The 55,982-nt window shown below is 71.7% G+C and carries 54 protein-coding genes and 2 riboswitches (2 of these 56 only partly in view); of the genes, 26 read left to right on the plus strand and 28 right to left on the minus strand.

Annotated elements, in window-relative coordinates:
* Positions 1-1,395: the 5' portion of a 2-succinyl-5-enolpyruvyl-6-hydroxy-3-cyclohexene-1-carboxylic-acid synthase gene (gene menD, locus BLS95_RS13200; RefSeq protein WP_090931232.1), read on the minus strand. It extends 279 nt beyond the left edge of the window; 1,395 of the gene's 1,674 nt are visible here — the first part of the coding sequence; it begins with the start codon at positions 1,393-1,395; its stop codon lies beyond the left edge, outside the window.
* Entirely contained in the window at positions 1,392-2,285 is an 894-nt protein-coding gene (locus BLS95_RS13205) for an o-succinylbenzoate synthase (protein ID WP_245765049.1), read from the minus strand. The genes menD and BLS95_RS13205 overlap by 4 nt, the downstream gene beginning before the upstream one ends.
* 89 nt (positions 2,286-2,374) lie before the next feature.
* Here BLS95_RS13205 and BLS95_RS13210 point away from each other — a divergent pair, with 89 nt between their 5' ends.
* From BLS95_RS13210 to BLS95_RS13220, 3 genes are all read left to right on the plus strand, one after another.
* Entirely contained in the window at positions 2,375-3,523 is a 1,149-nt protein-coding gene (locus tag BLS95_RS13210; protein WP_090931234.1) for an AMP-binding protein, read from the plus strand.
* 42 nt (positions 3,524-3,565) lie between these two features.
* Positions 3,566-3,865: a hypothetical protein gene (locus BLS95_RS13215; RefSeq protein WP_090931235.1), complete on the plus strand. Its 300-nt coding sequence runs from the start codon at positions 3,566-3,568 to the stop codon at positions 3,863-3,865.
* Positions 3,866-4,043: 178 nt separating this feature from the next.
* Positions 4,044-5,387, plus strand: a complete 1,344-nt coding sequence (locus tag BLS95_RS13220) for an RNA polymerase sigma factor (protein ID WP_090931236.1) — start codon at positions 4,044-4,046, stop codon at positions 5,385-5,387.
* A 195-nt stretch (positions 5,388-5,582) separates the two neighbouring features.
* Here the strand turns inward: BLS95_RS13220 and BLS95_RS13225 are convergent, their stop codons facing one another.
* Positions 5,583-5,996 carry a hypothetical protein gene (locus BLS95_RS13225; RefSeq protein WP_090931237.1) on the minus strand — a complete coding sequence of 138 codons (414 nt, stop codon included), beginning with the start codon at positions 5,994-5,996 and terminating at the stop codon, positions 5,583-5,585.
* A 118-nt stretch (positions 5,997-6,114) separates the two neighbouring features.
* Here BLS95_RS13225 and BLS95_RS13230 point away from each other — a divergent pair, with 118 nt between their 5' ends.
* Together BLS95_RS13230 and BLS95_RS13235 are read left to right on the plus strand one after the other, a co-directional pair.
* Complete coding sequence (locus BLS95_RS13230; protein WP_176993167.1) at positions 6,115-6,675, plus strand: TetR/AcrR family transcriptional regulator; 561 nt, start codon at positions 6,115-6,117, stop codon at positions 6,673-6,675.
* A 202-nt stretch (positions 6,676-6,877) separates the two neighbouring features.
* Positions 6,878-7,069, plus strand: coding sequence for a DUF5999 family protein (locus BLS95_RS13235; protein WP_090931239.1), 192 nt, complete (start codon positions 6,878-6,880; stop codon positions 7,067-7,069).
* A gap of 38 nt (positions 7,070-7,107) precedes the next feature.
* Here BLS95_RS13235 and BLS95_RS13240 read toward each other — a convergent pair whose 3' ends face one another.
* Positions 7,108-7,689 carry an alpha/beta hydrolase family protein gene (locus BLS95_RS13240; protein WP_090931240.1) on the minus strand — a complete coding sequence of 194 codons (582 nt, stop codon included), beginning with the start codon at positions 7,687-7,689 and terminating at the stop codon, positions 7,108-7,110.
* Positions 7,690-7,779: 90 nt separating this feature from the next.
* Here BLS95_RS13240 and BLS95_RS13245 point away from each other — a divergent pair, with 90 nt between their 5' ends.
* A complete protein-coding gene (locus BLS95_RS13245; RefSeq protein ID WP_090931241.1) occupies positions 7,780-8,127 on the plus strand; it encodes a hypothetical protein in 348 nt (115 codons plus the stop codon).
* 60 nt (positions 8,128-8,187) lie between these two features.
* Here the strand turns inward: BLS95_RS13245 and BLS95_RS13250 are convergent, their stop codons facing one another.
* From BLS95_RS13250 to BLS95_RS13305, 12 genes are all read right to left on the minus strand, one after another.
* The gene (locus tag BLS95_RS13250; protein WP_090931242.1) at positions 8,188-8,985 is read right to left on the minus strand and encodes a tetratricopeptide repeat protein; all 798 of its coding nucleotides are present in this window, start codon (positions 8,983-8,985) and stop codon (positions 8,188-8,190) included.
* A gap of 49 nt (positions 8,986-9,034) precedes the next feature.
* On the minus strand, positions 9,035-9,661 hold the full coding sequence (locus BLS95_RS13255) for a hypothetical protein (protein ID WP_143043687.1): 627 nt from the start codon (positions 9,659-9,661) through the stop codon (positions 9,035-9,037).
* 53 nt (positions 9,662-9,714) lie between these two features.
* Positions 9,715-12,540, minus strand: a complete 2,826-nt coding sequence (gene gcvP, locus BLS95_RS13260; RefSeq protein ID WP_090931244.1) for an aminomethyl-transferring glycine dehydrogenase — start codon at positions 12,538-12,540, stop codon at positions 9,715-9,717.
* Positions 12,541-12,594: 54 nt separating this feature from the next.
* Positions 12,595-12,706, minus strand: a riboswitch (glycine riboswitch).
* Positions 12,707-12,806, minus strand: a riboswitch (glycine riboswitch).
* Positions 12,807-12,899: 93 nt separating this feature from the next.
* The gene (locus BLS95_RS13265) at positions 12,900-13,520 is read right to left on the minus strand and encodes a MerR family transcriptional regulator (RefSeq protein WP_090931448.1); all 621 of its coding nucleotides are present in this window, start codon (positions 13,518-13,520) and stop codon (positions 12,900-12,902) included.
* 147 nt (positions 13,521-13,667) lie between these two features.
* Positions 13,668-14,138: a bifunctional nuclease family protein gene (locus tag BLS95_RS13270; protein WP_090771501.1), complete on the minus strand. Its 471-nt coding sequence runs from the start codon at positions 14,136-14,138 to the stop codon at positions 13,668-13,670.
* Positions 14,139-14,267: 129 nt separating this feature from the next.
* Positions 14,268-14,921: a transcriptional regulator FtsR gene (gene ftsR / locus BLS95_RS13275; RefSeq protein ID WP_090931245.1), complete on the minus strand. Its 654-nt coding sequence runs from the start codon at positions 14,919-14,921 to the stop codon at positions 14,268-14,270.
* Positions 14,922-14,979: 58 nt separating this feature from the next.
* Positions 14,980-15,492: a double zinc ribbon and FHA domain-containing protein gene (locus BLS95_RS13280; protein ID WP_090931246.1), complete on the minus strand. Its 513-nt coding sequence runs from the start codon at positions 15,490-15,492 to the stop codon at positions 14,980-14,982.
* A 267-nt stretch (positions 15,493-15,759) separates the two neighbouring features.
* Positions 15,760-18,264 (minus strand): mannose-1-phosphate guanyltransferase, encoded by a 2,505-nt coding sequence (locus BLS95_RS13285; RefSeq protein ID WP_090931247.1) that lies wholly within the window; start codon positions 18,262-18,264, stop codon positions 15,760-15,762.
* A gap of 3 nt (positions 18,265-18,267) precedes the next feature.
* A complete protein-coding gene (clsA, locus tag BLS95_RS13290) occupies positions 18,268-18,849 on the minus strand; it encodes a cardiolipin synthase ClsA (protein ID WP_090931248.1) in 582 nt (193 codons plus the stop codon).
* A 148-nt stretch (positions 18,850-18,997) separates the two neighbouring features.
* Positions 18,998-19,591, minus strand: coding sequence for a phosphoribosylanthranilate isomerase (locus BLS95_RS13295; protein WP_090931249.1), 594 nt, complete (start codon positions 19,589-19,591; stop codon positions 18,998-19,000).
* Between the two features lie 60 nt (positions 19,592-19,651).
* A complete protein-coding gene (locus BLS95_RS13300; RefSeq protein ID WP_090931250.1) occupies positions 19,652-20,335 on the minus strand; it encodes a response regulator in 684 nt (227 codons plus the stop codon).
* Complete coding sequence (locus BLS95_RS13305; RefSeq protein WP_245765022.1) at positions 20,332-21,996, minus strand: sensor histidine kinase; 1,665 nt, start codon at positions 21,994-21,996, stop codon at positions 20,332-20,334. Before BLS95_RS13305 ends, BLS95_RS13300 begins: the two co-directional genes overlap by 4 nt.
* A gap of 124 nt (positions 21,997-22,120) precedes the next feature.
* Here BLS95_RS13305 and BLS95_RS13310 point away from each other — a divergent pair, with 124 nt between their 5' ends.
* Both BLS95_RS13310 and BLS95_RS13315 read left to right on the plus strand, forming a co-directional pair.
* Entirely contained in the window at positions 22,121-22,711 is a 591-nt protein-coding gene (locus tag BLS95_RS13310) for a class I SAM-dependent methyltransferase (RefSeq protein WP_090931251.1), read from the plus strand.
* Between the two features lie 26 nt (positions 22,712-22,737).
* The gene (locus BLS95_RS13315) at positions 22,738-23,919 is read left to right on the plus strand and encodes an acyl-CoA dehydrogenase family protein (RefSeq protein ID WP_090931252.1); all 1,182 of its coding nucleotides are present in this window, start codon (positions 22,738-22,740) and stop codon (positions 23,917-23,919) included.
* A gap of 228 nt (positions 23,920-24,147) precedes the next feature.
* On the opposite strand, the gene BLS95_RS13320 is transcribed toward BLS95_RS13315, so the two are convergent.
* The 4 genes from BLS95_RS13320 to BLS95_RS55620 all read right to left on the minus strand — a co-directional run bounded on the left by BLS95_RS13320 (position 24,148) and on the right by BLS95_RS55620 (position 27,061).
* Positions 24,148-24,933, minus strand: coding sequence for an enoyl-CoA hydratase/isomerase family protein (locus BLS95_RS13320; protein WP_245765023.1), 786 nt, complete (start codon positions 24,931-24,933; stop codon positions 24,148-24,150).
* Positions 24,930-25,847 carry an alpha/beta hydrolase gene (locus tag BLS95_RS13325; protein WP_090931254.1) on the minus strand — a complete coding sequence of 306 codons (918 nt, stop codon included), beginning with the start codon at positions 25,845-25,847 and terminating at the stop codon, positions 24,930-24,932. The genes BLS95_RS13320 and BLS95_RS13325 overlap by 4 nt, the downstream gene beginning before the upstream one ends.
* 9 nt (positions 25,848-25,856) lie before the next feature.
* A complete protein-coding gene (locus tag BLS95_RS13330) occupies positions 25,857-26,540 on the minus strand; it encodes a gamma-glutamyl-gamma-aminobutyrate hydrolase family protein (RefSeq protein ID WP_090931255.1) in 684 nt (227 codons plus the stop codon).
* A 215-nt stretch (positions 26,541-26,755) separates the two neighbouring features.
* Positions 26,756-27,061 (minus strand): hypothetical protein, encoded by a 306-nt coding sequence (locus BLS95_RS55620; protein ID WP_176993168.1) that lies wholly within the window; start codon positions 27,059-27,061, stop codon positions 26,756-26,758.
* A gap of 404 nt (positions 27,062-27,465) precedes the next feature.
* Between BLS95_RS55620 and BLS95_RS13340 the strand changes: the two genes are divergently transcribed.
* A complete protein-coding gene (locus BLS95_RS13340) occupies positions 27,466-28,584 on the plus strand; it encodes a globin domain-containing protein (RefSeq protein ID WP_090931257.1) in 1,119 nt (372 codons plus the stop codon).
* A 119-nt stretch (positions 28,585-28,703) separates the two neighbouring features.
* Complete coding sequence (locus tag BLS95_RS55625; protein ID WP_176993169.1) at positions 28,704-30,320, plus strand: sialidase family protein; 1,617 nt, start codon at positions 28,704-28,706, stop codon at positions 30,318-30,320.
* A gap of 25 nt (positions 30,321-30,345) precedes the next feature.
* Here BLS95_RS55625 and BLS95_RS13350 read toward each other — a convergent pair whose 3' ends face one another.
* Positions 30,346-31,143 carry a helix-turn-helix domain-containing protein gene (locus tag BLS95_RS13350; protein WP_176993170.1) on the minus strand — a complete coding sequence of 266 codons (798 nt, stop codon included), beginning with the start codon at positions 31,141-31,143 and terminating at the stop codon, positions 30,346-30,348.
* 151 nt (positions 31,144-31,294) lie between these two features.
* Here BLS95_RS13350 and BLS95_RS13355 point away from each other — a divergent pair, with 151 nt between their 5' ends.
* Both BLS95_RS13355 and BLS95_RS13360 read left to right on the plus strand, forming a co-directional pair.
* Complete coding sequence (locus BLS95_RS13355) at positions 31,295-32,374, plus strand: WD40/YVTN/BNR-like repeat-containing protein (protein WP_090931258.1); 1,080 nt, start codon at positions 31,295-31,297, stop codon at positions 32,372-32,374.
* Between the two features lie 4 nt (positions 32,375-32,378).
* Positions 32,379-32,687 (plus strand): ubiquitin family protein, encoded by a 309-nt coding sequence (locus BLS95_RS13360; protein WP_090931259.1) that lies wholly within the window; start codon positions 32,379-32,381, stop codon positions 32,685-32,687.
* Between the two features lie 81 nt (positions 32,688-32,768).
* Here BLS95_RS13360 and thyX read toward each other — a convergent pair whose 3' ends face one another.
* Positions 32,769-33,551, minus strand: coding sequence for an FAD-dependent thymidylate synthase (gene thyX / locus BLS95_RS13365; RefSeq protein ID WP_090931260.1), 783 nt, complete (start codon positions 33,549-33,551; stop codon positions 32,769-32,771).
* 194 nt (positions 33,552-33,745) lie between these two features.
* On the opposite strand from thyX, the gene BLS95_RS13370 reads away from it, so the two are divergent.
* Positions 33,746-34,096 (plus strand): DoxX family protein, encoded by a 351-nt coding sequence (locus BLS95_RS13370; protein WP_090931261.1) that lies wholly within the window; start codon positions 33,746-33,748, stop codon positions 34,094-34,096.
* 13 nt (positions 34,097-34,109) lie between these two features.
* Entirely contained in the window at positions 34,110-34,592 is a 483-nt protein-coding gene (locus BLS95_RS13375) for a MarR family winged helix-turn-helix transcriptional regulator (protein WP_090931262.1), read from the plus strand.
* A 31-nt stretch (positions 34,593-34,623) separates the two neighbouring features.
* Here BLS95_RS13375 and BLS95_RS13380 read toward each other — a convergent pair whose 3' ends face one another.
* The gene (locus BLS95_RS13380; protein WP_090931263.1) at positions 34,624-35,850 is read right to left on the minus strand and encodes an amidohydrolase family protein; all 1,227 of its coding nucleotides are present in this window, start codon (positions 35,848-35,850) and stop codon (positions 34,624-34,626) included.
* A 45-nt stretch (positions 35,851-35,895) separates the two neighbouring features.
* Complete coding sequence (locus BLS95_RS13385) at positions 35,896-38,034, minus strand: anthranilate synthase component I (protein ID WP_090931264.1); 2,139 nt, start codon at positions 38,032-38,034, stop codon at positions 35,896-35,898.
* A 270-nt stretch (positions 38,035-38,304) separates the two neighbouring features.
* Here BLS95_RS13385 and BLS95_RS13390 point away from each other — a divergent pair, with 270 nt between their 5' ends.
* The 5 genes from BLS95_RS13390 to BLS95_RS13410 all read left to right on the plus strand — a co-directional run bounded on the left by BLS95_RS13390 (position 38,305) and on the right by BLS95_RS13410 (position 46,589).
* On the plus strand, positions 38,305-39,498 hold the full coding sequence (locus tag BLS95_RS13390) for a cytochrome P450 (RefSeq protein ID WP_090931265.1): 1,194 nt from the start codon (positions 38,305-38,307) through the stop codon (positions 39,496-39,498).
* 64 nt (positions 39,499-39,562) lie between these two features.
* On the plus strand, positions 39,563-40,234 hold the full coding sequence (locus BLS95_RS13395; RefSeq protein ID WP_090931266.1) for a TetR/AcrR family transcriptional regulator: 672 nt from the start codon (positions 39,563-39,565) through the stop codon (positions 40,232-40,234).
* A 143-nt stretch (positions 40,235-40,377) separates the two neighbouring features.
* Entirely contained in the window at positions 40,378-43,881 is a 3,504-nt protein-coding gene (locus tag BLS95_RS13400) for a S8 family serine peptidase (RefSeq protein ID WP_090931267.1), read from the plus strand.
* Positions 43,882-44,103: 222 nt separating this feature from the next.
* Complete coding sequence (locus BLS95_RS13405; protein WP_090931268.1) at positions 44,104-45,666, plus strand: CocE/NonD family hydrolase; 1,563 nt, start codon at positions 44,104-44,106, stop codon at positions 45,664-45,666.
* Positions 45,648-46,589, plus strand: a complete 942-nt coding sequence (locus BLS95_RS13410; protein WP_090931269.1) for a helix-turn-helix transcriptional regulator — start codon at positions 45,648-45,650, stop codon at positions 46,587-46,589. The genes BLS95_RS13405 and BLS95_RS13410 overlap by 19 nt, the downstream gene beginning before the upstream one ends.
* 29 nt (positions 46,590-46,618) lie before the next feature.
* Here BLS95_RS13410 and BLS95_RS13415 read toward each other — a convergent pair whose 3' ends face one another.
* Positions 46,619-47,521: an SDR family oxidoreductase gene (locus BLS95_RS13415; RefSeq protein WP_090931270.1), complete on the minus strand. Its 903-nt coding sequence runs from the start codon at positions 47,519-47,521 to the stop codon at positions 46,619-46,621.
* A 374-nt stretch (positions 47,522-47,895) separates the two neighbouring features.
* Between BLS95_RS13415 and BLS95_RS13420 the strand changes: the two genes are divergently transcribed.
* Both BLS95_RS13420 and mctP read left to right on the plus strand, forming a co-directional pair.
* Positions 47,896-48,105 carry a DUF3311 domain-containing protein gene (locus BLS95_RS13420; protein ID WP_090931271.1) on the plus strand — a complete coding sequence of 70 codons (210 nt, stop codon included), beginning with the start codon at positions 47,896-47,898 and terminating at the stop codon, positions 48,103-48,105.
* Positions 48,102-49,712 carry a monocarboxylate uptake permease MctP gene (gene mctP / locus BLS95_RS13425; protein ID WP_281249989.1) on the plus strand — a complete coding sequence of 537 codons (1,611 nt, stop codon included), beginning with the start codon at positions 48,102-48,104 and terminating at the stop codon, positions 49,710-49,712. The genes BLS95_RS13420 and mctP overlap by 4 nt, the downstream gene beginning before the upstream one ends.
* Before the next feature lie 124 nt (positions 49,713-49,836).
* On the opposite strand, the gene BLS95_RS13430 is transcribed toward mctP, so the two are convergent.
* On the minus strand, positions 49,837-50,205 hold the full coding sequence (locus BLS95_RS13430; RefSeq protein WP_090931272.1) for a DUF6285 domain-containing protein: 369 nt from the start codon (positions 50,203-50,205) through the stop codon (positions 49,837-49,839).
* A gap of 81 nt (positions 50,206-50,286) precedes the next feature.
* Here BLS95_RS13430 and BLS95_RS13435 point away from each other — a divergent pair, with 81 nt between their 5' ends.
* The 3 genes from BLS95_RS13435 to BLS95_RS13445 are packed head-to-tail and all read left to right on the plus strand — an operon-like array spanning position 50,287 to position 53,335.
* Positions 50,287-51,069, plus strand: a complete 783-nt coding sequence (locus BLS95_RS13435) for a CPBP family intramembrane glutamic endopeptidase (protein WP_090931273.1) — start codon at positions 50,287-50,289, stop codon at positions 51,067-51,069.
* Positions 51,070-51,111: 42 nt separating this feature from the next.
* On the plus strand, positions 51,112-52,302 hold the full coding sequence (locus tag BLS95_RS13440) for an acyl-CoA dehydrogenase family protein (RefSeq protein WP_090931274.1): 1,191 nt from the start codon (positions 51,112-51,114) through the stop codon (positions 52,300-52,302).
* A 55-nt stretch (positions 52,303-52,357) separates the two neighbouring features.
* On the plus strand, positions 52,358-53,335 hold the full coding sequence (locus BLS95_RS13445) for a phosphotransferase family protein (protein WP_090931275.1): 978 nt from the start codon (positions 52,358-52,360) through the stop codon (positions 53,333-53,335).
* Here the strand turns inward: BLS95_RS13445 and BLS95_RS57785 are convergent.
* Both BLS95_RS57785 and BLS95_RS57790 read right to left on the minus strand, forming a co-directional pair.
* Positions 53,289-53,897 carry a TetR/AcrR family transcriptional regulator gene (locus BLS95_RS57785; RefSeq protein WP_090931276.1) on the minus strand — a complete coding sequence of 203 codons (609 nt, stop codon included), beginning with the start codon at positions 53,895-53,897 and terminating at the stop codon, positions 53,289-53,291. The genes BLS95_RS13445 and BLS95_RS57785 overlap by 47 nt on opposite strands.
* Positions 53,894-54,349 (minus strand): hypothetical protein, encoded by a 456-nt coding sequence (locus tag BLS95_RS57790; protein ID WP_090931277.1) that lies wholly within the window; start codon positions 54,347-54,349, stop codon positions 53,894-53,896. Before BLS95_RS57790 ends, BLS95_RS57785 begins: the two co-directional genes overlap by 4 nt.
* A 165-nt stretch (positions 54,350-54,514) precedes the next feature.
* Between BLS95_RS57790 and BLS95_RS13460 the strand changes: the two genes are divergently transcribed.
* Both BLS95_RS13460 and BLS95_RS13465 read left to right on the plus strand, forming a co-directional pair.
* A complete protein-coding gene (locus BLS95_RS13460) occupies positions 54,515-55,192 on the plus strand; it encodes a class I SAM-dependent methyltransferase (RefSeq protein WP_090931278.1) in 678 nt (225 codons plus the stop codon).
* 88 nt (positions 55,193-55,280) lie between these two features.
* On the plus strand, positions 55,281-55,982 hold the 5' portion of the coding sequence (locus tag BLS95_RS13465; protein WP_090931279.1) for a serine/threonine-protein kinase. It continues 81 nt past the right edge of the window; only the first 702 of its 783 coding nucleotides appear in the window; it begins with the start codon at positions 55,281-55,283; the stop codon falls past the right edge of the window.

The following is a 55,982-nucleotide window of genomic DNA, read 5'->3' on the forward strand; positions in this document are numbered from 1 at the left end:
GCCGCCGCCGTCGTTGTTGACCACCACGAAGCACAGGTCGGGCCGGGGCTCGCGGGGCCCGAGGATCAGCCCGTTCTGGTCGTGCAGGAACGACAGGTCGCCGATGAGCGCGTAGGAGGGGCCGTTGTGGGCCAGGGCCGCGCCCATCGCGCTGGAGACCACCCCGTCGATGCCGGAGGCGCCCCGGTTGGCCATCAGCCTGATGCCGCGCCGGGGCCGCATGGACTGGTCGAGGTCGCGGATCGGCATCGAGGACCCGCAGAACAGCAGCGCCCCGTTCGGCAGCGCGTCCACCAGGTCCCTGGCCAGCCGGGGCTCGCTCGTGCCCGACAGGTCGAGCACCTCGTCCGTCGCCGACCTGACCGCCTGGTCCGCCTGCCGCCAGGCGTGCAGCCACGTGTCGTCGCCCGAGGCGACCGGGATCTCCACCGCCTGCGCCACCTGCGTGGCCGAGCGGGTCGGGTCGGGCCAGCGGTCCAGGTCGGGCGCCACCACGATGTGCTCGCCCGCGCCCCGCAGCCACGACAGCAGCGGCCGGGACAGGCCGGGACGGCCGAGCGTGACGACCACGTCGGGCCGGTGGGCCTCGGCGAACTCCGGCGTGCTCAGCAGGTGATGGTAGGTGGAGATGGCGTGGTCGCCGTAGCGGCCGCCGCCGTTCGGCTCCGACAGCACGGGCCAGCCCGCCATGCCCGCGGCGGCCACGTAGCGTCGCACGTTGGCCGCGCCGTCGCCGACGACGAGCACGCCCCGCCGGGTCGGCGGGATGTGCAGGGCGACCGGCGGGGGCGCGACCCTGGCCCGCACCCAGGGGCCGCTCTCGGCGCCGTCGAGCGGCTCGGACCAGGTGGTGTCGCCGTCGGGGATCAGCGGCTCCCTGAAGGCCAGGTTCAGGTGCACCGGGCCGGGGTTGGCCGGGCCCGCGGCACGCTGGTAGGCGCGGCAGGCCAGCGAGCGCCAGTAGGCCACCTGGCCCGGGCGGTCCTCCGGCACGCCGACCTCGGCGAACCAGCGGGTCGCGGTGCCGTACAGGCCGAGCTGGTCGATGGTCTGGTTGGCGCCGGTGCCGCGCAGCTCGGGCGGGCGGTCGGCGGTGAGCACCAGCAGCGGCACCCCGGACTCGCCGGCCTCGATCACGGCCGGGTGGAAGTTCGCGGTGGCGGTGCCGGACGAGCAGATGAGCGCGACCGGGCGCTCAGAGCGCCGCGCCAGCCCCAACGCCAGGTACGAGGCCGACCGCTCGTCGATGCGCACGTGCAGGCGCACCCGCGACTCGGCGTGCAGGGCCAGTGCCAGGGGGGCGGAACGCGAGCCGGGGGCCAGCACCACGTCGCTCAGGCCGCAGCGCACGAGTTCGTCGACGAGCACCGTGGCCAGCGCGGTGGCGGGATTCAAAGTGACGCCTCCTGCATCCGGCGAAGCCACTGTGGAGATTCAATCTCGAAAGCCGACAAATGCTGATAATTCACCGAAGGGCGTCGTACCGCCAGCCGGCCGTCCACCGGCGTCAGCGAGTCGTCCACCACGTCGCCCGACAGCAGCGACATGGTGCCGAGCCCGCACGCGTAGGGCAGCGACGGTAAGGCGGCGGCCAGCGCCAGCCCGGCCGCCAGCCCCACGGACGTCTCCACGGCGCTGGACACCACGGCCGGCAGCCCGCACGCCTCCACCACGCGCAGCGCCGCGCGCACCCCGCCCAGCGGCTGCACCTTGACGACCGCGATGTCGGCGGCCTCCGCCGCCCGCACCCGCAGCGGGTCCTCCGCCCGGCGGATCGACTCGTCGGCCGCGATCGGCACGTCGCACCGCCGCCGCACCTCCGCCAGTTCCTCCAGCGTGGCGCACGGCTGCTCGGCGTATTCCAGGTCGAAGCGGTCGAGCCGCTTCAGCCGCCGTACGGCCTCGTCGACGTCCCACGCGCCGTTGACGTCGACCCGCAGCCGCCCGGCCGGCCCGAGCGCGTCGCGTACGGCCTCCACCCGGGCCACGTCGTCGTCGAACGTCTGCCCGCGCTCGGCCACCTTGACCTTCGCGGTGCCGCACCCCGACGCCCGCACGAGGTCGTGGGCCTGCTCCGGGGCCACGGCGGGCACGGTCGCGTTGACCGGGACGCTGTCACGCACCGGCTCCGGCCAGCCCTCGAACGCGGCCTCGCGCGCACAAGCCAGCCACCGGGCGCACTCGCGCGGCCCGTATTCCGGGAACGGGGAGAACTCTCCCCAGCCGGCCGGACCGTGCAGCAGCACCCCTTCTCTGACGGTCTGCCCCCTGAACCGCGTGCGCATGGGGATCCTGAACACCACGGGGGCCACGGGAGAACGCGTCACGACCCTCCTGCGCATCTGTCCGACCTATCGCCATTAACCTTACGAGCATGTGGAGGAACCCGTCGCATCCGGACCGTCCGCTGCATGCCATTGTGCAGCCTCCGGGACCCGAGCTGTTCACCGCCGTCCGTGAGGCGCTCTCGGGTGACGGGCCCGCCGTCCTGCCGCTGTCCCCCGGCCACGCCGAGGCCGCCGTCGCGGCTCTGCTTCCCACCCACGTCGACGGCGTGCCCCAGGACGGCGGCGTGGGCGTGCCCGACGACGTGGCGGTGGTGATCGCCACCAGCGGCAGCACCGGCGCGCCCAAGGGCGTGCTGCTCTCGGCCACCGCGCTGCGCGCCTCAGCGGCGGCGTCCCTGCGCCGGGTCGAGGCCTCCAAGGGCGACCGCTGGTTGTGCTGCCTGCCGGTCGCCCACGTCTCGGGGCTGCAGGTGCTGGTGCGCGCCCTGCTCTGCGAGACCGAGCCGATCATCCACGCCGGCTTCGACGCGCACGCGGTCCTGGCGTCCGGGGCGGACCACGTCTCGCTGGTGCCCACCCAGCTCCACCGGCTGGTCAGGCTGGGGGCGGACCTGTCGGTGTTCCGCACGATCCTGCTCGGCGGCGCCGCTCCCCGCCCCGGCCTGCTCGACCAGGCCCGGGATCTCGGCGGGCGGATCGTGACCACGTACGGGATGAGCGAGACGTGCGGCGGGTGCGTGTACGACGGCCGGCCCCTTTACAACGTAGATCTCAAAATCGGCGCGGACGGCCTGATCAGGATCTCCGGCCCGGTGCTGTTCTCCGGCTACCGCTTCGGGGAGCCGCCCGGCCCGTTCGACGGCGACTGGTTCGTCACCTCCGACCTCGGCGAGCTGACCGGCGGCCGGCTCCGGGTGCTCGGCAGGGCCGACGACGTCATCAACACCGGCGGCGAGAAGGTCGTGGCCGCCGCCGTGGCCGCCGTGCTCGACACCCACCCCGAGGTGGCCGAGGCGGCCGTGATCGGCGTCCCGGATCCCGAATGGGGCGAACTGGTCACTGCCGTAGTGGTCCCCGCCGACCCCGACGCACCCCCGACACTCGCACAGTTGAGGGCTTTTTGCCGCGACAGGCTTCCGCCTCACGCCGCCCCGCGCGACCTGCGCGTGGTCCCCCGCCTGCCACTGCTGCCGAACGGCAAGACCGATCTCGTACGGCTTAGGGCAGGAACCTGACGAGTTGCGGCTGCGTCATAGTGGGGAGAGGGAGGAACCTGCATGGATCACACCCGCAAGATGTGGGCATCCGCGGCCGTCGTCGGCGTGATCGTCGCCGCCGGTGTCTCGATCGCCGCGGCCGCCTCGGCGGGCAAGCTGGAGGAGGCCCGCGCCGTGGTGGAGAAGGCGCCGCCGACCGCCCGGCCGTCGGACTCCAAGACCGACGACGACGACATCGTCGTGTCCACCGAGGTCAACCCCGACCCTGCCAAGGTCTTCGAATACTGGACGAACAGCCGCATGGAGGATGCTCAGCCCATGCCGATGCCCTCGGCCGATCGGCTCCGGCTGCCGGAATAAAGAACACCCAAGGGGCGGTTCCGTCTATGGGGCGGTCCGCCCCTTTTCGTACCTCACGGCCCACTCGGGAACAAATGACGGCGAATGACGTTATTGATACTGGTGCGCCGCGTGGACTCGATGCCGCCCCACCACAACCTGCTTGATCCCTTCGACTCCGTACGGAGGAGGTGTCCTCATGCCCAGAACCGCCGTGGCGACCCCGCCCACGTCTCTCGACCAACTGCTTGAACGAGGGCGAGCCCAGGGTCACCTATCTCTGGCGGAGCTGCGTGACGCGTTCGCCAGAGCCGGCATCAGCCCCTCTGAAGGCCGCACGATCCTGCGTGAGCTGTCAGAGGCCGGCGTGAGTCTGGCTGCCGAGAACGAGCCGTCTCTCAGCAAGACCGCCCCCAAGAATCCGCAGCGCGACAAGACGTCCACCGCGAAGAGGTCTTCGCGTGCAAAGACTACCGGCCGCAAGGCCACCGAGGCAAAATCCTCCGCCCCCGCGCGGGAGGCCGCTCCCGAGGTCCGGCCCGAGCACGAGGAGGACGTGCCCGACGAGCTCGTGCTCGCCACCGAGGACGCCGAGCTTGAGAGCGAGGCGATCGACCTCGACGACACCCAGTCGGCCATGGGCGACTCGGTGCACACCTACCTCAAGTCCATCGGCCGCCGCACGCTGCTCACCGCCGCCCAGGAGGTCGAGCTGGCGCGCCGGATCGAGGCCGGCCTGTACGCCGAGTACAAGCTGGAGACCGAGCCCGGCCTGTCCCCCGCCGTCCAGGACGAGCTGCGCCTGGTCGTCGAGGACGGCAGGCAGGCCAAGGACCACATGCTGGAGGCCAACCTCCGGCTGGTGGTGTCGGTCGCCAAGAAGTACACCGACCGCGGCATGTCCCTGCTGGACGTCGTCCAGGAGGGCAACCTGGGACTGATCAGGGCCGTGGAGAAGTTCGACTACACCAAGGGCTTCAAGTTCTCCACGTACGCCATGTGGTGGATCAGGCAGGCCATACAGCGTGGCTTCGCCGACTCGGCCCGGACGATCCGGCTGCCCGTGCACGTGCTGGAGATGCTCTCGAAGCTGTCGCGGGTGGAGCGTGACATGCACCAGCGGCTGGGGCGCGAGCCCACGCCCGAGGAGCTGGCCGTCGAGCTGGACAGGACGCCGGACCAGATCGAGGAGCTGCTGCGGACGAGCCGCCAGCCGATCTCGCTCAACGCGACGATCGGCGAGGACGGGGAGACCACGATCGGCGACCTCATCGAGGACGTCGACTCGCCGGAGGCCTCCGAGATCGTCGACCGCCAGCTCCTGGGCGACCAGCTACGGGGTGTCCTGGACAACCTGTCGCCGCGGGAGTCCAAGATCATGGCCCTGCGCTTCGGCCTGGTGGACGGCAAGCCGCACACCCTGGACGAGATCGGCAAGTATCTGGGGCTCACCCGGGAGCGCATCCGCCAACTGGAGAAGGAGTCGCTCTCCAAGCTCCGCCACCCCAGCAACACCCGTCCGCTGCTCGACTGGGCCAGCTAACCCGTAAAGCCCCGGCCTCACAGCCGGGGCTTCACCTTTTCGCCTGCCACATCAGAGACATTGCCCGGCACATCACCGGGGCATCGCCCGGCGCATCACCGCGCCGGGCTTCTCATCCACCCGGCACGCCCTCACGTCGGAACCCCGCGCCCCGCCGGAAGGGACTCGCGGGGCCCGAGCGTGCGTGCCGGTGGGTCAGTGACCGCTGGTCAGCGGGGTGGAGGTCACCGGCCGGGGAACACGCGGGATCCCCCACATCCGGTTGTCCTCGCGCAACGTGCGCAGCCGCTCCACCTCGGCCGTCCACATCGCCCCCGCGGGCGTCGCCTTGGCCTTGCGCCGCGCGATCCGGTCGTCATAGGACTTGACCCCGAACGTGGCCCGCTGCCCGCTCTCGGCGGCCCGCAGCGCGTCCGTGAGCGCCTCGTCGAACGCCTGCCCGGCGGCCAGCAACTCGACCTCGTCGGCCGCGGCGGCGCGCAGCTCGCGCAGCGTCCGCTCGGCCTGCCTGGCCTTTTCGAGCAACTCGGGGAAGCCCTTGGAGATCTCCTGGTCCGCGTGGTAGCGAACCTCGGCCTCCCGGCTCACCCGCGGACGGAAAAACGCCATCGACTTCAGGCCCCTTCAGACGCGGTCGGCAATCATTCAGCCCCCAAGCGTACGCCGTCGGGCGACACGGCCGGAAATCGCCCCGGCGCCCGGCCCTTTACATAGTAAGATGATCACCATGCCCGCCAAGAGACCGCCCGTGCCCCTCTCCCGCGAGCGCATCCTCGAGGCCGCGCTCCACATCGCCGACAGCCAGGGGCTGCGCAGGCTCACCATGCGCCGCCTGGGCGACGCCCTGCAAGTCGAGGCCATGGCCATCTACCACCACCTGCCCCGGGGCAAGGAGGCGCTGATGGACGCGCTGGCCGAGCACGTCACCACGGTCCACGTCGAGCAGGCCCCGACCTGGCAGGAGACGGCCAAGGCCTGGTGCCGGGCCGGCCGGGAGCTGCTGCGCACCCATCCCGGGGTGCTCGCCCTGGCCCTGACCAAACCGCCCAAGGGAGCGACCGCCCTGGCCATCAGGGAGCAGACCGAACAGCTCTCCGAGCAGGGCCTGGAGACTGCGGCGGAGGCCGTACGGGCGTTGCGGGCCTTCGTGTTCGGTAGCGTGGCAGTCGAGGTCCAGCAATCCGGATGGGCTGATCCAGAGGTAGACGAGTGGGTCAGGCGTGATGAAAGAGCCGATCTGGACTTCGAACGCGGCCTCGACGCCTTGCTCAAGGGATTGCAAACGTAGTGCGCGTGTCGTGCTTGGCCCGTTATCCTGCATAAGGCACGCTGTGTCGAAGGTCACACGACGTGGGGACCCTCCTGTAACAGTCCTAACGGGCTATGTCGGAACCTGTGACATACGTCGCACACTTGCCAAATAGAACAATCCGAGCCGGCTCCCGCCCCTCAAGAACGGGAGCATCCCACGAGATATCGGAGGCACGCCGATGTGCCCGCACGACCCGGCCTGTCCGGATGCCGAGGCGCCTGACCGCGAGGCGGCACGCACCCTCGCCTGCCACCCGGAGCAGGGGTGGAGCCTTCTCTGCAACGGCGTCGTCCTGTTCGAGGACACCGGGGAGCTCCTTCCCAGTGGCACCGTCATCGCCCCGCACCGTCCCGTGGTCGGCGCGGCCTAGAAGGTCGAGGCCCGGTGCGCCACCCGGTGGCCGCCGGCCTACGCGTAGTGGGTGATCCACTCCGCCACGACCTCGCCCACCCGGGCAGGGTCCTTCTTCAGATCATGCCCCTCGCCCGGCAGCACCACCAGCCGCGCCGCGTCGGCGGCGTCGGGGATCCCGAACGGATCGCGGTCCCCGTTGACGACCAGCACGTCCACCCCGGCACCGCGTAGCTCGTCGGCCCTGGAACGTTCCGGCTTCCCCGGCGGGTGCAGCGGGAAGGCCAGCGCCACCACCGCCGCCGCGCCGACCGCCTCGGCCGTGCGGCAGCAGACCCTGGCCCCGTTGCTCCGCCCGCCCTGCACCAGCGGCAGGCCCGGCAGCCGGGCACGCAGCTCGCCCAGGACGATCTCCCACGCCTCGTCCTGCCGGGGCGCCGAGCCCGGGGCCCGCGCCCCGGCCACCCTGAACGCCTGCGTCACCCTGGCCACGGCGGCCCCCACATCGAGCGCGGCAGCGCGGACGGCCAGCAGGTCGGGCGCGTCCACTCCCCCGGCCGAGCCGTGCGTGAGCACCAGCAGCAGCCGGGGATCGCCGGGCTCGTCGATCTCGACCAGGGCGGGCCCGCGCGGCGTCATGACCTCCACCCCAGCACCGTACCTGGGGAGGAGCGCGCCCTAGCTCTCAGGGCGGATGACGGCGCGGCGGGAGGAGTGGATGATATCCGTATGCCAGACAAGCGCCTCCGCGATGATCTCCAGGCCACGATCGACGCCCGCCGTGACCTCGGTCCCGACTACGAACCCGCGCTCGTCGAGTCGTTCGTCGAGCGTCTCGACGCCACGATCGCCGCCCGCGTGCGCGCCGAGCTGGACCGGCACGGGCCCGCTCCGCACAAGCGTTCCGCCCCGGGCGCGGCGATGATCCCGATCGCGCTGGGCTCGATGGGCCTCGGCATCCCGCTCACCGCCATCGCGGCCAGCAACGCCGGGCTGGTGGGGCTGACGATCACCTGGCTGTCGATCGTGGTGATCAACGTGGCCGCCGCCGTGGCCATCGCCATGCGCCGCCTCTGACCTCCGTGCCTGTCAGACGCCCCTGATCGCCGCGCGGGTCACGTGCCTCCGCCGCGCGGGTCAGGCGTCGCGCTGGAAGCGCAGCCGGACCTCGGCGGCCAGCGTCTCGTCCGCGTGCTCCAGCCCGTACGACCACACCCGGTCCGCGTCCTCCATCCGGCCCCGCAGGGGCAGCGTGCGCGCCAGCAGCTCGATGGCCAGCGCGCTCGTGCGCGGGTCCGCCCCGCTCTCCACGGTCTCGGCGAACTCGGCGCAGGCCAGCTCCAGATGCGCGATCCCGAGCTGCACCCGCAGCCCCGGCACCTCCTCGGCCGGAGCGAACTCCAGCGCGTCCATGAGCACCCCGGCCGCCTCCCCGGGCTCTCCGTGCTCGATCAGGAGGTCGGCCAGGTCCTGGGCCGCGTGCGTGCCCAGCCGGTCGTCCCCGGCCGCCATGGCGGCGCGCAGCTCCTGCTCCGCCTCATCCGGCTGTCCGGCCCGCACCGCGAGCCGGGCCAGCGCGAGGTGGGCCAGCGGCACGTACGCGGGCGTGCCGACCCCCAGCACCGCCTGCCAGGCGGCCCTGGCCTGCTCGGCCCGCCCCTCCCGCTCGAACCCCTGCGCCAGGTGACAGGCCGCCTGGGCGGCGTATTCGGGGTGCCCGGTGGCCAGCGCGGTCCGCGCGGCGGCCCTGGCGGCCTCCACGTCGCCGCGTTCTTCCAGCACCACGGCGAGCCCGACGGCGGCCTGGGCCCGGTCGGGACCGTCGGGGTCGGCGGCCAGCTCGCTGAGGATGGCGGCGGCGCCGTCGAGGTCACCGCGTTCGGCCAGGCGGCGGGCGGTGTCCAGGGGCGGGGTCTCCAGCTCTGAGAACGTCAAGGGAGCTCCTTGGGGCGGCGGTCGCACCGAGCCTAACGACTAAAAGGGATCATGTCTGCTCAGTTGACGCCGATGGACTGGTCTGCGCCGGATTCGCGAACAGCCGGCGCGCCATCCCGATGACGATCAGGCCGAACGTGACCTGGAACACCGCCTGTCCCACCACCAGCGGGCCCTTCTCCAGCACGACGCAGACGCCGGCGGCCACCCCGGCCACCGCCTGGGCGGCGACCGGCAGCGGCCCGGTCAGCCGCCACCCCAGCAGCCGCACCGCCAGCACCATCTCGTGCAGGAATAACGCCGCCCCGAAGGCCCGGTGCACCCAGTGCACGGTGTCGCTCACCGTGTAGGGCGTCAGCAGGACCCCGGTCAGCAGGATCGCAAAGGAGACACCGGCCAGCCGGACGAACCGCGGCGCCGGCAGCAGGGGCGCGAGCGCCCGCAGCCCCCTGTTGGTGTAGAGGGCCGCGCCGAGGCACCCGGCCACATACGGGACGAGCGTGCGCCAGTGCACGCCGAAGTCGCTCATCCCGCAGTTGGCGGACAGGCAGCCCGGCATGACGGCCAGGCACACCCCCAGCCCGCCTAACAGGCACACCTGGCCCTTGACCAGGTCGTCCAGCACACCGCCGCGCATCATCGGCCTGCCCGTCCCGATGACCCGCCCCGGTGACACCGCGGTCCGTACGGCCGGTCACAGGTCATCGGAACGTCCCTCCGGGGCCCCGCTCAGTCCTCGTAGGCCTCCAGCGGCGGGCAGGAGCACACCAGGTTGCGATCCCCGTAGGCCTGGTCGATGCGCCGCACGGGCACCCAGTATTTCCCGTCGCGCAACGACGGCAGCGGGTAGGCCGCCTCCGACCGCGAGTACGGGTGCCGCCACTCGTCCGCGCTGACCGCCTCGGCCGTGTGCGGCGCGTTGCGCAGCGGGTTGTCCGTCCGGTCGTAGTCCCCGGAGGCCACCTTGGAGATCTCGCCCCGGATGGCGATCATCGCGTCCACGAAGCGGTCGAGCTCGCCGAGGTCCTCGCTCTCGGTCGGCTCGATCATGAGCGTGCCCGCCACCGGGAACGACATGGTCGGGGCGTGGAAGCCGTAGTCGATGAGGCGCTTGGCCACGTCCTCCACGGTGACGCCGGTCTCCTTGGTGATCTGCCGCAGGTCCACGATGCACTCGTGGGCGACCAGCCCGCCGCGCCCGGTGTAGAGCACGGGGTAGTGCGGCGCGAGCCGCCGGGCCAGGTAGTTGGCCGACAGGATGGCCTGCTCGGTCGCCGCCGTGAGCCCGTCGGCCCCCATCATCCTGATGTACGCCCAGGAGATCGGCAGGATGCCCGCCGAGCCGTGCGGCGCCGCCGAGACGGGCCCGACCGCCGAGCCGTCGTGCAGCGGGTGACCGGGCAGGAACGGCGCCAGGTGGCCGCGCACCGCCACCGGGCCCACGCCGGGACCGCCGCCGCCGTGCGGGATGCAGAACGTCTTGTGCAGGTTGAGGTGGGACACGTCGGCCCCGAACTCGCCCGGCCTGGCCAGCCCCACCAGCGCGTTGAGGTTGGCCCCGTCGACGTAGACCTGGCCGCCGGCGTCGTGCACCTTGGCGCACACCTCGGTGATCGTCTCCTCGTAGACGCCGTGCGTCGACGGGTACGTCACCATGATCGCGGCCAGCCGGTCACGATGCTTTTCGATCTTGGCGTCGAGGTCGGCCAGATCCACGTTCCCGTCGGAGTCGCAGGCCACCACGACCACCCGCATGCCCGCCATGACGGCGCTGGCGGCGTTGGTGCCGTGCGCGGAGGACGGGATGAGGCAGACGTCGCGCGCGACCTCGCCCCTGGCCCGGTGGTAGGCGCGGATGGCCAGCAGCCCGGCGAACTCGCCCTGCGAGCCCGCGTTCGGCTGCACCGAGACGGCGTCGTAGCCGGTCACCTCGGCCAGCCAGCCCTCCAGCGTGCCGATCAGCTCCTGGTAGCCCGCGGCCTGGTCGGCGGGGGCGTAGGGGTGGATCGCGGCGAACTCGGGCCAGGTGATCGGCTCCATCTCGGTGCTCGCGTTGAGCTTCATGGTGCACGATCCCAGCGGGATCATCGACCGGTCGAGCGCGATGTCCTTGTCCTGCAGCTTGCGCAGGTAGCGCAGCATCGCGGTCTCGGAGCGGTGGCCGTGGAAGACGGGGTGCGTGAGGTAGTCCGACTCGCGCAGCAGCCCGGCGGGCAGCGCGTCGGCTTCCAGGCTCACCTCGTCCCGCTCGACGCCGAACGCCGCCCACACCTTGGCCACCTCGGCGGCCCCGGTCTTCTCGTCGCAGGAGATCGACACGTGGTCGCCGTCCACCTGCCACAGGTTGACGCCCCGCTCGGCGGCGGCGGCGAGCACGGCGGCGGCCCGGCCGGGCACGCGCACGAGCACGGTGTCGAAGAACTCGCGGTGCACGACCTCCAGGCCCGCCTCGAGCAGCCCGCCGGCCAGTGCCACGGCGTGCCGGTGCACCCGCCAGGCGATGCCGCGCAGCCCCTCGGGGCCGTGGTAGACGGCGTACATGCCGGCGATGACGGCCAGCAGGACCTGCGCGGTGCAGATGTTGCTGGTGGCCTTCTCGCGGCGGATGTGCTGCTCGCGGGTCTGCAGGGCCAGGCGGTAGGCGGGGTCGCCGTCGGCGTCCACCGACACGCCCACCAGGCGGCCGGGGAGCTGGCGCTGCAGGCCCTCGCGTACGGACATGTACGCGGCGTGCGGCCCGCCGAACCCGAACGGCACCCCGAACCGCTGCGAGGACCCGATCGCTATGTCGGCCCCCAGCTCGCCCGGCGCGGCCACCAGGGTCAGGGCGAGCAGGTCGGCGGCGGCCACGACCTGAGCGCCGGCCTCATGCGCGGCGGCGGCCACGGCGCGGAAGTCGCGCAGCCGCCCCGAGGCGCCCGGATACTGCACGAGCACGCCGAAGCACTCGGGCAGCTCGCCGTCCAGAGTGTGCTCCACCAGCGTGATCCCGAGCGGCTCGGCCCGGGTGGCCAGTACGGCCTTGGTCTGCGGCAGCGTGTCGGCGTCGACGAGGAAGACGTCGCTCTTGGACTTGCCCGCGCGCCGGGCCAGCGTCATGGCCTCGGCCGCGGCGGTGCTCTCGTCGAGCAGGGAGGCGCCCGCGACGGGCAGGCCCGTCAGGTCGGAGACGACCGTCTGGAAGTTCAGCAGCGCCTCCAGCCGGCCCTGCGAGATCTCCGGCTGGTACGGCGTGTAGGCGGTGTACCAGCCCGGGTTCTCCAGCAGGCTGCGGCGGATGACGGCGGGAGTGACCGTGTCGTAATAGCCCAGGCCGATCATCGAGGTCAGCACCCGATTGCGCCCGGCCAGGGCGCGCAGCTCGGCGATCGCCTCGGCCTCGCTCGCCGCGGCGGGCAGCTTGAGCCGGTCCTTGACCCGGATGGCCTCGGGAACGGCCACCGCCACCAGATCCGCCACGGACTCGAAGCCCACCGCTTCGAGCATGCGCTGCTGCTCGGAGGCCGACGGCCCGATATGCCTGGACGAGAACGGCGGAGCGGACAGATCGGTCATGAAGGTGCCTCCCGAGGCTATGGAGACCGGCGCCAGAGCGCGGGCGTGTGCCGGATCTCCCCCTCTGTCAGCGCGACACCGTCGCGACCTGAGAGCTTCACCCCGGATCAGGGCTTGCACCGTCGGTGAGGCACGCCTGGCGGGCGCGCCTGCTTTCCAGAGTTGCCTCGCCCGAGCGGTACAGGATGCCTGAGAGATTCCGGGGAGGGTTGCTCCTTCGGCGCCCCGTGGACCTTGGGCCTCGGGGACTCTCCCGCACGGGGTCGTCAGCCTTGCCTGTCCAGATTACTACGCTCTGCCCTTTACCTGAACGGCGCACACGTCGCCACGGAACAGGTGGCAAGCCAGAAGAAGGAAGGTCAGCCTGTCCGGCGCGCACGGCGCCGCCGGGCGAGCTCGTCAGCGGGGTGGTCGGCCGGGACGGTGTCCTCGACCGCCGCGCGTTCCCCCGGCAGCTCCGCGAGTGAGCCCTCGACCTCGCGCCAGACCCGGCCGAGCGCGATGCCGAACACGCCCTGGCCACCCTGGAGCAGGTCGATCACCTCGTCGGCCGAGGTGCACTCGTAGACGCTGACGCCGTCGCTCATGAGCGTGATCTGCGCGAGGTCGGCGACCCCGCGGTCCCGCAGATGCTGCACGGCCGTACGGATCTGCTGCAGCGACACCCCGGTGTCGAGGAGCCGCTTGACGACCTTGAGCACCAGGATGTCGCGGAAGCTGTAGAGCCGCTGGGAGCCGGAGCCGTGCGCGGCCCTGATCGTGGGCTCCACGAGACCCGTGCGCGCCCAGTAGTCGAGCTGCCTGTAGGTGATGCCGGCCGCCGCGCAGGCCGTCGGCCCGCGGTATCCGATGTCGTCCGGCAGCGCCGTCGGCTGCTCGTCGAAGAGCAGACCCTGCTCTCCGGCACGCTGCCGCGCGCTCTCGCGCCGCACCGGATCTTCCTGGCCGGCCGTCTTTCCCTCGCCGCTGCTGACCGCCACGCGGACCTCCGGCTTTCTCTCATCCCACGGCCTGATCTGGGGGTTCATAAAGGGCGACCGCGGGTTTCACTTGCACCGTAGGACCGTGACCATGCTCAGTCAACGATCCGGCTCGGCGCGTCGTGAAGCGTAAATGCACTGAAATACCTACCCCGCCCTGCCGAAGTCCTCGGGAGTGATCGTGTCAAGGAACTCCCTGAACTTCTCCACCTCGTCCTCCTGGTCGTCGGGGATGATCACTCCGGCCTCCTGGACGACCTCCTCGCTGGCGAAGATGCGCGCCCCGGTGCGCAGGGCGAGCGCGATCGAGTCGGACGGGCGCGCGCTCACCTCCACGCCGTTGGAGAAGACCAGGTCGGCGAAGAAGATGCCATCGCGCAGGGCGACGATGTTGACCGCCCGCAGGCCGACGCCCAGGGCGCTCAACACGTCTCGGAAGAGGTCGTGGGTGAGCGGCCGCGGTGGTGGCTCCTCCGCCTGGGCCAGGGCGATCGCGGTCGCCTCGGTCATGCCAATCCATATAGGAAGGAACCGCTCCCCGTGTGCCTCCTTGAGCAAGACGATCGGCTGATTTGTGGGCATCTCAACGCGAACGCCCACGACCTCCATCTGCAACACGGGCTGCTCCGTATTCCTGACCGGTCACCCGGCACAGCTCATTGCTCGCTTCTGCTGACTGGCTTCTGCAATTCAACGTAACACCGCGCGCGCCTGGATGTGCCCTCGCCTCCCAGGTCGTCACGCTCTTCAGCGCCCCAGGACGGACCGGACACCCGTGCGGACAAGGGCTGCGTGCAGGTCGAGCAGGAGAGTGGAAATCTCCCTGGCGACCTCGTCGGCCTCCCCGATGGCGCCCGGGGCCCGCCGTTTGAGTATGGGGGCGACGGCCTGCTCGACCAGGCCGCACTCGCGCTCGGCCGCCGCCTTGACCGCCCGCAGGTGGCGGGCGTGCAGGCCGAAGCGGGTCAGGGCGCCGACGCTGCGTGCCACCTTGAGCGCCTCCTCGTCGTAGCGCCTGGCCACCGGGGCGAGCAGCCCGTAGTCCTCCAGCTCGGCCAGGGTCTCCTCGTCGATCCCGGCGGCCTCCAGCAGCTCGGCCCGGCTGAGCCTGATCTCCTGCTTCTGCTGGAGGGCCCGCGGGCGGCCGAAGCTCTCCGCCATCCTGTCCTTGATCACCCGCAGCGGCAGGTAGTGGTCGCGCTGCTCGGTGAGGATGAAGCGGAGCTGCTCCACGTGCAGGTGCGTGAACTTACGGTAGCCGGAGGGGCTGCGCTCGGGCTCGACCAGCCCCTCGCCCTCCAGGAACCGGATCTTGGAGATGGTGACGTCCGGGAACTCGCCCTGGAGCAGCGCGAGGACCTCCCCGATGCTCATGTGCGAACGTGCCGCCTGAGAGCTCATGCGACCTCCATCGTCAGCCGCACGAGCCCCGGGGGAGCCGCCTGCCGCGCTCGTGCGCTCATGCGCCGGCGTGGGCCCGCATCAGGAACACGAGGCGGAACTTGCCGATCTGCACCTCGTCTCCGGAGTGCAGGGGAACCTCCTCGATGCGCTCCCTGTTGACGTAGGTGCCGTTGAGGCTGCCCACGTCGCGCACCGAGAACTGGCCGCCGCGGTGGCGGTAGAACTCCACGTGGCGGCGGGAGACCGTGATGTCGTCGAGGAAGATGTCGCTCTCCGGGTGGCGCCCGGTCGTGGTCAGCTCCTTGTCGAGCCGGAAGCGACTCCCCTGGTTGGGGCCCCTGGTCACCGTGAGCAGCGCCGTGCCGGGCGGCAACTGCTCCACGAGCGCCCGCTCGGCCAGGAGCATGTCGCCTGTCTCAGCCTCGTACGCCTCGATTCCCGCCACGGAGATCGTCGATGTGGTGTCCCCGGCGACCTCGGGTCTGGTCAGCGGTGACCCACAGCGGGAACAGAAACGGGCATCCTCGGGGTTGGCGTGCCCGCACTGCGTGCAGTAGACGCTCGGCATCGATCGGCTCGGCCTCCTACCGCGAAGACGCGGCGACGGTGCTCAGGGTCGCGCCTCGCTTCGCTTTTCAAGTTTGCGAATGCCGCAACTTACGCTGATCAGCGGCAAAGGTCAAGGCGAGGCGCTGCACTTTGGTTTGGACGCAGACAAAGTTACCGTCGCCCCGCCCCGTGGTCCATGCCGCCGCGCGTTTCTACATTACGATCTTGCGGCATTCCGTGCGCACCATCGGCGAACTCCACCTTTCCGGTCACGCTGTGTGACGGCTCAGACTGCGGCCTGCTCCACGATACGGGCCCAGTGCTCGATCAGGGCCTGGGCGGCGTCCATGTCGGCGGCCTCGGCCCACAGGTCGGTGACGGGCTCGGCCGCGGCGGGCAGCACCAGCACCCAGCTCCCGTCGTCGTGGGCCACCCGCACCCCGTCGGTGGTGTCGATGCGGCGGCCCGGCGGCTCGGACTCGGCCGCCTCGATGACCGAGCGCATGACGGCGCCCTTGGCCGCCCAGGGCGTGGGCACCGTACGCCGGAGCAGCTTCACCTCGGGGATCCTGGCGTCGATCTGGCTCAGCGACAGGCGGGTGCGGGCGACCAGCCCGAGCAGGCGCATGAACGTGGCCAGCCCGTCGATGGCGGGGCCGAACTCCGGGACGACGAAGCCGCCCCGCCCGTCCGCCGCGAAGATCATGTCGGGGCCTGCGGCGGCCGAGGTGAGGGCGTCGAGCGAGGTGGAGGTCCACTCCACCTGCACGCCGTGGAAGCGGCAGACCTGCTCGGCGACCCTGGTGGTGGTGACGGGGAGGGCCACCCGGCCGCGCTGGCGCTCGGCGGCGACCAGGTCGAGCACGACGAGCAGGGCGCGTTCCTCGCTGATGAGCTGGCCCTTCTCGTCCACGAGGGCGATGCGCTCGCCGACCGGGTCGAACCGCACGCCGAACGCCGCCCGCGACGAGCTGACCAGCTCCGACAGGCGTTGCAGGTCGCGGCGGCGCTCGGCCAGCGTCTCGGTGGGCGAGGTGTCGTCGAGGCGGGCGTTGACGGTCAGCACCTCGACGCCGACGCGGCCGAGCAGGGTGGGCAGGACCAGCGAGGAGGTGCCCCCGGCGCAGTCCACGACGACCTTCATGTCCCGGACGTCGCCCACACCGACGTGGCGCAGCAGTTCGTGGGTGTAGTCCTCGACGGCCCTGGCGGGGTAGGCCAGCTCGGCGATCTCGCCGGGGAAGGCACGGCGGAACTCCTGGCGGGAGAAGACCCGCTCCAGCTTGCGCTGGGCCGCCGGGGCCAGGTCGGCGCCGCGGCCGTCCATGATGATGATGTCCACGCTCTGCGGGTCGCCGGGCGTGGTGCGCAGCGCGATGCCGCCCGCGGCCGACTCCCTGGCGGTGTGGTAGCGGGCCACCGGCAGCGGGGCGGCCTCCAGGTCGAGCACGTTGATGGCGCCGGCCGTCAGGGCGCCGATGACGGCCCGCTTGAGCGCCCTGGCGGCCAGGGAGCAGTCGCGGGAGGTGACGACGTACTCGCCCTTCTTCAGGGTCGTGGCGTACGCGCTGGCCAGGCGGACGCACAGCTCGGCGGTGATCTCGACGTTGACCAGGCCGCTGATGCCCCGGGGGCCGAACAGGTTGCGCTGGCCGCGTGACTCCCAGATCACGCTGGTGTTGACGACCGCGCCGGCCTCGATGGTCTTGAAGGGGTAGACCTTGACGCCGCTGGAGACGTACGCCTCGGCCTCGATGACGCATTCGTCGCCGATGACGGCGTTCTCCTCGACGCGGGCGCCTGCCATGATGTCGGTGCTCTTGCCGATGACGCAGCCGCGCAGGTGGGCGCCGGGCCCGAGGTAGACGTTGTCGTGCACGACGGCGCGGTGCAGGAAGGCGCCCTCGCGGACGACGGCGTTGTTGCCCAGTACGGTGTACTCGCGCAGCGCGGCGCCGGCCTCGACCTTGGCGTAGTCGCCGATCAGCAGCGGGCCCTTGAGCACGGCGTCGGGGTCCACCGAGGCCGAGTCGGCAACCCAGACGCCGGGTGAGACCTCGAAACCGCCGATGTCCAGGGCGACCTTGCCGGACAGGGCGTCGGCCTGGGCCTTGAGGTAGCTCCCGTGGGTGCCGACGTCCTCCCAGTAGCCGTCGGCCACGTAGCCGTAGATGGCGGCGCCGCGGTCGAGCAGGGCGGGGAAGACGTCGGAGGACCAGTCCACGGGCTCGCCGCCGGCCACGGCGTCTAGGACCTCGGGCTCCATGACGTAGATGCCGGTGTTGACGGTGTCGGAGAAGACCTGGCCCCAGGTGGGCTTCTCCAGGAAGCGCTGAACGCGGCGCTCCTCGTCGAGGATGATGATCCCGAACTCGAGCGGGTTCGGCACGCGTTTCAGGCCGATGGTGACAAGGGCCGAATTTTCGCGGTGAAAACGGATCATGTCGGATAAGTCGATATCCGTCAGGGCGTCGCCGGAGATCACCAGGAATCGATCGTCTCTTAGGCGGTCCGCCGCGTTCTTGACGCTGCCGGCGGTGCCGAGGGGGATGTCCTCCGTGGCGTACTGGAGGCTCATGCCGAGTTCGTCGCCGTCGCCGAAGTAGTTGCGCACGAGCGCGGCCAGGAACTGCAGTGTGACCACGGTCTCGGTGACGCCGTGCCGCTTGAGCAGGCGTAACACGTGTTCCATGATCGGGCGATTGACTACGGGGAGTAGTGGTTTGGGCTGGTTGGCGGTCATGGGACGCAGCCGAGTTCCCTCTCCGCCTGCCATGACGACCGCCTTCACGGATCACTCCTTTTTGGCCGCGGCTACAAGTTGGCGCACCTGTACCACATACAGCACCCCGGCCCACCAGTACAGACCCGTGCCCCAGAGGGCAAAGGCCCACCCGACAATTCGTGCTATTTCGGCATACCACCCAGTGTGGGAGGCTAGGAAGAGGAGAGGGAAGGCGTACATGAGATTAAACATGGCCGCCTTGCCCAGGAAATGAACCTGGAGTGCCTTGTATCCGTGTTTGCGGAGTACGGGGATGAAACTCGCCACGAAGAGTTCACGTCCGACGATGACCGCGACCAGCCACCAGGGGATCACGTCGCGTAGCAGCAGCGCCAGGATCGTGGCGAACACGTAGAGCTTGTCGGCAGCGGGATCGATCAGCCGGCCGAGTCTGCTCGTCTGGTTGAACGCCCGAGCGATCTTCCCGTCCAGCCAGTCGGTGAAGCCGGCCACCGCCAGCACCCCGATGGCCCAGCCGTCCGCCTTGGGCCCGAGAACCAGCCAGAGGAACACGGGGACGCCGAGGAGGCGCAGGAAGCTCAGCAGGTTGGGAACCGTCCAGATCCGGTCCTCGGCGGAAGTATCGCTCACGGAGCAGACCCTACTGCGTGGAACTCCGGCAGCAGCGGGCCCGCCGGAACTGTCCGTCCAGCCAGACCGTCCAGCCCTGCCGTCCCGCCCGGCGGGGGCGGGCACGCGATGCCCCTCCCCGGGGATCGCGGCGCCGCGTGGCGGCGGCTCAGCCGTCCCGGCCTACGGCCTCCAGGAACGCCTTGATGAGGGCCGGGTCCTTCACCCCGGGAGCGGTCTCCACGCCGCTGGAGACGTCGACCCCCCACGGCTCGGCGGCGGCCACGGCCTCGTTGACGTTGGCGGGGGTGAGGCCGCCCGCCAGCATCCAGCGGCCCGTCGGCCGGCCGCGCACGGCCGCCCAGTCCCACGGCAGGCCCGATCCCGCGTGCGGGGCGTCCACGAGGAGCAGGTCCTCGTCGTAGGCGCCGCAGCGCAGGTCGGCCTCGGCGTCGACGGCCCTGATCAGGGTCAGGCCGAGGTCCTTGAGCGCGGTGAAGTCGGCGTGCGGGTGCCTGCCGTGCAGTTGCACCGCCCGCACCCCGGAGGTCAGCGCCGCGGCCCGCACCGTGTCGGGGTCCTCACCGCGGAAGACGCCCACGGTGAGCACGTGGGCGGGGACCGCCGCGGCCAGCTCGGCCGCCCGCTCGGGCGTCACCCTGCGCGGGCTCCGGGTCATGACGAACCCGATGGCGTCGGCGCCCGCGGCGACGGCCGTGGCCACGTGCTCGGGCTCGCTCAACCCGCAGATCTTCACGTACACCCTTCAGACCTTAGCGGGCGGGGGCCGCTTTCCTCTCCCTCCGGGCGGGCAGGACCGCGTTCAGGGCCGGCCCCTGGGCGGGCGGACGGGGCGGAAGGCGGCGTCCACCAGGCCGGCGCGGTGCGCGACGACCGCGGCCTGGATGCGGTTGCGCAGGCCCAGCTTCTCCATGGCGGCGGCGATGTGCGTCTTGACCGTCGTGACGCCGACGTGCAGCTCCTCGGCGATCTCCGCGTTGGACAGGCCGGTGCCGACCAGGGCGATCACCTCCCGCTCGCGCTCGGTCAGCCCGGCGGGCCAGGCGGGCGCGGCGGCCTGCTCCTCGGCGGCCAGGAAGCGTTCCACGACCCGGCGCAGCACCGACGGCGCCAGGAGCTGCTCCCCCGCCGCGGCCCTGCGCACGGCCTCCACCATCCGCTCCGGCTCGTCGTCCTTGACCAGGAAGCCGACCGCCCCGGCACGCAGGGCGGCGTAGACGTTGGCGTCGTCGGCGAACGTGGTCAGCACCACGATCCTGGCGCCCGGCCGGGCCGCCAGCACCCGCCTGATCGCCTCCAGGCCGTCGACGACGGGCATGCGCAGGTCCATGAGGATCACGTCCGGCAGGTGGTGCGCGGCCAGGCGCACCGCCCCGGCGCCGTCCTCGGCCTCGGCCACGACCTCCATGTCCCCCGCGGCCTGCAGCAGCATCCGCACGCCCGCGCGCACCAGGGCCTGGTCGTCGGCCACCAGCACGCGGATCATGACGCGCTCTCCGTGGTCAGGCCCGTGGTGAGGCCCGTCGTCAGCCCCGTGGTCAGGCCCGTGCTCAGGTCCGTCCCCTGGCTCCCCGGCAGGGTCGCGGTCAGCCGCCAGCCGCCCTCGCCGTCGGGGCCGGCGGTGAGGGTGCCGCCGAGGGCGCGGACCCGCTCCCGCATGCCGGCCAGGCCGTTGCCGGAGGAGGGCAGGCGTTCGATGACGGTGGGCGGGCGGCCGTTGCGGATCTCCACCGACAGCCCGTCGCCGCCGCCGGTGACGTCGACCCGGACCTCGGTGCCGGGACCGGCGTGTTTGAGCACGTTCGTGAGCCCTTCCTGGACGATGCGGGCGGCCGAGGCCCGGGCGATCAGCGGAGCCTCGTCGGTGGCGGGGTCGAGGGCGAGCTCCACCGCGAGGCCGGCGGCGGTCATGCGCTCGGCGGCCTCGCGTACGACGTCGGCGGGGTCGGCCAGCAGGCCGGGCCGGTGTTCGGGGTCGCGTACCAGGTCGAGCAGGCCGCGCAGGTCCTGCAGCACCTGGTGGCCGGTGTGGCGGATGTCGTCGAGCGCCTCGGCCACGGGCCCGTCGGGGGCGGCGTAGCGGGCGGCGCCGGCCCGCAGCACCATGGCGCCGACGTGGTGGGCCACGATGTCGTGCACGTCGCGGGCGATGCTCTCCCGCTCGGCGAGCTGGTCGGCCCGTACCTGGGCGACCGCCGCCCTTGCGGACTCCTCGGCGCGGGCCCGCTCGGCGGCCGCGGCGGCCTGCCGCATGCCGAGGTAGCGGCCGATCGCGATGGGCGTGGCCACCAGCGTCATCAGCACCCCCACCCGGAACGGGGTGACGCCGGTAACCGGCCCGACCACGGCGATCGAGGTCAGCAGGCAGCCGGCGAGGTAGGCGGCCACCGTCCAGAGCCAGAAGTGCACCCGCATGGCGAACACGCCGATCGCGATGAGCGTCAGGATCAGGCAGGTGTTGACGACCACGGGCAGATAGGTGTCGGCGGCGAGCAGCAGCACGCCCTGCAGCAGGAACACCAGCCCGGGCAGCCGCCTGGCCACGCCCAGCGACAGGCCGCCGACCACGGCCAGCAGCCCGATCAGCCAGACGGGCTGGGAGCCGGCGTGCCAGAAGGTCCAGGTGCTGAGCACGGTGATCGCCACGCCGCCGGCCGCGAGCAGCGCGTCCGGGGTCGGGTCGCGCTCGTCCAGCCGCTCCGCCGAACTGCGCAGGTACGCGCCGATCACGGCGGGGAAGACCGGCAGCAGGACGGAGTACACCCAGGAGTTCCTGGTGAGCGCGATGCCGGGGTCGGCCAGGTTGACCGCGGTGGCGGCGATGGTGACGACTACGGCGGCGGCGCTGGCCCGCAGACTCGAGCGGTAGCCGGTCACGGCGAGCGCCACGCAGACGAGGATCTGCGCCGTGTTGGAGGTGGACGACCCGAGTTGGTCGGTGAGGACCAGGAAGGCGGCCAGGTAGAGGGTGACGGGCACCGGCCGGCGCCGTACGAAGCCCATGGGCAGGCCCACGAGCAGCGCCAGCGGGATGTTCATCGCGGCGGGCAGGTATTCGGTGTCGCCCGCGTGCGCCGTCGTCAGCAGGTCCATGCCCACGCCCGAGACCGCGAACAGGACATCCAGCGGGATACCGCGCCAACGCATGTATCCACGGTATCCGGGCGTGACAACCTGATCCTCCGCACGGAGGACACCGCCTCCTCCAAGTGGCCGGAGATCCGGCTGATTGGCGGAGCGAGTTGGACTTATAGCCCCCTATGTTTGTTCCATGCCGAACGACACCGGTTTGCTTCTTGGTCAGTTCCTGCGTGCCCCCGCCACGATCGGCGCGGTCGCCCCGAGCTCGCGCCGGCTCGCCTCGGCCGTCTGCGCGCCGATCCCCGAGCGGGGCGAGCCCACCGTGGTCGAGCTGGGCCCCGGCACCGGGGTCTTCACGGCGGAGATCCAGCAGCGGCTGGCCGGGCGGGGCCATCACCTGGCCGTGGAGCTCAACGAGCCGATGGCGACGCTGCTGGCCGGGCGCTTCCCCGACGTGGACGTGGTGAACGACGACGCCAAGCGGCTCGGCGAGCTGCTCGGCCAGCGCGGGCTCCCGCACGCGGACGTGGTGGTGAGCGGGCTGCCGTGGGCGGCCTTCGCCCCGCAGGCCCAGCGTGACCTGCTGGCGGCGGTGACGGCGGCGATGAGCCACGGGGCGGCGTTCACGACGTTCTCGTACGTGCACGCCATCCCGCTCAACTCGGCCCGGCGGTTCCGTTCGATGCTGGCCGAGCGGTTCGAGGAAGTGATCGCGGGGCGTACGGTGTGGCGCAACACGCCCCCGGCCTTCGTCTTCCACGCACGCCGGCCTCGACCCTGATCAGAACGCGATTCTACGATGGCCTGATGGACTTCTCCCTTCCCGAGAGTGCCCTGGCCGTCCAGCGCGGCATCGCCGACATCTGCTCCCGCTACGACCTTGACTACTGGCAACGGTGCGAGGCCGACAAGCGCTGGCCGGAGGAGGTCTGGGAGGAGCTGGCCAAGGGCGGCTGGCTCGGCCTGGCGGTGCCCGAGGAATACGGCGGAGGCGGTCAGGGACTGCTGGAGCTGGCGGTCGCGACCGAGACCCTGGCGGCCTCGGGCGCGGCCGGCGGCTCGGCGTTCACGTACGTGCTGACGCCCGGCTTCGGCGCCCTCACCCTGGCCCGCCACGGCACCGCCGAGCAGCGCGCCGCGCTGCTGCCCCGGCTGGCCGCCGGCGAGCTGGAGACCTGCTTCGCGCTGACCGAGCCGGACGCCGGGTCCAACTCGCTGGCGATCACCACGTCGGCCCGGCGCGACGGGGACGACTACGTGATCAGGGGACAGAAGATCTGGATCACCGGCGTGCAGCGGGCCACCTGGATGCTGCTGGTGACCAGGACCGTGCCGGCCGCCGAGGCGCGCCCGCGCACGCACGGGCTGACCGTGTTCCTGGTGAACGTGCCGGAAGCGGTAGCCGCCGGCACCCTGTCCTACCGGCCGATCCCCAAGCTGGGCGCGAACACCACGCCGTCCAACATGGTCTTCCTCGACGACGTACGGGTGCCCGCCTCGGACGTCGTCGGCGAGGTGGACGGCGGCTCGGCCGTGTTGTGGGACATCCTCAACCCCGAGCGGATCCTGCTGGCCGCCTCCGCGCTGGGCGGGGCCGAGGTGGCGCTCCGGGTGGCCGTCGAGTACGCCACGTCACGCGAGGTGTTCGGCCGCCCGATCGGCGCCAACCAGGCCATCGCCTTCCCCCTGGCGCAGGTCAAGGCCAAGATCGAGCTGGCCCGCCTGATGCTGCACAAGGCCGCCTGGTGTTTCGACCAGCGCCTGCCGTGCGGCACCGAGGCCAACATCGCCAAGCTGACCGCCTCGCAGGCCGCCTGGGAAGCGGCCGACGCCGCGTTCCAGACGCACGGCGGGATGGCGTACTCGCTCGAATATCCGGTGGCCAGGCTGCTGGCCGACGCCAGGATCGGGAAGGTCGCACCTGTGACCGAGGAGCTTCTGCTCAACTACCTCGCGACGCAGGTGCTGGGGCTGCCACGCAGCTTCTGACCGCGCCGGGGGGAACCTCGTGAATCCCCTCCTCCGCTGCCGGGTGAACCGGCCGACGAGCGCGCCAGCGGAGCCTCTGCTTCGTCCCCCGGAGCAGCGTTCTCGGCCTCGGCGGACTAGCCCTCGATGGCGCGGCCCCGAGGCCGGCCACTGCGATCTGTGCCTCTGCACGCCGCCTACCCAAGGTGGGGCGAAGCACACCCGCCGGCCCGCTCGACCGTGCGGGGCTCAGGACCCGCCGAACGACGGCGGGCGCTTCTCCCGCAGGGCGCGTACGCCCTCGGCCACGTCGGGGCCGGTGAAACCGAGGAACTCCATGGCCAGCGAGGCGTCGAAGGTGGGCCCGGCAAGGCGCAGCCAGTTGTTGAGCGAGTATTTGGTGAGCCTGATCGCCTCCTGGGCGCCCGCGGCGAGCCGGACGGCGATCTCCATGGCCCTGTCGTGCACCTCGTCGTCGTCCACGCACAGGCTGACCAGGCCCATCCGCTCGGCCTGCTCGCCGGTGACGGGCTCGCACAGCAGCAGGTGGTATTTGGCCTTGGCCATGCCGCACAGCAGCGGCCAGACGATCGCGGCGTGGTCGCCGGCCGCGACGCCGAGCCTGGTGTGGCCGTCGATGATCCGCGCGGTGCGCCCGGCGACGGAGATGTCGGCCAGCAGCGCCACGGCGAGCCCGGCGCCGACGGCGGGGCCCTGGATGGCCGAGACGATGGGCTTGGAGCAGTTGAGTACGTTGTAGACGATGTCGCGGGCCTCGGCGAACACGCGCAGCCTGGTGGCGTGGTCGCGGGTCATCTCCTCGATCATCGCCAGGTCGCCGCCGGCCGAGAACGCCCGGCCCTCGCCCCGCACGAGGACGGCCCTGACGGAGTCGTCGCGGTCGGCGTCCCGCCAGATCTCGCCCAGCTCGCGGTGGGCCGTGGTGTCCACGGCGTTGAGCCGGGCCGGCTCGCTGATCGTGACCCGCAGCACCCCCTCCGCCGGGGTGTCGAGCTTGAGCTTGTCGTAGGTCACCACGACTCCCGCAGCCGCCGCGCCACGTAGTCGCGGGCCTCCGTGGCCTGGTCGAACAGGCCCGGCAGGCCGAAGAAGCCGTGCAGGGCGCCGTCGAACCTGCGGCTGTCCACCGGCACGCCGGCCTCCGCCAGCCGCCGGGCGTACATTTCGCCGTCGTCCCTCACCACGTCGTACTCGGCCGTCACGACGGTCGTGGGCGCCAGCCCCGCCAGGTCCGCCAGCAGCAGCGGGGACAGCCGCGGGTCGGCCCGGTCGGCGGCCTGCGCGTATTGCTCGGCGAACCACGTCATTTCTGCGGCCGTAAGCACATAGCCGCTGGCGAACTCCTTGTGGCTGGGCGTGTCCAGGGCCAGGTCGAGCGCCGGGTAGACGAGCACCTGGTGCGTCAGCCGCAGCCCGGCGTCGCGCGCCTGCCAGGCGGCCACGGCGGCCAGGTTGCCGCCCGCGCTCTCGCCCATCACCGCCACGCTGCCGACGCTCTGGTAGAAGGCGGGCCGGGCGAAGACGTCGCGCACCACGGTCCACGCGTCGTCGGCGGCGGCCGGGAAGGGGTGCTCGGGGGCGAGCCGGTAGTCCACGGACACGACCACCGCCCCGGTGCGGATCGCCAGGTCCCGGCCGAGCGCGTCGCTGCGCTTGACGCTGCCGTAGACCCAGCCGCCGCCGTGGAAGAAGACCACGACCGGCAGCAGGCCGTCGCCGGGATCGGCCCGGTAGATCCGGATGGGCACGCCCTCGGCCAGCTCGTCGCGGACGAAGGGCAGCTTCGTCAGCGGGCCGCGCTGGATCGCGACGGGGTCGGCCTGCGCGCGCACCTCCCGGATCGCGTCCAGGTCGAGCGCGTCGAAATCGGTCTCCTCGTCCGGCAGGTAGCGGGTGAGGTAGTCCCGCGCCTGAGGATGCAGCGGCATGATCGCAGCCTAGCGGGCCGCCTCGATGAACGCATCGAAGAGCCGATGGTCGTCCCGCTCCGGATGCCACTGCACGCCCACGCCGAAGCGGTGGCCCTGCAGCTCGATGCCCTCCACGATCTGGTCCTCGGCCCAGGCCACGGCCAGCAGACCGGTGCCGAGGCGGCGTACGGACTGGTGGTGCGGGGCGGTGACCTCGACCCGGTCGCCGACGGCCTTGCCGAGCTTGCTCGACACGCTGACCTGGATCGTGTGGGTCGTGCCGGGCTCGGTGTGCCGGTCGCTGTCGAGCACCTCGGGCAGCCAGGGGATCAGCGTGCCGCCCTGGGCGACGTTGAGCACGTGCATGCCCCGGGCGATGGCCAGGATCGGCACGTCGGCCTGGACGGCGGCCCTGGCCAGGGCCAGCTCGAACCGGTCGCGGTGCGCCTGCGGCTCGGGGACCCTGGCGTCCTGCTCGCCGTTGTACGCGGCGGCGGCCAGCTCCACGCCGCCGGCCAGGACGACGCCCTGGAGGCCGCGGACGTAGTCCTCGATCGCGTTCAGGCCGAGCGGCGGCAGCACCACGGGCGCTCCCCCGGCCCTCCCGACCGCCTTGGCGTAGGCGGGTGGCGACAGCACGGCCTCGCGTACCCAGTCGCTCCAGCGGGCGGCCTCGAAGTAGGCGGTGATTCCGATCAAGGGTCGGGACATTCGATCTCCAGGGGGCATGGCGGAGTTCGTGCCGCCATCAGCCGGTCGAGGTGACGACCACACGCCCCATCATGGCGCACTCTGTTTCCGATATGTCACCCGTCCCCAAGATCCACGGCTTTCGCCCGATATCTCACCCGGGGCACGGGGTCGGGGAATCGGTCCAGGTGGGATGCCACGCCGGGGCCCGGGGCCGGGTGGCGGCGGCGCGGGCGTCAGGGGAGGCGGGCGGTGGTCTCGGTGATGAGCTGGGTGAGGATCGAGGCCGTGCCCGGGTGGGTGTCGAGGAGATCGTCCAGGCGGGCGCGCCACGCCCCCACCTCCTCGTACGCCGTCTCCGCCGCGGCCGCCCCGGTCTCGGCCTGCAGGCGCAGCCGGGTCTCGGAGAGCTGGAGCTGGTACATGATCCCGAGGTAGTGGCCCACGTTCTCGCTGAGCCAGGGGTAGGCGTCCGATTTCGCGGCCACGACGAAGATCCGGGCGCCTTCCCAGGCCACGCGCCTGGGATGAAGGACTGCCATGGCCGGATGGTACGCCCGCCCGCCCGTTCGGGAAACGGGCCGAACCGGAACAGCGTCGTCCGGCGGGCGGCCGGGATCACGACTTTTCCGGACTCAGGAGCATTCCGCTGCCTCGGCCTGTCCGCGGAACTCGCTGAATTGAAAGCGAATATGACTTATCTTCGCATTTATTAGTTGAAATGGCAATGATGTTGAGCGCGCAGAATCACGACACCATTACTGATAGTTCTGCTTCCCGCCATATTGCAGGGAAACGGTTGTGGCACCTCATGGGTGGTGTAACACTCGATTTCGAACGCGGCGGCTGAGCCGGGGCCCGCGCCGCGCTCGCTACCCGGAACCGTCAGGGAGGTGAACGGCACGACCGGAGTCGCACTTCCGGTCCAAGGGGTGGGGTTAGGTATATGTCGTTGAATCCGCGCCTGGTCAAGGAGAGTTTCTCCCTCGTCGAGCCGGCGGCCGAACAGGCCACGGCCTATTTCTACGGCCGGTTGTTCGCTGAGAATCCGTCCCTGCGAGGCATGTTCCCGCCTGCCATGGACGTCCAGCGCGACCGCCTGTTCAAGGCGCTGACCCGGATCGTGTGGAGCCTGGACAGTCCCGACAGCCTGGCTGCCTTCCTGGGGCAGCTCGGCCGGGACCACCGCAAGTACGGCGTGCTGGCCGAGCACTACACGGCCGTGGGCAACGCCCTGCTGGCCACGATCCGCCGCTTCGCCGCCGACGTCTGGGATCACGAGATCGAGGCGGCCTGGGCGTCGGCGTACACGGCCGCCGCCAATCTCATGATCGAATCGGCCGAGTCCGACGCCGGGGTCTCCCCCGCCTGGTGGCCGGCCGACGTCATCGACCACGAGCGGCGCTACCGTGACATCGCCGTCATCACGCTGCGGCCGGCGCAGCCGCTGCCGTACACGGCGGGACAGTACGTCAACGTGCAGACCTCGCGCTGGCCGCGCGTCTGGCGGACGTTCTCGATCGCCAACGCGCCGCGCCGGGACAACACGATCCGGCTGCACGTGCGCTCGGTCCCCGGCGGCTGGGTGTCGAACGCGCTCCTCAGCCACACCCGCATCGGCGACACGGTCATGCTGGGGCCGCCGATGGGCACGATGACGCCCGGCGAGCACAGCGGGCGCGACGTGCTGTGCGTGGCGGGCGGCACGGGCCTGGCGCCGCTGAAGGCGATCATCGAGTCCATCGTCGCCTCCGGCCGCCGCCCCAACATCCACCTGCTGTACGGCGCGCGCACGGCCGAGGAGCTGTACGACCTGCCCGACCTGATCAGGATAGAGTCGTCGTTCCCCTGGCTGCGGGTGCTGCCGGTGGTGTCGGACCAGCCCTCGTACGACGGGATGCGCGGCACCCTGCCCGAGGTCACCCAGCGCTTCCGGTCCTGGGCCGAGCACGACGTCTACGTGTGCGGCCCGACCCCGATGGTCAACGAGACGGTGCGCCGCCTGCAGCTCGACGGCGTGCCCCTGTCACGCATCCACCGGGACATCGTCCAGGGCGAACGCTGACCTCCGCCGAGTGTCCGGCTTCTCGGGGGGGCCGCGGAGGTCCGTTTTTTGATCAGGAGGTTGACAGCGGGGGTTGCAGGGTGCCATGTGGAAGGTGACACGCCCCGTGGAGGTTGCCCGTGCCATCCCCCGCCCGGCGCCGAGAAATCGGCGGGTTATTGATCGTCTCGACCGTCGTCACCGCGATGTCGCTGCTCGTCTCCGTACCCGCCAACGCCACCACCACCGCCACCACCGCTTCCGCCACCGCCACCACCTCCGCCACCGCCACCACCTCCGCCACCGCCACCACCTCCGCCTCCGACGAGACCGCCGACGAGATCGAGGGTGAGACCGAGGGCGCCGCCGAGGCCGGGACCGCCTCTGAAGCCGCCGCCGTCGACGAGGCCGCCGGCGTGCCGCTGACCGAGCTGGGAACGGACGCCTACGCCAACGCCACCAGCCAGCACGGCACGCAGGCCGGCCCGGACACCTTCCAGTCGGGCACGACCATCGTGGTGGCGCAGCAGGCGGGCCGGTTCTTCGACGGAGGGGCCTCCGGCATCGCGTTCGCCGCCTCCCCCGACAACGGGGCCACCTGGACGAAGGGCGTCCTGCCGGGGATCACCGGGTTCGGCGGCGGGCCGTACCAGCGGGTCAGCGACCCGTCGGTGGCCTACGACGCCAGGCACGGCGTCTGGTTGATCTCCTCCCTGGCGATGACCGGCACGGGCGGGACCGCCGTGCTCACCAGCCGGTCCGCCGACGGCGGCCTCACCTGGGGCGGACCGGTCACGACCGCCGTCGCGGGGTCCGGTGACCTGGACAAGAGCTGGATCGCGTGCGACAACACCCCGGCCAGCCCGTACTACGGCCGCTGCCACACGGCGTTCGACGACAACGGCGCGGGCAACGCGATCAGGATGGCCCGCTCGTCCGACGGCGGCCTCACCTGGACCGTGACCGGCACCTCGGCCACCGGGCTCGGCGGGCAGCCGGTGGTGCGGCCCGACGGCACGGTGGTGGTGCCGTACCTGGGCGCCGACGGCCAGATCCGCTCCTTCCGCTCCCGCGACGGGGGCGTCACGTGGAGCGCCTCCGTACTGGTCGCGGTGATGCAGCGGCACACGGTCGCGGGCGGGCTGCGGGCCACGCCGCTGCCGTCGGTGGACACGGACGCCGCCGGCAACGTGTACGTCGTCTGGCACGACTGCCGCTTCCAGTACGGCTGCGCCGGCAACGACATCGTGCTGAGCAAGTCCGCCACCGGGGCCGACTGGGACGACGTACTGCGGGTCACCGACGGCGACGGCGACCACTTCATCCCCGGCCTCGGCGTCGACCGTGCCAGCTACGGGACCACGGCCAGGCTCGCCCTGACCTACTACCGCTACCCGGACCCCGCCTGCACCGCCGCGACCTGCCGCCTCACCGTCGCCTTCATCTCCTCCACCAACGGCGGCGCGAGCTGGTCGGCGCCGCGCGAGTTATACGGCCCGATGGCGCCGGACTGGCTCGCGAACACCACGCAGGGCCGCATGGTCGGCGACTACATCTCCACCTCGGTCGTGCCCGGCGGCAACGCCTTCCCGGCGTTCATCGCCGCGACGGCGTCCACCGGCGGGGCGTTCGACATGCGGACCTACACCGTCACGGGCGGGCTGCCGATCACGGACGGCGGCATCGCCCCCCTGTCCGTCGAGGCCCCCATCGCCAGTGGCGAGACCGGCCCCGGCCTCCCCCTGACCGCCCGCTAGGGGTGCCGGCCCGCGGGGCCGGGCCTCAGGGCCTGGCGAACGCGGCGGCGGTCTCCTCGTCGCTGGGCCAGAACGTCTCGATGGCCAGCTCGGACACCGTCACGTCCACCGGCGTGCCGAACGTCGCGATCGTCGTGAACATCGACAGCACCCGGTCACCGGCCGCGATCCGCAACGGCACCAGGATGTCGGCGGGCCCCGGCACGTGCCCCACGTTCAGGTCCACCCCCGGATACGTGTACGAGGCCAGCTCGTCGTACAACGCCTCCAGCCGCTCGTCACCCGACACCTCGGACTGCCTGCGCAACTGGGACAGCAGGTAGGCCCGGACCTCGGCCAGGTTCAGCAGCCGGCCGCCCATCGCCGCCGGATGCAGCGACAGCCGCATCACGTTGACCGGCTCCTTCAGCAGCTCGGCCGGGACCCCCTCCGTGAACATGGCGGCCGCCGTGTTGGCCGCCACCAGGTTCCACGCCGCGTCCACGACGACCGCCGGGTACGGCTCGTGCCCGGCCAGGATCTTGTCCAGCGCCTGCCGGACGACCCCCAGCTCGGGGGCGCGTACCTCCCGCTCGGGGTAGACCGGCGCGAAGCCGGCCGCCACCAGCAGCCTGTTGCGGTGCCGCAGCGGCACTCCCAGCTCCTCGGCCAGCCTCATCACCATCTCGCGGCTCGGCCGGGCGCGCCCGGTCTCCAGGAAGCTGATGTGACGGGCCGAAACGTCGGCCTCGATGCCGAGGTCCAGCTGGCTCACCCGGCGGCGCTGCCGCCACCCGCGCAGCAACGCGCCGAAGGTCTCTTCTCGTACCGCGACCGCTTCCATGTCCGGAAACCTACCGGGTGCGGGGAAGGGCCACGATTACCCGCCGGGTAATGCGCTCTGGAGGACGAGCCTTGGGGCGAATCTCCCAGTCCTCGGCGGCTGTCGGTGCCGCGTGGCACGATGGCGGCAAGCGAACATTGGGAGCGATGCTATGAGTGAGGCAATGCTCGCGATCGGCACTCGCAAGGGGCTGTTCCTGGCCCGCTCGGCGGACGGCGGGCCGTTCGAGATCGAGCCGATCCAGTTCTCCACGGTCGCGGTGACGTCGGTCGCGATCGACACCCGCGGCACCACCCCTCGGCTGCTGGCCGGCATCGAATACGGCCATTTCGGGCCGTCCGTGATGTATTCGGATGACCTCGGAAAGTCCTGGGAGGAGGCGCCACAGCCGCCCATCGCCTTCCCGGAGGGCACGGGGGCCACGCTGGCCAAGGTCTGGCAGCTCGTGCCCTCGCCGTCGGAGCCCGGCGTGGTGTGGGCGGGCGTCGAGCCCGGCGCGCTGTTCCGTTCCGAGGACGGCGGGATCACCTACCGGCTCGTCGAGAGCCTGTGGGAGCACCCGCACCGCGAGCACTGGGAGCCGGGCGGCGGCGGCCTGTGCCTGCACACGATCGTCAACCATCCCACCGACCCGGCGATCATGGGCGTCGCGATCTCCACCGGCGGCTTCTACCGCACCGCCGACGGCGGCCGGTCCTGGTCGGCCGCCAACCACAACATCCGCGCCCCGTTCCTGCCCGAGGGGCAGCAATATCCGGAGTTCGGGCAGTGCGTGCACAAGGTCGGCATGGACCCGGCCCGGCCCGAGCGGCTCTACCTGCAACACCACTTCGGCGTCTACCGCAGCGACGACTTCGGCGGGAGCTGGCAGGACATCGGCTCCGGCCTGCCGTCGGACTTCGGGTTCCCGATCGTGGCGCACCCGTCGCGGCCCGGCACGATCTACGTGCTGCCGCTGCGGGCCGACATGGACCGCACCCCGGTCGACCACCTCTACCGGGTCTACCGCAGCGACGACGCGGGCGGCACGTGGCGACCGTTCTCCTCGGGGCTGCCCGCGGGGCCCGTGCACGCCTCCGTGCTGCGGGACGCGATGACGGCGTCGGCGGCGGGGGTGTTCTTCGGCACGCGCGACGGGGAGGTCTACGGCTCGCGTGACGACGGAGAGACCTGGTCGCTGGTCGGCGGGCACCTGCCCGACGTGCTGAGCGTGCGCGCGGCGGTGCTCTAGTCACATGACGAAGCCGGTGATGATGGTCGTGTTCGTGCTGCCCAACTCGCTGCGGCGATGGGTCAGCGGGCGCACGGAGGTCAAGGTCTTCGCCGTGGGCGCCGACCGCGACTCCCCGCCCACCCTGGGTTCGGCCCTGGACATGCTCCGGCGTACGCATCCGCTGCTGGAGGAGCGGCTGCGTGACGACTACGGCCGCATCCGCCGCCACATCAGCATGATCGTGTGCGGCGAGAACGCCCGCGGCCTCGGCGGCCTGGACTGCGCCCTGCCCCCGGGCGCCGAGGTCTACGTCCTTCCAGCGCTCGCCTGACCGCCCTGGAGGCCCGCCCCGGCGGGGGGCCTGCCGTCGCTCACCCGGCGGCGGCAGCGCCCGGGCTCGTGGCCGATGCGGCTAGACCTTGCGCCAGCCGGGGATCCAGGCGCCGTCCTCGACGACGTAGTCGCCGAAGAGGGCGGGGGCCTCCTTGCGCATGATCCCGCCGATGCGCTGGAACAGCAGACGGATCTCCTCCTCCGCGCCGACGGCGGTGCGGGCCTCGATCGTGTGCCGCAGGGTGCGCACGTTGGCGGTCCACACCAGCCCGGTGGCCACTCCCTCGGGGGCGAACCTGCGCATGAACGAGGTGCGGTGCTTCTTCTCGGAGAACTTCACGCCCTCCTCGTCCAGCCCGAAGTGGCCGGCCATCCACTGCTGGAAGTGCTCAAGCTGCTCCAGCACGGCGGTGGCCCGCTTCATCAGCTCCTCGTCGGCCTGCGCCCACTCGGGGAACCAGAACGGCAGCTCGTCCAGGCGGACGAACCGCAGCGACTCCTGGGAGATGGCCACGCCGGGCCGATGCCTCACAAGCTCATGGGTGAGGACACGGCTGACATTGTGCAGCACGAAGCTGAAGCTGACGTGCTCCAGGACGGAACCGTGCGCACTGGCCAGGATGTTACGCAGATAGTCGTCCTGGTTGTCCCTGATCTTGACCACGTTGGGGTTGAGACCGGGCTCGAAGGAGCGGTAGCAGAGCCGGCCGGCGAACTCCGCGAGGTTCTGCGCGTCGAGGTCGCCCCGGTCCAGCCGCTCCAGCCAGCTCTCACCGCCGACCTCTCCCAGGTATCTGGCCAGCTCGTCGTAGTCGAGCTCGGGACGGGCCACGATGAAGACCTCGGGTTCGACAGTGCGCATGGGAGCCCCCGCTCGGGTTGGGTGTTTGTGACGGCCCCCAGCAAACCAGGTCGCGCCGCTCGGCGCGAGTCGGCACCCGGCACCCTCTCCCACCGGCGGCGAAAGGCTCCCGGAGACGGACGGGAAGCGATACTTGTTGCTTCAAGTTATTTGGTCTACGGTGGGGGCCTTCTAGATACTTGAAGGGTCAAGTTATGGACGTCTTCCTCTGGGTGCTGCAGGTCCTGCTCGCCGTCGCCTTCATCGCGGCGGGCGCGGGGAAGCTCACCCAGCCCAAGGAGCGGCTACAGCCTCGCATGCCGTACGTCGAGGACTTCAGCCAGGCCCAGATCAGGGGCATCGGCGCGGTGGAGGTGCTGGGCGGGCTGGGCGTCGTGGTGCCCTGGCTCACCGGCATCGCGCCCGTGCTGACCCCGCTCGCCGCCGCCGGTCTCGGGATCACGATGATCCTCGCGGCGGCGGTGCACCGGAGGCGGAAGGAGAACTTCACGGCTAGTCTGGTGCTGCTGGCGATGGCGGTCATCGTCGCGGTGGGACGCTTCTGACCCTGGGGGTTCCTTGGTCGAGGGGCTCGGCGAGGACGAGCAGCGCGCGTGGCAGGGTCTGCTCGCGGTCATGCTCGTCGGCATCCCGCAGGTGGAGCGGACGTTCCGGGCCCATGGGCTGGTGCATGTCGAATACGGCCTGCTCAACGCGCTGGCTTCCAACCCGTTACGGCTGAGCGACCTGGCGAGCGTCGGCAACGTCTCGATCAGCCGGCTCAGCCACCGGGTGAGCAAGCTCGTGGAGCGGGGCTACGTACGGCTGCGCCCGGACGCCAGCGACGGCCGGGCCAGCGTCGCCGAGATCACCGAGGAGGGGCGGGCGGTCATCGCCGCCATCGCCCCCGATCACGCGCGGGCGCTGCGCGAGGTTCTGTTCGACCACCTGACTCCGGAGCAGACGGCCGCCCTGGCGGATGCCATGCAGGTCGTCGGCACCCGGCTCGGCGCCTGCATGGACGGCCGTCCGCAGTCCGCCCGCGAGGCCCCCACCTGCTGATCAGGCGTCCCCTGGCCGTCAGGGGAGGAGTTCACAGGCGGTATATCCGCCGGGCGTTGCCGGCGCCGATCATGTGGGCCACCCGGGCCGCGTCGGTGGCGCTCCACTCCCCCGCGCCGAGCCGGGCGGCCAGCGCCGTGCCGAGCGCGCGCCGGTAGGACAGCGCGCCCAGGTAGGCCGCCTCCGCCACGCCCTGGCAGCCGGAGCTGAAGAGCTGCTTGTGGAACGGCGCCAGCGTGAGCAGCTCGTCCACGACGACGGCCGAGGCGCCGGCGGTGTGCGGGACCGCGAGGCCGACGTCGACGTAGACGTTCGGGTAGAGGCCGGCCAGGTGGGCGGCCTGGCGGTGGTAGGGGTAGCAGTGCAGCAGGATCACCGGCACGCCGATGGGTTGCAGCGTCTTGATGAGCTCGCTCAGCCCGGCCGGGTCGGCCCTTCCCGCCCCGGCCCCGCCGAACCCGGAGTGGAACTGCAGGGGCAGCCCACGCTCCCTGGCCACGTCGATCGCGCACCACAGCAGGTGGCGCAGCAGGATCGGATCCGTGGGCGGCTCCCCGGGCTCGTCCAGCCGCCGGTTGGCGGCCGCGATCACCGAGCCCCTGCTCGGCCGGGTCGGTTCGAGGTCGAGACCGCACAGGCGGGCCATGACGGTCTTGAGCCCGACCGCCCTGGCGGCCCTGACGGTCAGCTCCTCGCCGAGGTCGTCCAGGTAGTCCACGGCGAGCTGGGCCGAGGCGGCCACGTCGCGTTCGATCTGCTCGATCCGTACCAGCTCGTCGGCCGCCGCGCCGCCGTGCCGGCCCATCTCCGCGGCCGACAGCAGCGCGGGCTCGTCCGCGGCGTCGGACGGCGCAGTGTTGGACGGCACATTGTTGGACGGCACATTGTTGGACGGCGCAGTGTTGGGCGACGCGGTGTCGGACGGCGCGGTGTCGACGAGGAAGGCCACCACTCCCGCGCCCGCCAGCAGCCGCCGGTTGACCTCGGCCGCGCCCAGCTCGGCCCGGCGGGCGAGGTAGACGGCGGGCGGCGTGTGCGGCTCCAGGTCCAGCAGGGGCGCGCACCAGCGGCGCAGCGACGCCCCGAACGGCGTGTCGAAGTGGGTGGTGCCGGGCGGCGCCGGGCTGCCGCCGCCGCTGATGAGCAGCTCGAACTGGGCCCTGGCCAGGTCGTCGCGCCGCACCCCGTGACAGTGGTGGTCCACGAGCGGGGCCAGCAAGGCGTCACGCACCGTGTCGGGCAGGTCTACGGGGAGCATGCGGAGACTCTAGGGGAGCTCCGCACGCCCCCGCGGCCCTTTTACCTACCTACGAGAGAGGCGCAGCACGTTCGCGATGATTTTCGCACCGGCGCCGCCCTCCTGCGTCAGGATCGACTCCGGGTGGAACTGCACGCCGAAACGCCGCCGCTCGACGTCCTCGATGGCCATGACGTTGCCGTCGGGGGTGAGCGCGGTCGGGGTGAAGCCGACCACGCCGGGCCGCTTGGCGTGCAGCGAGTGGTAGCGGGCGGCGGTGAACTCCTCGGGCAGCCCGTCGAGCAGCGCGCTGGCGCCCAGCCGGGAGACCCGGCCGCGCTTGCCGTGCTCGGGGTAGTCGAGCAGCTCCAGCGTGCCCCCCGCCTGCTCGACCATCGCCTGCAGGCCCAGGCAGACGCCGAACACCGGCAGGTCGCGGGCGTAGATCTCGTCGATCAGCGCCGCCATGCCGAAGTCGGTCGGCCAGCCGGGGCCGGGTGAGAGCACCACGAGGTCGGGCGCGATGGAGTCGATCATGCGTGCCGGGAACCCGTGGCGCATGGTCACCACGTCGGCGCCCTCCTGGCGGAAATAGTCGGCCAGGGTGTTGACGAAGGAGTCCTCGTGGTCGACGAGCAGCACCTTCATGCCCAGGCCGGGCTGCGGCCGGCGCTCGGGGGCGGGCACGGAGCCGGGCTGGTTGACCGCGGACAGGGCACCGAGCAGGGCGCTGGCCTTGAGCTCCGTCTCGCGCTCCTCCGCCTCGGGGTCGGAGTCGAACAGCAGCGTGGCCCCGGCCCTGACGGTCGCCACGCCGTTCTTGATCTGGGCGGTACGCAGGGTCAGGCCGGTGTTCATGGACCCGTCGAAGCCGATGAAGCCGATGGCGCCGCCGTACCAGCGGCGGGTGGTGGCCTCGTGGTCCTCGATGAACTGCATGGCCCACGTCTTGGGCGCGCCGGTGACGGTGACGGCCCACATGTGGGTGAGGAAGGCGTCGAGCGCGTCGAACTCGGGGCGCAGCCGGCCCTCGATGTGGTCGACGGTGTGGATCAGCCGGGAGTAGAGCTCGATCTGGCGGCGCCCGATGACCTTGACCGTGCCCGGCACGCAGATGCGGGACTTGTCGTTACGGTCGACGTCGGTGCACATGGTCAGCTCCGACTCCTCCTTGACGCTGGACAGGAGGGTGCGGATGGCCTCGGCGTCCTCGACCGGGTTGCTGCCGCGGGCGATGGTGCCGGAGATGGGGCAGGTCTCGACGCGGTCGCCGGTCACCCTGACGTACATCTCGGGCGAGGCGCCCACCAGGTGCTCGCCCTGGCCGAGGCTGATGATGAACTCGTAGGGGGCCGGGTTGCTCTGGCGCAGGCCACGGTAGAAGGCGGCCGGGTCGGTGCAGGTGGCGTGGAAGACCTGGCCGGGCACGACCTCGAACAGGTCGCCGCGCTTGAACCGCTCCTTGGCGGCGGCGACGACCTTGGCGTATTCGCCCTTCGGCGGGTTGGCCGGCAGCTCGCCGGGCATGACGGGCGGGGCGCTCTCGCCGCTCCTGTCCAGGCCGCGGGTGGTGGCGCGGTCGACGGTGAACTCGTAGCGGTATTCGACGCAGGTCTCGCGCTGCCGGTCGATCACGATCAGCCGGTCGGGCAGGTGCAGGACGAGGTCGCGCTGGTCGTCGGGCCGGTCCAGCTCCTGCCTGATGGGCTCGAACTGGAAGGCCAGGTCGTAGCCGAAGGCGCCGTAGAGCCCCAGGTGCGGGTCGTCGCCCTTGAACGCGGCGATGACCTCGCGGATCGCGGTGAACACGGTGGGCCGGCGGCTGCGCATCTCCTCCGGCAGCAGGTCGCCCGCCCGGTTGCTGGGCTCGGGGACGTGCACCTCCACCCGGTCGGGGGTGGGCTCGGCGACCGGCTTGCCCGCGGCCAGCAGGCAGGAGGCGACCGCGGGAAGCACGACGCGGCCACGCTCGTTGAGCGCGGTCGCCGAGATGACGCGCCCCCTGGCGACCAGCTCTATGCACGGATCGACGTAGCCGAACGCCCATCGGCTGTAGCGACCGGGATAGTCCATGCCCGAGGAGAAGGCGCCGCCGCGCCGTGCGCCCAGGGCCGTCACGATGTCTTCGAGAGCCGCCTCATCCACGTCGCGCGCCTCGCGCTCGACGCCGATGCCCCCGGCGGTGGTATATCCGCGCGTCTCCACTTGCTGCCCCTTACCCAGGTCAAATGCTAGGGCCCCGGGGCGAACACGAGAATGGCCGCCATCCGGGGCGGCCGTCCGTTGAGGAATGCGAAACACGCGCCGCCTAGAAGCGGCGCCACCACTGGAGCTGGACGTGATTTCGCATGCGCTCAGGCTATCTGCCCGTCCATGATCGCGCAACGCGAACCGCCGCCCATCCACCCACCCCCCACTGTTTCGATACAGAGCTGCACTGTATTGTTATGGCCGCCGGTCGAGAGGAGACCCGAGATGACCGAGGCGGTCCCGTTGCCCACCCCACTGCCCACCCTGCGCCCCACCCCGTTCGATCCGCCCGCCGAGCTGGCCGGACTGCGCGCGAGCCGGCCCATCGCCCCGCTGGCCTACCCCGACGGCCACCGGGGCTGGCTGGTGACCAGCCATGCCCTGGCGCGGGAGGTGCTGGCCGACCGGCGGTTCAGCGCCCGGTCCGAGCTCCACCACATGCCGGCCGGGCAGCCGCGGCCGGCCCAGCCCGCGCCGCCCGGGATCTTCCTGTCGATGGACCCGCCCGCGCACACCCGCTACCGCCACCTGCTCACCGGGGAGTTCACCGTGCGCCGGATGCGGCTGCTCGGCGACCGCATCGAAGAGATCACCGGCGCCTACCTGGACGCCATGGAGCGGCAGGGACCGCCCGTGGACCTGGTGGAGTCGTTCACGGCGCCGATCCCGGCCCTGGTGATCTGCGAGCTGCTCGGCGTGCCCGGCGACGACCGCGAGCGCTTCCTGGCCGAGGCCGACGTGCTCATGCGGCCGGGCAACTCGCCCGAGGAGGTGATGGCCGCCTTCCTGGGCATGCAGGAGCACATGAAGGAGCTGGCCCGGGCCAAGCGGGCCGAGCCCACCGACGACCTGCTGAGCGGCCTGACCAGGAGCGACCTGACCGAGGAGGAGCTGGCCAACATCGGGTTCATGCTGCTGGGCGCCGGGCTCGACACCACGGCCAACCAGCTGGCGCTGGGCACGTTCGCGCTGCTGACCCACCCGGAGCAGCTCGCCGTGGTGCGCGCCGAGCCGGAGCGGATCGAGCGGGTGGTGGAGGAGCTGCTGCGCTTCCTCGGCATCATCCCCTTCCTCGTACGGACCGCGCTGGAGGACGTCGAGGTGGGCGGCGAGCTGGTCGAGGCCGGGCAGACGGTCACCGTCTCGCTCCCTGCCGCCAACCGCGACCCCGGCCGCTTCCCCGACCCCGACACCCTCGACGTACTCCGGGAGGGCGGCGGCCACCTGGGCTTCGGCCACGGCGTGCACCAGTGCCTCGGGCAGCAGCTCGCCCGGGTGGAGATGCGGGCGGCCTTTCCCGCGCTGTTCGCCAGGTTCCCTTCGCTGCGGCTGGCGGTCGAGCCCGGCGAGGTGCCGCTGCGCACCGACATGCCCATCTACGGCGTGCACCGCCTGCCCGTCACCTGGGACACGCCGTAGACCGGCCGCGGATCAATAGACTCCTGCGGGACGGCCCGCACGACCCGGGGGTGACCCGACCCGCATGAACACGACCGGCCCTGTGCCCGCCTCGTCGGGGCCCGCCTCGTCCGGACCCGCCTCCGCTGCGTCCGCCTCCGCTGCGTCCGCCTCCGCTGGGCCCGCGTCCCGCCCGGCCGGGCGGCCGCGTAGTCAGGAGGCGGACCTCGCCATCCTGACCGCCGCTCTCGACCTGCTCATCGAGGTGGGCGCCGCGCAGACCAGCATCGAGCAGGTCGCCAGGCGGGCGGGCGTGACCAGGGCGACGGTCTACCGCAGGTTCGCCGGGAAGACCGAGCTGCTGGTGCGGGCCCTGGAGTGGGCCAACCACGACCGCGACCCCGCCCTCACCGGCTGGCGCGACGTAGATCACCTGATCGGAGACATGTCGGCCTACCTGGCGGTGCCGCGCAACCGCCGGCTGCTGCGCCGGATCTACGGCTCCGTCGACGACTATCCCGAGCTGATCGGGGCTTACCGGACCGTCAGCGGCGGGCGGCGCGCGGCGCTGGTGCGCGAGACGCTGTGCCGGGCGCGCGATCTCAGGCGGCTGCCGCCGGAGGCCGACGTGGACGTGGCCCAGGAGATCCTGACCGCCGCCGTGCTCGCCCACGTGGGCACCCGTCCCGACGACGCGGACGCCGGCGAGATCAGAGCGTATTTCCTGCGCATTCTGACACAGGTCGGTTACCGGTAAAAGTCGGCATTTAGGCTGACCAGATTACATTTCCGACGGCTACGTAACGTTTCGCGTCACCTCTTGCTTTACTCACAAGATCTCTTCACTCTTCTCGACAGAGGCGTAAAGATCACCTCTTTACATGTCGTCAAGGAGAGTACGTGCCGAACACCCCTCACTGGCGCGCGATTCTGGCCGGAATCGTGGCTTTAGCCGGCCTGCTGGTCCCGCAGGCCGCGTACGCGGAGCCAGATCCCGGCAAGATCGACGCGACCGTCCAGTCGCAGCTCACGCAGAGCGACAAGGCCACCTTCTGGGTCCGGATGAAGGGCCAGGCCGACCTGAGCGGCGCCCGCCGGGCCGTCACCAAGGACGCGAAGGCCGAGCAGGTCTTCGAGGCCAAGACCGAGCGAGCCGACAATTCCCAGCAGGACCTGCGTGCGCTGCTCGACGCGCGCAAGGCGGACTACACCCCGTTCTGGATCGTCAACGCGGTCCAGGTGACCGCCGACGAAAAGCTGGCGGGCGAGATCGCCAAGCTGCCCGACGTGGAGCGGATCGAGCCGGTCCGCACCGTCTCGCTGCCCAAGCCCGTGCCGGGGCGGGCCGAGCCCCGGGTTCGCGTCAAGGACGAAGCGGTCGAATGGAACATCGACCGCGTGGGCGCCCCGCGCGTGTGGGACGAGCTGGGCAACCGCGGCGAGGGCATCGTGATCGGGCACATCGACAGCGGCGCCCAGTTCGACCATCCCGACCTGGTCATGAACTACCGGGGCCGGAACCAGGACGGCTCGTTCACCCACGACTACAACTGGTTCGACCCGGCCGGCGTCTGCCCGTCGCCCGCGCCGTGTGACAACAACGGGCACGGCACGCACACCATGGGCACGATGGCCGGCGCGAACGGCATCGGCGTCGCCCCGGGCGTCCGGTGGATCGCCGCCAAGGGCTGCGAGCTCAACACCTGCACCGACGCCTCCCTGCTGGCGTCCGGCCAGTGGATGCTCGCGCCCACCGACCTGAACGGCCACAACCCGCGGCCCGACCTGGCGCCGGACATCGTCAACAACTCGTGGGGCGGCGCCGGGTTCGACCCGTGGTACAAGCAGATCGTCGAGGCGTGGGTCGCGGCCGGGATCTTCCCGGCATTCGCCAACGGCAACGAGGGCCCGTCCTGCCGCACCAGCGGCTCCCCCGGCCAGTACGTGGTCAGCTACAGCGCCGGCGGCTTCGACGTCAACAACGTGCTCTACAACCGCTCCAGCAAGGGCGAGGGCGAGAACGGCGAGATCAAGCCGAACATCGCCGCCCCCGCCGTCAACGTGCGGTCCTCCGTCCCCACCAACTCCTACGACAGCTACACCGGCACGTCGATGGCCTCGCCGCACGTGGCAGCCACGGTCGCGCTGATCTGGTCGGGCTCGCCCGGCTTGCAGAACGACGTGGAGGCCACCCGGCCGCTGCTGGACAGCACCGCCATCGACGTCAACGACACGAGCTGCGGCGGCACCGCGGCCGACAACAACATCTGGGGCGAGGGCAGGCTCGACACCTACGCCGCCGTCCAGGCGGCCCCCCACGAGGGCCTGGGCGACCTGGCCGGCACGGTCACCGCGGACGGCGCGCCGCTGGCCGGGGCCACGGTCACGGTGTCGGGCCCGCTGAGCCGCACCGTGACGACCGGCGCGGACGGCACGTACGCAGTCCCGCGCCTGCTGCCCGGCGAGTACCAGGTCACCGCCGGGAAGTTCGGCTACGGCGACGCCACCGCGACCGCCACGATCACCGCCGAGCAGTCCACGACCTCCGACCTGACCATGACCAGGCAGCCGACCGGCGTGGTCACGGGCACGGTCAGCACGGCCGGCACGCCTGAGCCCGGCGCGACGGTCGAGGCGGTCGGCACGCCGGAGCGGGCGGTCACCGACGCCGCCGGCCGCTACAGCCTGACGCTGCCGAACGGCTCCTACGACCTGCGGGTGACGCCCTCCTCGCGCTGCTCCAGCGGCGCCACGGCGGACGTCACGGTCGCCGGTGACGTGACCAAGGACATCGAACTGCCGCTGCGCGGCGACAACTTCGGCTACACCTGCCGCAGCGGCACGCAGGCGTACGTGGCCGGCACCCAGAAGCTGGCCCTGACCGGCGACGACGAGGCCCAGCAGGTGACGCTGCCGTTCCCGATCCCGTTCTACGGCACGGGGCTCAGCCGGGCGTGGATCGCCACCAACGGCTTCGTCTCCTTCGCCAACGACCGGGTCGTCACCGCCAGCAACGGCCGGCTCCCGACCACCGGCACCCCCAACAACGCGGTCTACCCGTACTGGGACGACCTGATCGTGGACGCCCAGGCCGGGATCTACACCGGGGTTACGGGCACCGCGCCGCACCGCACGTACGTCGTCGAGTGGCGGAACGTCCTGTTCTACAACACCACCGACCAGCGGGTGTCGTTCGCGGCGCTGCTGGGCGAGGACGGTTCGGTCAGCTTCCGGTACAAGGACATCGAGACCGAGCGCGACCGGGGCACCAGCGCCACGATCGGCGTCGAGAACGCGGCCGGCAACGACGCGCTGCTCTACTCCTACGAGGAGGCGGTGCTGTCCACCGGGCAGAGCCTGGCGTTCACGGCCAGCCGGCACGGCCTGGTGACCGGCGTGGTCAGCGACGCCAACGACGGCCGGCCGCTGGCCGGGGCGACGGTGAAGGTGGGCGACGTGGCCACGTTCACCACCGGCACGGACGGCACGTTCTACGGACAGTTGCTGGCGGGCGACTACGACGTCGAGGTGTCCAAGGAGCACTACGGCACGTTCAGCCAGGCCGTCACGGTCGCGCCCACCACGGTGACGCGCCTGGACACGGCGCTGGTCACGGGCCAGGTGAGCGCCTCGGTCGCGGAGCTGACCGTGGTGATGCCGGCCAACGCGACCCGCACCAGGACGCTGCGGCTGACGAACCTGGGCTCGCCCACGCCCTACACGGTGACCGCGGATCCGTGGTTCTCCGTGACCCCGACGTCGGGTGAACTGGCCAAGGGGCAGGGGGTGACGCTGACGGCGACGGTCTCCAGCGCCGGCGTCGCTCCCGGCACGGCGCGCGCGGGCACGCTGCTCATCAAGTCGGCCAGCGGCCGGCAGCCCACCATCGAGATCAAGGTGACGGTCGTGGTGCCCAAGCACCAGGTGGCCATCGACGTCGGCGCGACCAAGAACGTGACCGACGTCGCCGGTGACACCTGGACGCCGGACCGCAAGTACACGACCGGCGGGTACGGCTACGTGGCCAACCAGAACAAGACGGTGAGCACGTCGAAGACGATCCGCGGCACCGAGGACCAGACCCTGTTCAGGACGGCCAGGGAGGGCATGCTCGAATACCGGTTCGACAACGTGCCGGCCGGGACGTACACGGTCGAGCTGGACTTCGCCGACATCAAGAGCACGCAGATGGGCAAGCGCGTCTTCGACGTGCTGGTCGAGGGGCAGCTGGCCATCCCGGCGCTCGACCTGGCCCTGGAGGCGGGCACCTACACGGCCGTGAGCAGGCAGTACACGGTCAGCGTGAGTGACGGGCAGCTCAACGTGCGCTTCGCCACCCGGCAGGGCGCGACGATCGTGAACGCGGTACGCATCTCGGAGCGCCCGGACCGGGCGACCCCGTAGTGACCGGTGCCCGCCCCGCCGCTGCGGGGCGGGCATCCCGACGCGGGGCACGCTGACCGGCGCCACAGCCCAGTTCCCCGTGAACGGCCAGGTGAGCGACATCGCCGTCCGGGCTCGGCCGATGGCTTTTTGGGGTGCCCCCGGGCTACCGCTCACCGGGAGCCGTATGTTACTGGTAAGTACATGAGACGTGTGCGGCTCCAGCGTGATATTCCCGTGCCCATGCCCGATGGCGTGACGCTGCTGGCCGACCATTACGCTCCGGCCGGCGGAGGGCGGGCCCCGGTCATCCTCATGCGCTCCCCGTACGGCCGGCGCGGCCTGCTCGGCTGGGTTCACGGCCGTACCTTCGCCCGGCAGGGCTTCCATGTGCTGATCCAGAGCTGCCGTGGCAGCTTCGGCTCGGGCGGGCTGCTCGATCCGCTCGGCGACGAGCACGACGACGGCCTGGCCACCATCGCCTGGATGCGCGACCAGCCCTGGTACGGCGGCTCGTTCGCGATGTTCGGCCCCTCCTACCTCGGCTACACGCAGTGGGCCGTCGCGCCCTACGCCGGGCCGGAGCTGAGGGCCATGGCCACGCAGGTCACCGCCTCGCAGTTCAGGGACGCGGCCTACGTGGGCGGCGCGTTCGCACTGGAGTCGGCGCTGAGCTGGACCACGCTCACCGACGTCATGTCCCGCCGCTTCGTCGGCGGGACCGCGGCGTTCACCGCGCCCCGGCTCACCCGCAAGGCGGTCCTGTCCGGCCGCCCGGTGGCCGAGCTGGACCTGGTCTCGGCGGGACACCCGCTGCCCTTCTTTCAGGACCTGCTCACCCACCACACCGACCCGGCCGTTCCTTACTGGGACAAGCGCGACTTCTCGCCGATGGTGGGCGAGGTGGACGCCGCGGTGACCATGCTGGGCGGCTGGTACGACGTGTTCCTGCCGTGGCAGCTCAAGGACTACGCGGCGCAGCGGGCGGCGGGGCGGCGGCCGTACCTGACGATCGGGCCCTGGTACCACGTGGACACCCGGCACGGGCGGCCGGCGCTGGCCGAGGCGATCGCCTGGTTCCGCGCCCACCTGCTGGGCGACTACTCCCGGCTACGGCCGGATCCCGTTCGGCTGTACGTGACAGGTGGTGGGAAGTGGCGCGACTACCCCGACTGGCCGGTGCCGGGCATGCGGCGGCAGCGCTGGCACCTGCAGCACGGGTTCGGGCTCGGGCCGGAGGCGCCGCGGGAGGCCGGGCCGGACCGCTTCCGCTACCACCCCGACCATCCGACGCCGGTGCTCGGCGGTCCCGTGCTGCTCGGCGACTCCCGGCCGCGCGACCAGCGGCGCCTGGAGCAGCGCCGCGACGTGCTGGTCTACAGCTCGGCCACGCTGGAGTCGGACGTGGAGATGATCGGCCCGGTACACGCCGAGCTGTTCGTGCGTTCCAGCACCCCGTACGTGGACGTGGTGGTCCGGGTGTGCGACGTGCACCCGAACGGGCGGTCGTACAACGTGTGCGAGGGCGTGCGGCGGCTGCGTCCCGGTGACGAGGGCAACGGGTTCATGGGGGACGACGTGCGCCGGGTCGGGGTGGATCTGTGGCCGATCGCGCACCGGTTCCGGCGCGACCACCGGATCAGGGTGCACGTGGCGGCCGGGGCGTACCCGACGATCGCCCGTAACCACGGCACCGGTGACCCGCTGGGCGCGGCCGGCGCGATGGTGCCCGCCGACGTCGAGGTCTTCCACTCCCCCGACCTGCCCTCCGCCGTGGTGCTGCCGCTGTGCGCGCCTCGCGGCTGATGTCGCTGGTCCTGCTGCTGCAGGGCCGGGGCGGGATGACGGCGGCGGAGCTGGCCGAGGAGCTGGAGGTCTCCGAGCGCACGGTGCACCGCGACGTGCTCGCGCTGTCGGAGGCGGGCGTGCCCGTCTACGCCGACCGGGGCCGGGGCGGCGGTTACCGGCTGCTCGACGGCTACCGCACCCGGCTGACCGGGCTCGGCCGGGCCGAGGCTGAGGCGCTGTTCTTGTCGGGGGTGCCGGCGGCGCTGCGGGAGATGGGGCTGGAGGAGGTCGCGGCCACGGCCCGGCTGAAGGCCGCCGCCGCCCTCTCCCCCGCGCTGCGGGACGCCCCCGAGGTCGCCGCGCAACGCTTCCACCTGGACGCGCCGGGCTGGTTCGTGCCCGACGATCCGCCGCCGGCCGCGCTGGCGCCGCTGGCCAGGGCCGTCTGGAACGACCAGCGCGTCTCGGCGCTCTACCGCGACAGGCGGCGCACGCTGGAGCCGTACGGGCTGGTGCTCAAGGCGGGCGCCTGGTATCTGGCGGCCCGGCTCGGCACCCGGTTCCTGATCTTCCGGGTGCACCGGTTCGGCGAGATCTCCGTCCTGCCCGAGTCGTTCGACCGCGACCCGGGCTTCGACCTGGCCGCGTTCTGGGCCGGGCAGTCGGCGGAGTTCTCGCGCTCGCTGCTCCGTGACGTGGTCACGTTGCGGCTCAGCGAGCGCGGGCTGCAGATGTTGCGGCACGTCGCCGACCCGGCGGCCCTCGACGACGCGCTGGCCTCGGCGCGACCGGACGGCACCGTACGGCTGGCGGTCGAGTCGCTGGAGGTGGCCTACTCGCAGGTGCTGCGGTTCGGACCGGAGGCCGAGGTGCTCGACCCGCCGGAACTGCGGGCGATGGTCGCCGAGGCCGCCGCCCGCATGTCCGCTCTCTACGAGTGACCACCGATGGTCACCCGTTCCATGGCCGACTACCGGTAGGCCTCCGGGCCGGCGTCCCCGCCTGCCTCCAGGACCTCGCGGATGAAGCGCCACACCTGCGGACGGCTGCCGTCCACGTCCGTGAGCCCGTACGCCTCGGCCACGTCACCGCTCTCCACCGACCGGCCCGACCAGCGCTGCCTGTCCGGGTCGGCGGCGATGGCGGCCACCCCGCGGCCGATGTAGGCGGGGGTCTCGGAGACCATCCAGGCCCTGCCGTGCTCGGGGCTCATCTTGGCCTCCTTCCAGTTGTCCTCGGTGACCCCGAAGTTCTCCAGCATGGCCTCCGAGCGCAGGAAACCGGGGGTGATCGCCAGTCCCGTGCCGCCGTACGGGCGCAGCTCGTTCGACCAGGCGAAGCCCAGCCGGTTCACCGCCATCTTGGCCAGGTCGTAGTAGACGTTCTCGCGGTAGTGGGTCTCGTTGTAGGCCCAGGTGCCGTCGGTGACCTCCACGACCAGCCCGCCCTCGTGCTCGATGAGCAGCGGCAGCAGGTGGTGGCTGGTGATGATGTGGGTGTCGATGGCCAGCCTGAGCAGCCTGAAGCCCTTGTCCATGTCGTGTTTCCAGACCGGGGTGTCCCACTCCCACAGGTGTTCGCCGCCCCAGATGTCGTTCACCAGCACGTCGAGCCGGCCCTGCTCGCTCCTGACGCGCCGGGCCAGCGCCTCGACCTGGCCGGAGTCGAGGTGGTCGGTCGGGACGGCGATGCCCGTGCCCCCGGCCGCCGTCACCAGCTCGGCCGTCTCCTCGATGGTCTCCGGCCGGTTCATCTCGGAGCGCCGCTCGCGGGTGCTCCTGCCGGTGCAGTAGACCGTCGCGCCGGCCGCTCCCAGTGCGACCGCTATGCCCCGTCCCGTTCCGCGGGTCGCGCCCGCCACCAAAGCAATCATGCGACCGATCGTCTCCCGAAAAGAGGACACCTCATGTCATGTTTTTTTCAAGCTGTACGGAGGATGGCACCCGCCGGACCGCGGCGAGACACGGCGAACCCGGGCGCGCCGGGTGACCGCTCGGCGCGTGTTACCGACCATTCGGCGATCGGCAATCACGATCGCGGCGTTCCCGTGATTAAAGTGCCAGCGTCGGGGGCCTTCTGACCTCGGCCGGAAGCGTCTCGGATGCCGGGCAGGCGTCCCAACATTTAGGCCAAACCGTAATATGTTGGACGTTGGGTTTAATATCTCGGGAAAGCTAATCTCCCTCCATTGACTAGCTGTCAGGGACCGGTCGAATTCCGGCTCCTGATCCATTCATCGGAGGGTCGATGACTACCGGGGAACCCGGGCAGCCGCGGACCGACCGCAGCCCATGGAACTGGCTGCTGGTCCTGCCGATCGTGCTGCCGCTGTGCACGTTCCTGTTCAACGCCGATGAGCCCCGCCTGCTGGGCTTCCCGCTCTTCTACTGGCTGCAGCTCGCCTTCATCCTGGTGGGCGTCGGCACCACGACGCTCGTCTACAGGATGACCAGGTGAGCCAGCACACGACCGAGCTGGTCGTCTTCATCGTGCTGTTCCTGCTGGTCAGCGGCATGGGGTTCGTGGCCGCGCGATGGCGGCGCCCGACCGATCTGGCCAGCCTGAACGAATGGGGGCTCGGCGGGCGCAGTTTCGGCTCGTGGATCACCTGGTTCCTGGTCGGCGGCGACCTCTACACGGCCTACACGTTCGTGGCGGTGCCCGCGCTGGTCTTCAGCTCGGGGGCGCTGGGGTTCTACGCGCTGCCGTACACCGTGGTGGTCTATCCGCTGGTGTTCCTGGTGCTGGCACGGATGTGGTCGGTGTCCCACGTGCACGGGTTCGTCACGCCGGCCGACTTCGTCCGGGCCCGGTTCGGGTCGCCGACGCTGGCGCTGGCCATCGCCATCACCGGGCTCGTGGCGACCATGCCGTACATCGCGCTGCAGCTCGTCGGCATCGAGGCGGTGCTGAAGGCGATGGGCATCACCGGGCACCTGCCGATCATCATCGCGTTCGCGATCCTGGCGGCCTACACCTACCAGTCGGGGCTGCGCGCGCCCGCGCTGATCGCGTTCGTGAAGGACACGCTCATCTACATCGTGATCCTGGCGGCGGTCATCTACATCCCGGCCCAGCTCGGCGGCTGGGACTCGATCTTCGACGCGGCCAAGGCCAAGTTCGAGGCCACGCCCGCGGCGGGCGACGGCCACCTCCTCAACGCCGGCAACCAGCTGCAGTACATCACGCTGGCGTTCGGCTCGGCGCTGGCGCTCTTCCTCTACCCGCACAGCCTCACCGGCGTGCTCGCCTCCAAGAACCGCAACGTCATCAAGCGGAACATGTCGGCGCTGCCCGCCTACAGCTTCCTGCTCGGCCTGATCGCGCTGCTCGGCTTCATGGCCATCGCGGCGGGCACCAAGCCGGTCATGAACGCCAACGGCAAGCCGGACAGCAACACCATCGTGCCGATGCTGTTCGACCAGATGTTCCCCGACTGGTTCACCGGCGTCGCCTACGCGGCGATCGGCATCGGCGCGCTGGTCCCTGCGGCCATCATGTCGATCGCGGCGGCGAACCTGTTCACCCGCAACATCTACCGCGAATACCTGAACAAGGACGCCACCGACGCCCAGGAGGCCAACGTCTCCAAGCTGGTGTCGCTGGTGGTCAAGGTGGGCGCGGTGCTGTGCATCCTGCTGCTCGACCCGCAGTTCTCGATCGACCTGCAGCTCATCGGCGGTGTGATCATGCTGCAGACGCTCCCGGCGGTGGCGCTGGGGCTGTACACGCGCTGGTTCCACAAGGGCGGCCTGCTGGCGGGCTGGGCGGCCGGGCTCGCGGCCGGCATGTGGATGCTCTACCTGATCCCGAACCCGGCCAGCGGCAAGGCGCACTTCGGCGGCTCGGCCTTCGGCCTGCAGAACCTGGGCTTCGACACCACCATGACGATCTACGCCGGGTTCCTGGCGCTGGCCGTCAACCTGGTGGTGGCGGTGCTCGCCACTCTGGCCTTCCGGGCGGCCAAGGTGGCCGACGGCAAGGACGAGACCCGGCGTAGCGACTACTTCGCGGACGAGGGCGACCCCGACGTCAAGGACCTGGACCTGGCCGGCTCGCACTGACCGGCTTCCCCTGAGCCATCCCCGTCCGGGCCTGGGTCCGGCCCGGACGGGGACTCCAGGTTCGGGTACGAACTCCAGGCCCGCTCAGGGGCTCCAGGCCCGGACGGGCACTCCAGGGCGGGGCTCAGTCCTCCGTCAGGTAGCGGGGGTTGGCGACCTCCAGTTTGGCCCGCACGGTCCGCTCCAGCGCTTCGGTGAGGGCGTGGCCGTCCTCGATCCGGCCCGCGCGGATGGCAGCGGCCAGCTCGGCGTCGCCGGACACGCCCAGCTCGGCCAGCCGGGCGGCGTGCTCGGCGGCGTGGGCGGGCCCGAGCTCGATCTCGCGTTCCACCATCCCCAGCACGTTGATCGCCACGCGGGTGTGGAAACGTACCCGGCCCTCGACCGCGGGCAGCACGTCGGACTGGAGGAAGTCGCGGACGGCGGCCACGAGCTGCGCCGCCGTGGGCACGTCGTGCGGGCCCGCCTCGGATGGTGCGTCCGGTCCTGTCATGGGACCTGCCTAGCAGATGGCGCGCTCCTCCCCAAAGAGGGCTTTATGCGGGTCCGATCATGGACCGGCTAGTCTGCGGCCATGCGGACAGACTCTCCCTCCGCCCCGGTCCCGATGCTCGGGCCCCGGCTCATCCGGGCCGAGGTCGTCGTCGTGCTGTCGGTCTCGCTCGGCGCCAGCGCGCTGGTGGCGTTCGTACGGCTGATCGGCGCGCTCACGGCCCCCCAGGAGCTGAAGAACCAGCAGGCCGTGCTCGTCGGGTCGATGGCGCCGGGTCGGCCCTGGCTGGACCTGACCCTGCAGCTCGTCCAGATCGCGATCGCGGTGGCGCCGGTGGGGCTGGTGGCCTACCTGATGGTGCGCTCGGGCGAGTCGCTGCGGACCATCGGCACGGACTTCCGGCAGCCGGGGCGCGACCTGCTGCGCGGGGCGGCGCTCGCGGCCGCGATCGGCGGCTCGGGGCTGGCCTTCTACCTCGCGGTGTGGGCGTTCGGGGTGAACCTGACGGTCGTGCCCGGCGCGCTGCCGGAGGTGTGGTGGCAGGTGCCGGTGCTGCTGCTCGCCGCGGCGCAGAACGGGGTGCTGGAGGAGGTGGTGGTCGCCGGATACCTGCTGCACCGGCTGGGGCAGGCCGGGTGGGGACCGTGGCGGGCCCTGGTGGTGTCGTCGCTGCTGCGGGGGTCGTACCACCTGTATCAGGGCTTCGGGGGGTTCATCGGGAACGTGGTGATGGGGCTGGTGTTCGGGCGGATGTACCAGCGGTGGGGGCGGGCGATGCCGCTCGTGGTGGCGCACACGCTCATCGACGCCGTGGCCTTCGTCGGGTACGCCTTCCTGCGCGGCAAGGTGAGCTGGCTGCCCTGAGCCCTGTTGACCCCGCGACGGGTCCGGGGGTGAGATCGCTGTATGAGCTTCGCCGTGCCCGACAACGTCCGTCCGATCCGTGATGCCGTGCACGCGTTCATGACGGAGCGGGTGGAGCCCGCCGAGCCGGTGCTGCACGCGGGCGGGACCGAGGCCGCGGCGGTGCTGGACGAGCTGCGCGCCGAGGCCAGGAAGGAAGGGCTGTGGGCGCTCGGGCACCCGCGGGAGCTCGGCGGCGGCGGGCTGCCGTTCCTCGACTACGTCTATGTCAACGAGGTGCAGGGGCGCAGCGAGTTCGGGCAGTTGGCGCTGGGCACGTACACGTTGCAGGACTCGCTCATGCTGCACGAGCACGCCTCGGCCGGGCAGCGGGAGCGCTACCTGGAGCCGCTGGTGCGGGGCGACATCGCGCCGAGCTTCGCCATGACCGAGCCGTCGGTGTCGAGCAGCGACCCCACCCAGATCCGGACGGCCGCCGTGCTCGACGGGGACGAATGGGTGATCAACGGGCACAAGTGGTTCACGACGGGGGCGTCGCGGGCGGCGTACACGACCGTGATGTGCCGGACCGAGCAGGACGCGCCGCCTCATCTGGCCTTCTCCATGATCCTCGTGCCGACGGACACGCCGGGCTACCGGATCGTGCGCGAGACGCCCGTGCTGGGGCTCGACGGGGCGCACTGCGAGGTCCGCTACGAGGACGTACGCGTGCCCGCCACGAACCTGCTGGGCACGCGCGGCCAGGGGTTCGTCATCGCGCAGAAGCGGCTCGGCCCGGGGCGGATCTTCCACTGCATGCGCTGGCTGGGGCAGGCACAGCGGGCCTTCGACCTGATGTGCCGCCGGCTCCACGAGCGCCGGGCGTTCGGCGAGCCGCTGGCCGGGAAGCAGCTCATGCGGCAGCACGTGTTCGACTCCTACGCCGAGATCCAGGCCGCCCGGCTGCTCACGCTCAACGCGGCCGAGGCCGTGGACGCGGGCTCTCAGGCCCGGGTGGAGATCGGCGCGATCAAGGTGGTGGGCGCGCGCATGCTGCACAACGTGATCGACCGGGCCATCCAGGTGTACGGGGCCGCCGGGCTCACCCCGGACACCCCGCTGGAGCGGATGTACCGGCACGCGCGGGCGGGCCGGATCTACGACGGGCCGGACGAGGTGCACATCGACTCGGTGGGGCGGCGGATCCTGGGCGAGTACGCGGCTGGCGGCAACTGGGAGTTCGGCCTGCGATGACGGGCGGCCGGCGAGCGGGCGGGCCCGCGACGACCCTCGGGGAGGCCGGTCCGCGATGACGGACGCGCGTGCGGTCGTCCGTGAGGTGTTCGGGGCCGGGGCCGAGGTCGTCGCCCGCGTCCGGTTGCCCGGCGGGGCCTCGCGGGAGATGTGGGCGCTCGACGTCGTCACCTCCGGCGGCCGGCGGCACGAGCTGGTACTGCGGCTCGACTCCCCCGGCGCGGCCCTGGAGACGGGCGCCGGGCCGGCCGCCGAGACGGCGCTGATGCGGGCCGCGGCCGACGCGGGGGTGCCGGTGCCGCGGGTCGTCGCCGGCGGGGAGTCGTACATCCTCATGGAGCGCGTCGCGGGCGAGACGATCCCGCGCAAGATCCTGCGCGACGACGCCTACGCGGCGGCCAGGCCCCGGCTGGCCGGGCAGTGCGGGCGGGCGCTGGCGGCGATTCACCGCATGCCGCCCTCGTGCCTGCCCACCGGGAGCCCCACGGACGACGGCGCTGATCCGCTGCGGCGCTGGCGGGACGTGCTCGACCGGCTCGGCGAGCCGCACCCGGTGTTCGAGCTGGCGCTGCGGCGGCTGGCCGCCAACCGGCCGCCCGGGACACGGCGCACGGTGGTGCACGGCGACTTCCGCAACGGCAACCTGATCGTCGGGCCCGAGGGCATCCGGGCGGTGCTCGACTGGGAGCTGGCCCACCTCGGCGATCCCTTGGAGGACCTCGGGTGGCTGTGCGTGAAGGCGTGGCGGTTCGGCTCGCCGCTGCCGGTGGGCGGGTTCGGGGAGTACGAGGAGCTGATCGGCGCCTACGAGGAGGCCGGCGGGCAGCCGGTGGACCGGGAGGCGTTGCGGTGGTGGGAGACGTTCGGGGTGCTCAAGTGGGGGATCATCTGCGTCATGCAGACCATGCGGCACCTGCGCGGCGGCGCCCGCTCGGTGGAGCTGGCGGCGATCGGGCGCCGGGTGTGCGAGAACGAGTGGGACCTGCTCAGGATGATGCCGGCGCCGGGCGGCCGCCCGCGTCCCGGGGGCTGAGGGCGGCGGCGATCACGTCCACCAGGCCCTCCACCACCTGGGCGCGGTCCACCTCCGGATGGTCCAGCCACCAGTCGCCGGTCGTCTGCACCATGCCGACGAACGCGTGCCCGAGCACCTGCGCCCGCACCGGGTCGGGCACCGCGCGCTCGGTCGCCAGCACGCCGCCGAGCTCCTCGCCCAGGCCGCGCACCAGCGAGGTCATGTGGGAGCGGATCCTGCTGTCCTCGGCGCTGGCCCGGTGGACCAGGAACCGGTAGAGGTTGACGTTGGCCGAGACCAGGTCGAGGTAGACGCCGATGGCCGCCCTGGCCCTGGCCCGCAGGTCGGCCTCCGCTTCGGCGATCTTGGGCCGGAGCTGGGCGATGACCGTGTGCACGTGGCGGTCGGCCAGTGCCTGGTAGAGGCCGCTCTTGTCGCCGAAGTGGCGGTAGAGGATGGGCTTGGTGATGCCCGCCTCGGCGGCGATGGCCGCCATCGACACCTCGGGGCCGCCGCTCTGGATGACCCGGTCGGCCGCGTCGAGCAGCGCCCTGCGCCGATCCGGGTCCCGTCCGCTCACCCGCTCAGGATAGATCGCAACCGGGCGGGCAGCAGCGCCGAGAGCACCAGCAGCGCGCCGATGAGGGCGTAGAGTCCGCTCGTTCCCGCCAGGGTGCCCGGCGGCTCCCCGAGCTCGGCCCACGGCGCGCCGGGCTGCGCCCACGGCAGGCCGCCCGCGCGCGCCCAGGGCAGGGTGCCCGCCAGGCCGAGCGCGGCGTCCAGGTCCATGGCGAACAGGGCTCCGGCGGCGGCCAGCGGCAGTCCGCAGGCGAGCGCGGCCGGGGGCCAGGCGGTCAGCAGGGCGACGATGACGGCCACCGCCGCCAGGTAGCCCAGGGCCGCCGGTGCGGGGCCGAACGTGGCGTGGCTCGTACGCAGGGCCTTGGCGGCGGCTTCTGTCAGGTAGTAGACGGGGACGAGGGCGGCCAGGCCGGTGAAGGTGCCCATCAGGCGGCGGATCTCGGGGGTCACAGCGGTCTTCGTCCCCGCCTTGCCCGGCGGTTACGCACCGTACCGGGGAGGTGGTGGGTTCGTCCGCATTGATCACGCGCCGTATCGGGGGGCCGGCTCGCACCTTTCGGGCATTCGGCGGATTTGGGTCGGGCATCGCGTAGATTCGGGGGATATGTTCGGATCATGAGTAACGTTGGCACAGGCCCTGGGCCCATCACTCCTGACGGCTCCTCAGTCGACTTCTACAGCCTGCTCCGGCCGGGCGCCGAGCCGGACCTCGTCGCCCAGGTGACCCCGCCCGGCGGGTCCGTCCTCGAGCTGGGCGCGGGCGTCGGCCGAGTGACGCACGCGCTCGTCGAGCGCGGGTTCGAGGTGGTGGCCGTGGACGAGTCGGCCGAGATGCTGGCCCGCGTCCGCGGCGTGGAAACGGTGCTGGGGCGGGTCGAGAGCCTGCGGCTCGACCGGCGCTTCGACACCGTCATGCTGGCCTCGCAGCTGGTGAACACCGTGGACGACCGGTCCAGGCGCGAGCTGCTCGGGTCGTGCGCGCGGCACGTCAAGTCCGGGGGCTCGGTCCTGATCCAGTGGATGCCCCCCGAGGCGCACGACCGGTGGCACGTGGGGATGGGACGCGAGGACGGCGACGTCACAATCACGATGGCGGCGGTGGAGCAGGTCTCGCCGGGGATCTTTCACGCGACCATGCGCTACGGCCACGGCGAGGACACGGTGTGGACGCAGTCGTTCGCGTCCAAGCGGCTCACGGACGACGAGCTGGCGGCCGATCTGACGGCCGAGGGGCTGCGGCTGGACCGGTTCCTGACCGAGGACCGCACCTGGGTGGTGGCCACGACCATCTGACCCGGGCGGCTTTACGTCGTAGATCACGTGTTCGCCTCGATGGCGCGAAATTACTGGAAAATGCTGGGACTGTTGGTACGCTCGCGCCATGAGTGACCGGCTGGACGATCTTGAGCGGCGGATCGACGAGCTGCGGGCCGGGGTGCGCAAGGCCATGCGGCACCGGGACCCGGCCACCGCCCGCACGCTGCGGGCCGAGCTGCGCTCCGCCGAACGCGCCTGGGACGCCCTCGTGAGCGGCGAGCAGCCGGAGGTCAAGGCGGAGCCGCCACGACTGGTCACCGTACGCGAGCAGGTGCACCAGGGGCTGCGGCTGCTGGGGGCGGCCGCGCAGCCGAGGCTGATCGTGGCCGTCAGCGACGCGTTCTTCGGCGGCACGATCCGCAGCGCCCAGCTCACCAGCCTGCGCCGGGACGAGGAGCGCTCGTTCCGGTCATCGCCGCACGGCCGGCCGTACTATCTGTGCGCCGCCCTCACCGACCGCCTGTCCGCCGCCCGCGGCCTGCTCACCCTCAGCACCTGGCCGCTGGAGCGGCGCGTGGTCGGCCCGCTCAGCCCCCGCGTCGACTTCCTGACCTGCGCCATCGCGGTGGCGGAACACGGGGAGGAGCACGGGGCGGGCGACGGGCGGGCGGCCCGATTACTGGTCAGGATGGCCAGGAACATCCCCGGCGCCACCGACGGCACGTTCGGCCCGCCGGTCCCCGGCCAGGTGGCCGCGGCGGCCCGCGCCGAGCTGCGGGTGCACGCCGAGCGCGACACGCGGGACCGCGCCGAGCTGGCGGAACGC

Origin of the sequence: Nonomuraea jiangxiensis (assembly GCF_900099965.1) — a bacterium.
GTDB lineage: Bacteria > Actinomycetota > Actinomycetes > Streptosporangiales > Streptosporangiaceae > Nonomuraea > Nonomuraea jiangxiensis.

What these genes read in the sequence shown, in the direction of transcription:
- BLS95_RS13240 (WP_090931240.1), bottom strand. Translation starts at nt 7,689, where the DNA reads ATGACGCCGCGCGGGCCCGCCCTGGTCGAGATCGACGAGCCCGGCGAT.
- BLS95_RS13460 (WP_090931278.1), top strand. Translation starts at nt 54,515, where the DNA reads ATGAGTAACGTTGGCACAGGCCCTGGGCCCATCACTCCTGACGGCTCC.
- BLS95_RS13325 (WP_090931254.1), bottom strand. Translation starts at nt 25,847, where the DNA reads ATGCCGCTGCATCCTCAGGCGCGGGACTACCTCACCCGCTACCTGCCG.
- BLS95_RS13430 (WP_090931272.1), bottom strand. Translation starts at nt 50,205, where the DNA reads ATGACAGGACCGGACGCACCATCCGAGGCGGGCCCGCACGACGTGCCC.
- BLS95_RS13340 (WP_090931257.1), top strand. Translation starts at nt 27,466, where the DNA reads ATGTCGTTGAATCCGCGCCTGGTCAAGGAGAGTTTCTCCCTCGTCGAG.
- BLS95_RS13315 (WP_090931252.1), top strand. Translation starts at nt 22,738, where the DNA reads ATGGACTTCTCCCTTCCCGAGAGTGCCCTGGCCGTCCAGCGCGGCATC.
- BLS95_RS13230 (WP_176993167.1), top strand. Translation starts at nt 6,115, where the DNA reads ATGCCCGCCAAGAGACCGCCCGTGCCCCTCTCCCGCGAGCGCATCCTC.
- BLS95_RS13370 (WP_090931261.1), top strand. Translation starts at nt 33,746, where the DNA reads ATGGACGTCTTCCTCTGGGTGCTGCAGGTCCTGCTCGCCGTCGCCTTC.
- BLS95_RS13310 (WP_090931251.1), top strand. Translation starts at nt 22,121, where the DNA reads ATGCCGAACGACACCGGTTTGCTTCTTGGTCAGTTCCTGCGTGCCCCC.
- BLS95_RS13350 (WP_176993170.1), bottom strand. Translation starts at nt 31,143, where the DNA reads ATGGAAGCGGTCGCGGTACGAGAAGAGACCTTCGGCGCGTTGCTGCGC.
- BLS95_RS13395 (WP_090931266.1), top strand. Translation starts at nt 39,563, where the DNA reads ATGAACACGACCGGCCCTGTGCCCGCCTCGTCGGGGCCCGCCTCGTCC.
- BLS95_RS13445 (WP_090931275.1), top strand. Translation starts at nt 52,358, where the DNA reads ATGACGGACGCGCGTGCGGTCGTCCGTGAGGTGTTCGGGGCCGGGGCC.
- BLS95_RS13300 (WP_090931250.1), bottom strand. Translation starts at nt 20,335, where the DNA reads ATGATCCGCGTGCTGGTGGCCGACGACCAGGCCCTGGTGCGCGCGGGC.
- BLS95_RS13205 (WP_245765049.1), bottom strand. Translation starts at nt 2,285, where the DNA reads ATGCGCACGCGGTTCAGGGGGCAGACCGTCAGAGAAGGGGTGCTGCTG.
- BLS95_RS13235 (WP_090931239.1), top strand. Translation starts at nt 6,878, where the DNA reads ATGTGCCCGCACGACCCGGCCTGTCCGGATGCCGAGGCGCCTGACCGC.
- BLS95_RS13225 (WP_090931237.1), bottom strand. Translation starts at nt 5,996, where the DNA reads ATGGCGTTTTTCCGTCCGCGGGTGAGCCGGGAGGCCGAGGTTCGCTAC.
- BLS95_RS13405 (WP_090931268.1), top strand. Translation starts at nt 44,104, where the DNA reads ATGCCCGATGGCGTGACGCTGCTGGCCGACCATTACGCTCCGGCCGGC.
- BLS95_RS13390 (WP_090931265.1), top strand. Translation starts at nt 38,305, where the DNA reads ATGACCGAGGCGGTCCCGTTGCCCACCCCACTGCCCACCCTGCGCCCC.
- BLS95_RS55620 (WP_176993168.1), bottom strand. Translation starts at nt 27,061, where the DNA reads ATGGCAGTCCTTCATCCCAGGCGCGTGGCCTGGGAAGGCGCCCGGATC.
- BLS95_RS13305 (WP_245765022.1), bottom strand. Translation starts at nt 21,996, where the DNA reads ATGCGTTGGCGCGGTATCCCGCTGGATGTCCTGTTCGCGGTCTCGGGC.
- BLS95_RS13355 (WP_090931258.1), top strand. Translation starts at nt 31,295, where the DNA reads ATGAGTGAGGCAATGCTCGCGATCGGCACTCGCAAGGGGCTGTTCCTG.
- BLS95_RS13435 (WP_090931273.1), top strand. Translation starts at nt 50,287, where the DNA reads ATGCGGACAGACTCTCCCTCCGCCCCGGTCCCGATGCTCGGGCCCCGG.
- BLS95_RS13420 (WP_090931271.1), top strand. Translation starts at nt 47,896, where the DNA reads ATGACTACCGGGGAACCCGGGCAGCCGCGGACCGACCGCAGCCCATGG.
- BLS95_RS13380 (WP_090931263.1), bottom strand. Translation starts at nt 35,850, where the DNA reads ATGCTCCCCGTAGACCTGCCCGACACGGTGCGTGACGCCTTGCTGGCC.
- BLS95_RS13415 (WP_090931270.1), bottom strand. Translation starts at nt 47,521, where the DNA reads ATGATTGCTTTGGTGGCGGGCGCGACCCGCGGAACGGGACGGGGCATA.
- BLS95_RS13245 (WP_090931241.1), top strand. Translation starts at nt 7,780, where the DNA reads ATGCCAGACAAGCGCCTCCGCGATGATCTCCAGGCCACGATCGACGCC.
- thyX (WP_090931260.1), bottom strand. Translation starts at nt 33,551, where the DNA reads ATGCGCACTGTCGAACCCGAGGTCTTCATCGTGGCCCGTCCCGAGCTC.
- ftsR (WP_090931245.1), bottom strand. Translation starts at nt 14,921, where the DNA reads ATGAGCTCTCAGGCGGCACGTTCGCACATGAGCATCGGGGAGGTCCTC.
- BLS95_RS13330 (WP_090931255.1), bottom strand. Translation starts at nt 26,540, where the DNA reads ATGTCCCGACCCTTGATCGGAATCACCGCCTACTTCGAGGCCGCCCGC.
- BLS95_RS13440 (WP_090931274.1), top strand. Translation starts at nt 51,112, where the DNA reads ATGAGCTTCGCCGTGCCCGACAACGTCCGTCCGATCCGTGATGCCGTG.
- BLS95_RS13210 (WP_090931234.1), top strand. Translation starts at nt 2,375, where the DNA reads ATGTGGAGGAACCCGTCGCATCCGGACCGTCCGCTGCATGCCATTGTG.
- BLS95_RS13215 (WP_090931235.1), top strand. Translation starts at nt 3,566, where the DNA reads ATGGATCACACCCGCAAGATGTGGGCATCCGCGGCCGTCGTCGGCGTG.
- BLS95_RS13360 (WP_090931259.1), top strand. Translation starts at nt 32,379, where the DNA reads ATGACGAAGCCGGTGATGATGGTCGTGTTCGTGCTGCCCAACTCGCTG.
- BLS95_RS13220 (WP_090931236.1), top strand. Translation starts at nt 4,044, where the DNA reads ATGCCCAGAACCGCCGTGGCGACCCCGCCCACGTCTCTCGACCAACTG.
- gcvP (WP_090931244.1), bottom strand. Translation starts at nt 12,540, where the DNA reads ATGACCGATCTGTCCGCTCCGCCGTTCTCGTCCAGGCATATCGGGCCG.
- BLS95_RS13280 (WP_090931246.1), bottom strand. Translation starts at nt 15,492, where the DNA reads ATGCCGAGCGTCTACTGCACGCAGTGCGGGCACGCCAACCCCGAGGAT.